Source organism: Bifidobacterium sp. UTCIF-38, assembly GCF_006454495.1.
GTDB lineage: Bacteria > Actinomycetota > Actinomycetes > Actinomycetales > Bifidobacteriaceae > Bifidobacterium > Bifidobacterium callitrichos.
Window position 1 is genome coordinate 1 of record NZ_JFAL01000008.1, and the last position, 57,671, is coordinate 57,671.

Here is a 57,671-nt window from a genome sequence, read left to right on the forward strand (position 1 = left end):
CGCCGGTCCTCTGGCGTGGACCGCGTACACCGTCTCCACCGGGCACATGGGTTCGATCGTCACCGCCGGTCCGAACGTCGCCAACTCGACCGGTATGGGTGGTCCGGGCGGCGGTCAGGGTGGTCCGGGCGGTCAGGCGGGCCCGGGCGGCGGATTCGGCGGCCAGGGCGCTCCCGGCGGCATGGGCATGCCGGGACAGTCGACCGACGGCCAGTCAGCCGGATCGGACGGTCAGCAACCGGACGGCCAGCAACCGGACGGCCAGCCGTCGACCAACGGCTATGACGGCCAGCGCGGCTCCGGCGGCGGCATGGGTGGTGGCCTGCTCGGCGGCGGTACCGCCAGCGAGGAGGTCGTCGCGATGCTCAAGGAGAACGCCGATCAGTATCGTTGGGCGGCGGCCACCACCGGCTCCCAGAACGCCGCCAGCTACCAGCTGGCCAGCGAACAGGCAGTCATGGCCATCGGCGGCTTCAACGGCTCCGACCCGGCCCCCTCCCTCGAGCAGTTCAAGAGCTACGTCGAACAGGGACTCATCCACTACTACATCTCCGGTGGCGGCATGGGCGGCCGCCAGCTCGGCGGCTCCGACGCGGCGAGTGAGATCGCCTCCTGGGTCTCCGAACACTACGAGGCGCAGACCGTGGATGGAGTCACCATCTACGACCTGACGTCATCGGCGAGCTGACGGTCATTCGCCCTACGACTCGTCATACACCTCATACGTCGGGCCCTGAATCCATGCGGATCGGGGCCCGACGCCCATGTCCACATACGTCCACAGCGAACGTATTCATGGAATCGTAAGCTTCGTACCCCTAAGATGGGGCTGAACGAATACCAAAGGAGCCAACATGACATTCGGTCAGCAGCCCCAGCCAAACCCGAACTACGAGCCGCAGGGCGGCAACAACCTCAACACCGGATACGGTGCCGGCCAGCAGTATCAGCAGCAGTACCAGTACGCGAACGCGAACCAGCAGCCCCAGTACCAGCAGCCCTACGCCCAGCCCCAGTACGCCTACGCCGGGCAGGGCGGCGCGGGTGCCGCCATCGACGCGCAGGTCGCCTACTCCTACGAGGAGGCGCGTCGCGTCTCCGTCACCAAGGCCTACGGCGAGATGACCATCGGTCTGATCGTGACCGCCGTCGTCGCCGTCCTCGGACAGGCAAGCGGACTGTACTACGCGTTCCTCATGTCCACCGGCATGTTTGGCCTCATCGGTCTGTGCGTCGTGCAGGTGGCGCTCGCCGTCATACTCGGCGCGCGCATCATGAAGATGAGCGTCGGCGCCGCGCGTGCGATGTTCTATGTGTATGCGGCGCTTATGGGTTTCACCCTGAGCTCGATCTTCATGGTCTACGATCTGGGATCGATCGGCATTGCGCTGGGCATCACCGCCGCGTTCTTCTTCGCGTTGACGATGTTCAGCCTCACCACCAAGTTCGACATGCTCAAGTTCGGACCGATTCTCATGGTCGGCCTGATCGTGCTCATCATCTCCCAGTTCGTGCTCATGCTCATCCCCGGCGTCTCCGGCATGACGCAGATCATGTGCGCCTTCGGCCTGATCCTGTTCGCCGGCATGACCATGTACGATGCGCAGTCCACGCGCGCCCTGTTCGCCCAGTACGAGGCGCAGGGTCCGGAGATGATCAGGAAGATCTCCATTCTGTGCGCGCTGAACCTGTACCTCGACTTCGTGAACATGTTCCTGTACATCCTTCAGCTCTTCGGCAACAGGGACTGACGATCTTGGGAATCACACTGATGCGACCCTGATGGCAGGAACGGTCGAACAGACTCCGGCCGACTGAGCGCAGGTGAACATCCGATACGCCCGACCACCATGTGGTCGGGCTTTTTCCTGCCCGCAATACGTCGGCGCTACGTTGGTCCCCATGAGAAGACAGGATATCGTGGGCATGGCGTGCCTCGTGGTATGCGCGCTGATCTGGGGATTCGCATTCGTCGCGCAGGTGCAGGGCATGGATGCGGTCACCCCGTTGTTCTTCAACGCCACCAGATTCACGCTCGGCGCGCTCTCCCTGCTGCCGGTGCTGCTGATGCTGCATCGGCGCAGGAGGACGGACGGCAGGACGGCGGCACATGACGGCATCGACGGCGTCGAAGGCATCGACACCGTCAGCAGGACGATTCTCGCCAACCCCGTTGTCGTCGGCATGATCTGCGGTGTTGTGCTCTTCACCGCAAGCACCCTCCAGCAATACGGCATCCTCTACGGCAAATCGGCCGGACGTGCCGGGTTCATCACCGCCCTGTACATCGTGATCGTGCCGTTGCTCGCCTTCGTGTTCCTACGTCGACGCATCGGCATCCTTGTCGTCATCGCCGTGATGCTTGCGGTCATCGGCTTCTACCTGCTATGCGTGACCGACGGCTTCGGATCCCTCGGTCTGGCCGATCTGCTGCTACTGTTCACCGCGGTGCTGTTCGCCACACACATCCTCGTCATCGATGAGCTCGGATCACATGTCGACGCGATCATGCTCTCCTTCGTGCAGTTCTCCACCACCGCGGTGCTGAGCTGGATCGGTTCGGCGATCGAAGGCTCCATCGACTGGGATGGAGCCGTGGCGGCATGGCCTCCGATCGTCTATGCCGGAATCGGCTCGGTGGGCATCGCCTATACGCTGCAGGCGATAGGCCAGCAGTGGGTGCCGCCCACCCGCGCCAGTCTGCTGATGAGCCTCGAGTCGTTCTTCTCGGTGGTGGGCGGCGCGATCTTCCTCGGCGAGGTGATGACGCCGCGCGGCTACCTCGGATGTGCGCTCATCTTCGCGGGAACCCTGCTCGCGCAGGCTCCCGCCAGAGTGCCGAAACGGCTCAGTTCGTCGTCTTCGGCGTCTCCTCGACCTGAGGCGCGCCGTTGATGTCGCGGTGGATGTTCTGCATCTGCACCTCGATGTTCTGCAGGCTGCGCGCGCAGTCGAGCAGCGTCTGCGAATGCTCGCTGAGCTTGGCGTCCGGCAGGTCGGTCTTGTAGCGCAGCGCGTGTTCGAGGCTCGCCCAGTAGTCCATAGCGATGGTGCGGAACTGCACCTCCACAGGCGTGTAGTGCGCGCCCGAGGACAGGAACACCGGCACCGCGTAGATCACATGCAGCGAACGGTAGCCGTTCTGCTTCGGGTTCTTGATGTAGTCCTTCACGCGCAGCACCTGGATGTCCGACTGTGCGGACAGGTAGTTCGACACCGAATACACGTCGTCCCGGTAGTTGCAGATCACGCGGATGCCGGCCACGTCGAACAGGTTGTCCTTGATGGAGTTCACCGCCAGCGGCAGTCCCTTGCGTTCCAGCTTGCCCATGATGGAGTTCACCGACTTCAGTCGGCGTTCCATGTGGTGGATCGGGTTGTGGCTGAACCGCACCTGGAACTCGCCGTCGAGGATCTCCAGTTTCGTCGAGATCTCGTACATCGCACCTTCGTACACCTGCATGAGGTCGATGAATTCGGTGATCTGGTCGGCGTCGAACGTGCCGTCCGCCAGACTCAGGCCCTTGAGACGTGCCTTCAGATCAGTGGTGCTCATTTTGGACTGTCGGTCAAGTATCACGGGTCATATTCTATCGTCCTCGCCGCGGCGAACCTGAATGTTGCCGGGGAATCTTCGCACGACCCGACCGTCTCGTCGATGGGGTCCGTCGATGGGGTCCGTCGATGGACCCATGCCGATACACCATGCCGATCGAGGCATGACGCGACCGTCTCATAGAATGAGCCGCTATGAATGAAGACATGATGACCGAGGCGGAGCGCGCCTCGATTGAGGCCGGCACGGCCGAGGCCCAGGCCCTCGCCGGATCGCGCGGCAAGGGCGTGTTCCACATCGACACGCTGGGCTGCCAGATGAACGTGCATGATTCCGAACGCATCGCGGGCGTACTCGAGGCGGACGGCTACGTGCCCGCCAGCGAGGAGCAGGTGCTCGACAACGATCTCGACCTGATCGTGCTCAACACCTGCGCAGTGCGTGAGAACGCCACCGAGAAGATGTACGGCACCGTGGGCCGCTACAACCGCGTCAAGCTGCATCGTCCGAATTTGCAGATCGCCGTCGGCGGATGCATGGCCCAGATCGACCGCAGGAAGATCGCAGACAAGGCGCCATGGGTCTCCGCCGTCTTCGGCACGAAGAACATCGACGTGCTGCCGAGGCTGCTCGACCAGAACCGCATCACCGGCAAGCCCCAGGTCGAGGTCGCCGACAAGCTCGACCTGATGCCCAGCCAGCTGCCTGCCGCCCGTGCCTCGCGCGTGAGCTCCTGGGTCGCGATCTCCGTGGGCTGCAACAACACCTGCACGTTCTGCATCGTGCCCACCACCCGAGGCAAGGAGAAGGACCGTCGTCCCGGCGACATCCTCGACGAGATTCGCACCTGCGTGGCCAATGGCGCGAAGGAGGTCACGCTGCTCGGACAGAACGTGAACTCCTTCGGCTACGGCATGGGCGATCGCTACGCGTTCAGCAAGCTGCTGCGCGCCTGCGGCACGATCGAAGGCCTCGAGCGTGTGCGCTTCACCTCACCGCATCCGGCCGCGTTCACCGATGACGTCATCGCCGCGATGGCCGAGACGCCGAACGTCATGCACCAGCTGCACTTCCCGCTGCAGTCCGGCTCCGACCGAATCCTGCGCGCGATGCGCCGATCCTACCGCTCCGCCAAGTTCATGGACATCCTCGGGCGCATCCGCGCCGCCATGCCGGACGCGCAGATCTCCACCGACGTGATCGTCGGATTCCCCGGGGAGACGGAGGAGGACTTCCAGGCCACGCTGGACGTGGTCCGCGAGGCCCGTTTCTCCTCGGCGTTCATGTTCATCTATTCGCCCCGTCCCGGGACCCCCGCCGCCTCCATGCCGCAGATCCCGCATGATGTGGTCCAGGAGCGCTTCGATCGTCTCGTCGCCCTGCAGGAGCGGATCACCGAGGAGAACCTCGCCACGTTCGAAGGCCGTGACGTCGAGGTGATGATCACCGGCATGCAGGGCAAGAAGGACTCTGACACGCATCGCGTCACCGGACGCGAGCGGACGGGTGTGCTCGTGCACATCCGCGTGCCGGAGGGCGAGCCGACTCCGCAGATTGGTGATTTCGTCACCGCCACCGTCACCCACGCCGGACGACACAACCTCATCGCCGATCCCGATCCGAGGAGGGGACAGACCTACCATGTCCGCCACTGAGTCCGCCACTGATCGCAAACCGCGCGTCGTCTCCATCGTCGGACCCACCGCCTCCGGCAAGACCGGGCTCGGCATCGCCATCGCCAAGCGGCTCGCCGAACAGGGGGAGCGCGCCGAGATCGTCAACGCGGACGCCTATCAGATGTATCGCGGCATGGATATCGGCACGGCCAAGCCGACCGCCGAGGAGCAGGCCGAGGTGCCGCATCATCTCATCGACATCATCGACCCTGACGAGACGATGACCGTAGCGAAGTTCCAGCAGCTCGCCCGTACCGCCATCGCCGAACTGAAGGCACGTGGCGTCCGGCCGATCCTGGTCGGCGGATCGGGCCTGTACGCCCGGGCGGCCATCGACGACATCAGCTTCCCCGGCACCGATCCGCAGGTGCGTGCGCGCCTCGAGGAACGCGAACGGCTCGAGGGCGCCGGAGCGCTGTTCGACGAGCTTCGGGACAAGGACCCCGAGGCGGCGGCGCGCATGGATCCGCGCAACCCGCGTCGTACGATCCGCGCGCTTGAGGTCATCGAGATCACCGGACGTCCGTATTCGGCGAGCCTGCCCCGATACCGCTACGTCATCCCATCTGTCCAGATCGGTCTCGATCTGGACAGGAGGGAGCTCGACCGCCGTATCGGCATCCGTACCGAGCGGATGCGCGAGCAGGGCTTCCTGGAGGAGGTTCGTCGACTTCGTCCGCATCTGGGATTCACCGCCGGAAGGGCGCTTGGATACCAGCAGATGATCGATCTGCTGGACGGCATGTGGGATGAGGATGACGACGCGTGGAACGACATCGCGCAGAAGACCCGCCGTCTGGCACGCAAGCAGATGGGCTGGTTCGGCCGCGACCCGCGCATCCACTGGCTTCAGGCGCTGAACCCGCGTTTGGTGGACAACGCCATGGCGGTCATCGCGCACGCCGATGCCGGCGACTATGACGCCATCGACGCGAAGGCCGACGAGTACACGCAGCACCATCTGGGCGACATCGTCTGACCGGGCTGATCGCGTCCGATTGCGATCGCGTCCGTCCGATTGCGACCGGACGGACGCGATCGGACGCTCAGTGCGCGGGCCCCTGCTCGAATCCGGCGATGAGGAACACCCTCGTCGGATTCGCGGGGCGGATCATCTCGGCGAACAGGCGCTCGAACACCGAAGTGTCCGCCAGATACGCCGCATGCTTGGCCTGCCTGTAGCGTTCACGCGTTACCGGGCCCCAGTCGAGGTCCCATCCGGCGTCGTGCGCAAGACGGGATCCGAACACGCGCAGCGTCATCGCGTTGCCGCCCCTGAACGGGTGCAGGTAGCCGAGCTCGTCATAGATGTGGGCGAACTTCGGTATGAACACGTCCCGGTCCAACGCCTGCAGATTATGCTGCTCGGCCAACTCGGTGGCGATGTTCAGCGCACCGGTCTCGATGAGCGAGGCGGGGAAGAACGCCTCCGGATTGCTTGCCCGCGCCTCGTCATGCGTGGCCTTGCGTGTCGTGTCCGAGGTGCGCAGCAGTCCCGCGTCGTCGAACACGCCTTCGAACAGCGCCCTGTGGATGGCGACGAGTTCGGACAGATCGCCACTCGGCCTCCAGCCGCGTTCGGCGATCAGCACGTTACGGGCGAACACGCCCGATGCGGGGAGCTGATCACCGTCCGCCACATCGATCAGCCTGGCCACGTCGATATGGCCGGCCTCGTAGTCCGCCGCGGCGCGCCTCGTCGCCTCGCCCGGCGTCATCGCTTCCAGCGCGCAGTTCTTGAGTGCAAATGCGACTGCGCTCGCACGTTCCGCAGGAGTCATACCAATATGGTAGACCATCGCGCACGGGAAGAGTTCGCGACGATTGGGTGAAAACCGGGATTCGGATACATCCGGTTCGGTAGATTGGTAGCGTTATGGCAAAGACACGATCCAATGCAGGCAGAGGGAAGACCGGCGCGAACAGCGGTTCCGCCGAGGGGTTCGACGAACCGATGTGGAAGAGGACGCTGCTCGCCGTGCCGCGTGCGCTGGGGGCCGCGGTCCGTTCGGCGTCCGGGGTGGGGGAGTACGACCCAGCATACCGCCGTGACGGCCTGTGCTTCATCCTCATCGTTCTGGCGGTGCTGTTCTGTGCCTCGGAATGGTTCCGTGTATCGGGGCCGTTCGGTGTGTTCCTTCATTCGATCGCGGCAGGCGTGCTCGGCATGACGAGCGTCGTGCTGCCCGTGCTGCTGGTGTATGCCGCGATTCGTCTGATGCGCAATTCCGGCAAGGGGTCGAACAATCCGAGGGTGATGACCGGATGGGGCCTGCTGCTGTGGTCCGTATGCTCGATCATCGATATCGCGTTCTCCGCTGGCGCGAACGGATTCGACTGGCATGAACTGCAGAACGCCGGCGGTCTGATCGGCTACATGCTCGGCACCCCGCTGGAGATCGGACTGTCGAAGGCGTTCGCGATCGCGGTGTTCGTCGTGATCGCCCTGTTCTCCATCATGCTGGTCGCCGGCGTGCACGTCACCGATCTGCCTGATCTGGTCAGGGGAGTGGTCGGCGAGGCGAAGAGCGGCGATGCCGGAGATGATGCCGATGACGATTCGATCCGCTTCGCCGACGGCGTGCCGACGCATGACGGCGACGACGAGGAGAACCACGCGAATCCCGGATCGCGAAAGCCGTCGTTGCTCGAGCGCCTGTTCGGCTTCCGTCGCAAGGATGACGAGGACCGCTCCCTCGACCGCTATGAGGCCGATGACCCGTTCGTGAACGCGGCCCGTCATCATGGACAGACCGCGGAGACGCCGGTGGTCGATGCCTCGTCCACGGTGCCGCTGACGCCGATCTCGGCTCCGTTCAACGCCGTCGACCAGGATGACGCCACCTTTGCGGTTCCCGTCTCCTCCACGCCCAACGGCATCGGCGTCGATCCGTGGGCTCCCGTCACCTCACGTGCCGGCGGAGCGGATGCGGCCGCGTCGGTGCCGTCGAGCTCCGCGTTCCCCGCCGTCGAACCGGCGACGGTCGCCATGGGCGCCGGATCGGGGGCATACGGCGCCGACACGGACGAGAGCCGTCTGCCGTCGGCGACACTTGGCACGTCGTCCGATGCGTCGTACGGCGATTCCCCTGCGGTCTCGGACGACACCTCGGATGGTCTCCCCGTCGTCGAACAGCCCTACCAGCTGCCCGACGTCAACCTGCTGGTCAAGGGCAAGCCCCATGCGGCGCGCACCCCGGCCAACGACCGCGTGATCCGCGCGTTGACCTCCACGTTCCAGCAGTTCAAGGTCGACGCGAAGGTCGTCGGCTTCCTGCGCGGCCCGTCCGTCACCCAGTACGAGGTCGAGCTCGCGCCCGGCGTCAAGGTGGAGAAGGTCACCAATCTGCAGCGCAACATCGCCTATGCGGTGGCCAGCTCCGACGTGCGCATCCTCTCCCCGATTCCCGGCAAGTCGGCCATCGGCATCGAGATCCCGAATGAGGATCGAGAGATCGTGCATCTGGGCGACGTGCTGCGCTCCCCGGGCGCGATGAACGACCCGAACCCCATGCTCACGGGCGTGGGCAAGGACGTCGAGGGCAAGTTCGTCACCGCCGATCTGACCAAGATGCCGCACCTGCTGGTCGCAGGCGCCACCGGTTCCGGCAAGTCCAGCTTCATCAACTCGATGCTCACCTCGATCATCATGCGCTCCACTCCCGATCAGGTGCGTCTGATCATGGTCGACCCCAAGCGCGTCGAACTGTCCGCATACGCGGGCATCCCGCATCTGCTGACGCCGATCATCACGGATCCGAAGAAGGCCGCGCAGGCCCTCGAATGGGTCGTCAAGGAGATGGACTCGCGCTACTCCGATCTGGAGTACTTCGGCTTCCGGCACGTCAAGGACTTCAACGAGGCGGTGCGCGCCGGCAAGGTGCACGCGCCGGCCGGTTCGGGCCGTAAGGTCGCGCCCTACCCGTACATCCTCGTCGTGGTCGACGAGATGGCCGACCTCATGATGGTCGCCAAGAACGACGTCGAAAGCTCGATCCAGCGCATCACGCAGCTGGCGCGCGCCGCCGGCGTGCATCTGGTGCTCGCCACGCAGAGGCCGTCGGTCGACGTCGTCACCGGTCTGATCAAGGCGAACATCCCCTCGCGTCTCGCATTCGCGACGTCGTCCGCCACGGATTCCAGGGTCATTCTCGATACCACCGGCGCGGAGACGCTGATCGGCCAGGGCGATGCGCTGTTCCTGCCCATGGGCGAGGCCAAGCCGCGCCGTGTACAGGGATCGTGGGTCTCCGAATCCGAGATCCGCAAGGCGGTCGAGTTCGTGCGCACCCAGCGCAAGCCCAAGTACCGCGAGGACATCGAGCAGATGGCCCAGGAGAGCGAGAAGAAGGGACTCGAGCCGGACGAGGAGATCGGTGATGATATGGACGTGCTGCTGCAGGCGGCCGAGCTCGTCGTCACCACGCAGTTTGGCTCCACATCGATGCTTCAGCGCAAGCTCAGGGTCGGCTTCGCCAAAGCGGGTCGTCTCATGGACCTGTTGGAATCGCGTGGTGTGGTCGGTCCCTCCGAGGGGTCGAAGGCGCGTCAGGTGCTTGTCCAGCCGCAGGATCTGCCGGCCGTGCTCGCGTTCATCAGAGGCGAGACCGGTTCGCTGCAGTCCTCCGGTCAGGCAGCAGGTCCGACCTTAGGCCCGCAGCCTCAGGAGTAGTGGCGACGACGTCCAGCCGTTTGTCGGGCCATATCCACTTCATGGTCAGACGAAAGCCAGCAACGGTGTAGACAAGTGAGGGTACTGTGAGGATCATGACTGACGAACAGACTATCGAAAACAAGAAGTCGTCGCTTTTTGATGGCTGGAACGCCCCGCCGAACCTCGTCACTTACTCGCGCATCGTGCTCGTGGTGATCTTCCTCGGGCTGTACATCGCCGCCGGCGCGTGGGGAGAGGACAACCCCACGATGCGCTGGGTTGCCGGCGTGATCTTCATCATCGCCGCGTCCACCGATAAGCTCGATGGATGGATGGCCCGCAAATACAAGCAGGTCACCGAGCTGGGCAAGCTCATGGATCCGATCGCCGACAAGCTGCTCACCTGCGGTGCGCTGATCGTCGCCTCCGTGTTCGACGAGTTCCCGTGGTGGGCCACGGCGCTGTTCCTCATCCGCGAGATCGGCATCACCGTGATGCGTTTCTTCGTGATGGAACGCCCCGGCGGCAAGGTCATCGCCGCTGCATGGCCGGGCAAGCTCAAGACGCTCTTCCAGTGCATCGGCCTGTCCATGCTGCTGTTGCCGTTCTGGATCTTCGACGATGGCCAGGCCACTCCGGCATGGCTGGAGGGCTACTACTTCCTCACCTACGCGATGCTGTACGTGGCTCTGGTGTTGTGCTTGTACTCCGGTGGCGTGTACCTGTACAACACGTTCATCGGCTCGAAGAGGAAGTGACCATGCGTCCCGAGACGCTCGCCGCCGCGCTGCTGCGGTGGTGCGAACGGGAGAACCTGAGGATCGCATGCGCCGAGTCGCTCACCGGAGGTCTTCTGGCCGACGCCTTCGTGCGTGTGCCGGGGGCCTCCAAGGTCTTTCTGGGCTCCGCCGTCACCTACGACATCAGGGCCAAGGATCGGATCCTCCATGTGGATCGAGAGCTGCTTGAGCGGGAGGGTGCCGTGCATCCCGAAGTCGCCCGTCAGATGGCCGCGGCGACCGCGCGTCTGTATGCGCAGCCCGAATACGACGATCGCATCATGGGACTGTCGACGACCGGCGTGGCCGGTCCCGGCCCCGACGGCGACAAGCCGGCCGGGCTCGTATACGTCGGCGTCTCCTTCCCGGCGGCATTGGATCTGCCCGATCTGCTGCATCCGATGGAGTCGCTGCGCGGCGGATGCGGGGTGAGCGAGAGCCGCGACGGCCGTCTCACCGTCGCCGTCGAACTTCGACTTGACGGCAGCCGCGAACAGGTGCGGACACGTACCGTCGACAGCGTTCTGCGAATCGTGAGCGTACTCACAGGCATTTCACAGGAATAAAACCGACCCCCTTCGCTGTTGGTCGTAGTAGAAGGCAATCGTACCTGCATGACATACACGAAAGGGATGGGGATTATGGAGACGATGACCCGCACCGAGGAACAGACGCAGATCAAGGCCGCGACGATGGTGCGTCCCGGCACCGCCCGCATGCGCGAGCTGACCCCGGCCCAGCGTCGTGCCGTCATGTTCGCCCAGCAGCAGGTGCTCATGGCGCGCGCCGCCAAGAAGGCAAAAGACGATGCCGCGGAGGCCCGACGCCGCATGTGGGACGAGGCGGAGAGCGCCGAGCGTGCGCCTCGCGCGGCCACGACGGCCGCTGCCGCCAGGGAGCAGATCCGAGAGACCGGCGAGCTCACCCTGCGTGAGGCCATCGGCCGGGTGCTGCGAGATCTTCGTTCGCGCGATCACAAGACCCTTCGCGAGGTCAGCGAGAAGGCCGGTGTCTCGCTCGGCTATCTGTCGGAGGTGGAGCGTGGTCAGAAGGAGGCCAGCTCCGAGCTGCTCAGCTCCATCGCCGAGGCGTTGGGCGTGTCCACCGCGCAGCTGCTGCGCATGGTCGCCGACAGGCTCGACATGGTCGAGGCGTAACGAGGTTCATGCCGGGTCCATGCGGATCCGGTCGTGATCCGTGCCATAGGGTGTCATAGGGGCGGTTGGAATCCGAACAATGGATTCCGACCGCCCTCTTTCGTTCGTTGGCTGCTGGGATGAACCGCATCGGCTAGACTGTGATGTTCGTGAGGGAACGTGAATTCTGGCAGCTGCTCGAAGAGGTGTTCGGTCGAAGCTACGGCAGGGCATTGTCGCAGGACCAGCAGCTGACCGAGCTGGACAACATGACGGTCGTCGAGGCCCTGGCCGCGGGGGAGGAGCCGCGCGTCGTATGGAACGTGCTGTGCGATCAGATGGGGGTCCCCGACGCCGAGCGGTGGGGTCGGGACCACAATGCGCCGCCGATGCCCGCACGCTGACCTTCCCATTGGTTTCCCGTCCGGTATCCGATTGGCGTGTCGGTTCTTATATTCGAACAAATGTTCGTCTTATGCGCTATAGTTATCCACGCCGACCATCGTGCGAGGGGTTTCAACCACAGGAGGCGGTGCGCCTTGCACCGCAGTGAACGCGTTCCGTAGCGTGAGGGGCGACCATCCGCATAACCATCAAGGAGAAATAGCATGGCACAGAAAGCAACCACCTCCGTGGACAAGCCCAAGGAGCAGCCGGCATCGGATGCAAAGCACGAGATCGATCCGCGTCGCAAGGCCGCCCTCGACAACGCTCTGGCGCAGGTCGAGAAGAACTTCGGCAAGGGTTCGGCGATGAGGCTGGGCGACAGGCCGGAGCAGAACGTGGAGGTCATCCCCACCGGTTCGCTCGCGCTCGACATGGCGCTCGGCATCGGCGGTCTGCCCAAGGGGCGCATCGTCGAGATCTACGGACCCGAATCGTCCGGCAAGACCACGTTGGCGCTGCACGTGGTCGCCAACGCGCAGAAGGCCGGCGGCGTCGCCGCGTTCATCGACGCCGAACACGCCCTCGACCCCGTCTACGCACGCAAGCTCGGCGTCGACACCGATTCCCTGATCGTCTCCCAGCCCGACAACGGCGAGCAGGCGCTGGAGATCGCCGACATGCTCATCCGCTCCGGAGCGCTCGACGTCATCGTCGTCGACTCCGTCGCGGCTCTCGTGCCGAAGGCCGAGATCGAAGGTGACATGGGAGACAGCCACGTCGGTCTGCAGGCCCGACTCATGAGCCAGGCGCTGCGCAAGATGACCGGCGCACTCGCTCAGGCGGGCACCACCGCCATCTTCATCAACCAGCTGCGAGAGAAGATCGGCGTGTTCTTCGGCAGTCCGGAGACCACCACCGGCGGCAAGGCGCTCAAGTTCTACTCCTCGGTGCGCCTCGACATCCGCCGCATCCAGACCATCAAGAACGGCGAGGAGGCCGTCGGCAACCGCACGCGCGTCAAGGTCGTCAAGAACAAGATGGCCCCGCCCTTCAAGTCCGCGGAGTTCGACATGCTCTACGGCGAGGGCATCTCCCGTGAGGGCTCCGTGATCGACATGGCCATCCAGGTCGGCGTCGTCAAGAAGTCCGGCTCCTGGTTCACCTACGGAGAGGATCAGCTGGGTCAGGGTAGAGAGAAGGTGCGTCAGTTCCTCAAGGACAACCCGGCCGTCACCGAGGAGATCGAGAACAAGGTCAAGGAGAAGTTCGGACTCATCAAACCGACCGACCAGTTCGCCGAGGACGACGCCACCAAGCAGGCATCCGAGGCGGACGCCAATACCGAGGACGTGTCCGTGACATCGGCCAACGCCGGTGCCGGAGCCAAGTCCGCGGCTGCGTCCAAGTCGGGCAAATCCGCGGCCGCGGCCTCCGCCTCCTCATCCGCCTCCGCGACGGCGAAGTCCGGGACCAAGGCCTGACGATGATCAGTGCCGAGGAGTTCCTCCGGCGTCATCCGGTCGCGCCGGAGGGGAGCGCGGGGCACCCCGTTCGTTCCGCCCGTGAGGACGGCATCCGTGTGGATGACGCGCTCGCGGGCGGAGTTCACGGGCCGTCGTTCTGCGCCGACACCGGGAACGCCATCGACGAGAACGCGCCGGATGACGACGGCGATGCCCGTGCCGCTCGCCCCTCGAGGTTCTCCCGCTGGGGAAGGGGCAACGGTGAGGTGGAGGATCCGTCCGATGCGGACGCCTGTCGTGAGGCGGCCCTGCGCCTGCTGGACGCTGCGGCGCGCTCGTCCGGCATGTTGCGTGGCCGTCTGCTTGATAAGGGGTACGCCGCCGGTGTCGTCGACGAGGTCATCGACCGACTGACCGAACTCCATCTGCTTGACGACCGCGACTACGCCGAATCGGTGGTCCGCTACTGCGCCGGCCGCATGATGGGCAGACGGGGAACCATCATGGAGCTCACACGCAAGGGTGTCGACCGTGCACTGGCCACCAGCGTGGCCGATGAGGCCGAAAGCGAGGGCGTGTTCGAGGAGGCCGCATGGGAGCTGGGGCGTCAGGTGGCGCGCAGAACCCGGGGCCTTGAAAGACAGGTGCGCCAGCGTCGCCTATGGTCGGCCGGCGGACGCAAGGGGCATGACCCGGAGACGCTGCGTCGCGTGGCGCACGAGCTGCTGGACTAGTCCACGCGGTCAATATCCGCAGTCTATGTATAATGGTCCGCTTGTGAGACCTCTTGATGGCCGCGGTCGCGGACTTCATTGCGAGTGACTGAGGAACTTCCGGGCTCCGCAGAGCACGATGGCGGATAACGTCCGCCCAGGGTGACCTGAGAGATAGCGCAGCAGAGAACAGACCGCCCGTCCACGACGGGTAAGGGTGAAACGGCGGTGTAAGAGACCACCGGGCCGCTGGTAACAGCGAGCCGCATGGCAAGCCTCATCGGGAGCAAGGCCAAGCAGATGGCGGTAAGGGCTGCTCGCCCGTGCCATCGGGTAGGCTGCTAGAGCCTGGCGGTGACGTCAGGTCGAGATGGATGGCCATCCGTCCCTGCGTTCGCGCGGGGACGACAGAACCCGGGGTATAAGGGGTCTCACCTTTTCATTTCTCCTCCCTCTCCTGATTCCCGCCTTCCTTGGGAATGGCGACTTCTGCTTGTCCATGCGGATGTCCGAGCCGAAACGAACATGGCATCAAGGCAAACGCACAGCATATGTGCTGGATTATTTCGTCGTGAAGTCGGGAAAGAAACATATCGCTCCCCGCGAGTTCTCCCGTCGTTTACGCGAGGTTCGTCTACAATGAGTCATACCCGGTCGGTGAAGACGCCGAACGGAACGCAAATAGCGGGAGACCGCTTGAGTTAAGGGAGGTCCACATGGAAATCGTCGTTACCGGACGTCACACGCAGATCAAGCAGAGGTTCCGTGATGTCGTAGAGAACAAGATGAATCGTGTGACCGCTATCGCCCCCGATGCGCAGCGTGCGCAGGTCGTGGTCACTCACGAGGGCAACCCGCGTCAGGCGGATACCGCCAAGCGCGTGGAAATCACCATCATCGCCGGCAGCACCGTGGTGCGTGCCGAGGCCTCGAGCGCCGATGAGTATAGCGCGCTCGACATGGCGCTCGACAAGCTGACCCTGCGTCTGCGCCGCACCCGCGATCGTCGTAAGGATCATCGTCGCGGCTACACCAACCCCGCTCCGGTGGATCTGGGCGTGGTCGAGCCGGAGAGCGCGGAGGAGAATGAGCCGGAGGAGCCGAACAACAGCCCCGCCGCCGCAGTCGCCTCCGATCTTGGCCCGGGTGAGTCGGTGGAGGTCCAGGTCGGTGACACGCCGATCGTCATCCGCCGCAAGCTGCACATCGCCGAGCCGATGAGCATCGACGAGGCCCTGTACGAGATGGAGCTGATCGGACACGACTTCTTCCTGTTCGTCAACAAGGAGACCGGTCGTCCGTCCGTCGTCTACCACCGTCACGGTTGGAGCTACGGCGTGTTCGAGATCGACACCCCGGAGAACGTCGCCAAGCAGTGAGGGGACGGCCGGTCCACGAGGTGATGTGGACCGATGATTCGGATCGATGAGGTCCCCGCAACCGGTTTAATCGGTTGCGGGGACCTCATCGTATTTTCACGTGCGCGACCGAATATGGGAATATGCCCACGTTATCGGCAATGTCGCGTATGATGGTCGGCAGTGTGTCCGCCGCACGCCTTTTCGAAATCCACGTGGACAACGGGGATGGCGGGGCGGGCTGCGGAACGAAGGAACGACACAGGAGCGAATAGTGGTAGATATCGTTGATAAGGCCCTGCGCATGGGCGAAGGCCGCCAGATCAAGAAGCTCGAGGGCGTGGCCAAGGCCGTGAACGCGCTCGAGGATGAGATCTCGGCGCTCTCCGACGAGGAGCTCAAGGCCCAGACGCCCAAGTTCAAGCAGCAGCTCGACAACGGCAAGAAGCTCGACGACATCATGCCTGAGGCGTTCGCCACCGTGCGCGAGGTCTCCAAGCGCACCCTCGGCCAGCGTCATTTCGACGTGCAGCTCATGGGCGGTGCCGCCTTGCATTGGGGCAACATCGCCGAGATGAAGACCGGTGAGGGCAAGACCCTGGTCGCCACCCTGCCGGCGTACCTGAACGCGCTTGAGGGCAAGGGCGTCCACGTCGTCACCGTCAACGACTACCTCGCCAGCTACCAGAGCGAGCTGATGGGCCGCATCTACCGCTTCCTCGGCATGAACGTCGGCTGCATCCTCACCGAGCAGAAGCCGCCGGAGCGCCGCAAGCAGTACAACGCCGACATCACCTACGGCACCAACAACGAGTTCGGCTTCGACTACCTGCGCGACAACATGGCGTGGGAGAAGAACGAGCTGGTGCAGCGCGGCCACCACTTCGCCATCGTCGACGAGGTCGACTCCATCCTCATCGACGAGGCCCGTACCCCGTTGATCATCTCCGGCCCTGCCGAGGGCGACGTGACCCGCTGGTACCGCACCTTCGCCAAGCTGGTCCTGAAGCTCACCCGCGACGAGGACTACGAGGTCGACGAGAAGAAGAAGGTCGTCGGCATCAAGGATCCGGGCATCACCAAGGTCGAGGACTTCCTCGGCATCGACAACCTGTACGAGCCGGCCAACACCGCCCTGATCGGCTACCTCAACAACGCCATCAAGGCCAAGGAGCTGTTCCTGCGCGACCGCGACTACGTCGTCACCCACGGCGAGGTCCTCATCGTCGACGAGCACACCGGCCGTGTGCTGCCGGGCCGTCGCTACAACGAGGGCCTGCACCAGGCCATCGAGGCCAAGGAGGGCGTGGAGGTCAAGGCCGAGAACCAGACCTTCGCCACCATCACCCTGCAGAACTACTTCCGCATGTACGACAAGCTCTCCGGCATGACCGGTACCGCCGAGACCGAGGCGGCCGAGTTCATGAGCACCTACAAGCTGGGCGTGCTGCCGATCCCGACCAACCGCCCGATGATCCGCAAGGATCAGGACGACTTCATCTTCCGCACCAAGAAGGAGAAGCTCGCCGCCGTCATCAAGGACGTCGCCGCCCGTCACGCCAAGGGCCAGCCGGTTCTGCTTGGCACCGCGTCCGTCGAGAGCTCCGAGGTCGTCTCCACACTGCTCGACGTCGCCAACATCCCCCATCAGGTCCTCAACGCCAAGCAGCACGACAAGGAGGCCGCGATCGTCGCGGTCGCCGGCCGCAAGGGCGCCGTCACCGTGGCCACCAACATGGCCGGTCGTGGTACCGATATCATGCTCGGCGGCAACGTCGAGTTCCTCGCCGACGCCAAGCTCAAGTCCGAGGGCTACTCGCCGGAGGACACCCCGGAGGAGTACGAGAAGCGCTGGCCGGGCACCCTGAACGAGGTCAAGGCCCAGGTCAAGGACGAGCACGAGGAGGTCAAGGAGCTCGGCGGCCTGTACGTGCTGGGCACCGAGCGCCACGAGTCCCGTCGTATCGACAACCAGCTGCGCGGTCGTTCCGGCCGTCAGGGCGATCCGGGCGAGTCCCGCTTCTACCTGTCCCTCGAGGATGACCTGATGCGTCTGTTCAACACGCAGCTCGTCGCCCGTGTGATGGCCAAGGGCCTGCCCGAGGGCGAGCCGATCCACTCCAAGAGCGTCTCCAAGGGCGTGCGCACCGCGCAGAAGGCGCGCGAGTCGCAGAACTTCGAGATCCGTAAGAACGTCCTCAAGTACGACGATGTGATGAACAAGCAGCGCACCGTCATCTACGCCGAGCGTCAGGCGGTGCTCAAGGGCGAAGACATCCACGAGGACATCGAGCGCTTCATCTCCGACACCGTGGAGAGCTACGTCAAGGGCGCCAACAACGGTTCCGACAAGCCGAAGGACTGGGATTGGGAGGGCCTGTTCAAGGCGCTCAACACCGTCCTGCCGACCGACGTGACCGTCGAGGAGGCCGAGAAGGCCGCCGAAGGCAAGAAGGGCGAGAAGGCCGTCGAGGCCGTGCGCGACGTGATCGTCGCCGACGCCAAGGCCAAGTACGCCGAGTTCGAGGACAAGCTCGGCGCCGACGGCCTGCGCCAGCTCGAGCGCCGCGTCGTGCTCGCCGTGCTCGACCGCAAGTGGCGCGAGCACCTCTACGAGATGGACTACCTCAAGGACGGCATCGGCCTGCGCGGCATGGGCCAGCGCGACCCGCTGGTCGAATACCAGCGCGAGGGCTACCAGATGTACAACTCCATGATCGACGCGATCAAGGAGGAGACCGTCCAGCTGCTGTTCCACGTCGACATCCAGCAGATCGCCAGGACCGAGGACGCCGAAGAGCAGGCCGAGCAGGCCGCATCCGCCAATGAGGCCCAGGCCACCGGTCCGGACGAGAACGGCGAGACCGCAGCCGAGACCGCCGAAGGCGAGACCGAGGCCGAGGAGGAGAGCGCCGAGGAGAAGCAGGCGATCGCCGAGGCCGCGAAGGCCTCCGAGGCTGGCGAGGCCACCTCCGCCATCTCCGGCCCGGCCCCGATCAGCCACGCCGAGGGCAAGGTCCCGGCCAACAAGCGCCCGAAGAACGAGGAGCTCAAGACCCCGTGGGCTGACGGCCGCACGTTCCCCGGCACCGGCAAGAACGCGCTGTGCCCGTGCGGTTCCGGTCGTAAGTACAAGATGTGCCACGGCCAGAACGAGCAGTGAGCTGACCGCTTCTGCACGTATGTGGCAAGCCCCGCTGATTCACGTGATGATGAACCGGCGGGGCTTTCCCGTATCCGTTCAGTGTGTTCCTGCTGTTTCCGTTGTTTCCCCGAGCAGCTGCAGATTCTCCCGGTAGACCTCGCGCCCCGAATGCGAGATCAGGTTCGAGGTCATGCCGACCATGAGTTCGATGGACTCCCGTCTACCCCGGCGGAACCAGTCCTTGAGCATGTTCACGACCCCTCCGGCGATGTAGCCGAACTGGTAGTCGCTGATCGTCTTCGCCATTGTCGGGTCAACCATCGTCGGGCCAACCGTCATCTGATCAGTCGTCGTCTCATCAGTGCCGGACGCGTCGTCCGCGACGGCCGCGCCGTCGGTCCCAATGGCGCGGCCGGAGGTCCCTCCTATTCCCAGAGTGATCTGCGGCGCGACCGTCTCGGTGCAGACCTTGGAGATCGCATCGATGATGTCCGCGTACAGATTGCCACCGGACGGCGTCGACAGCAGCGAGAGGAGCTGCTCCCGCCCGTCCAGTGACATGTAGACCTCGCGAATGAACGGACGGTAGTCGCCGTTGCACATCTCCTGAGTGTGCCGGTACGTCATGTCCGTGTACATCTCGATCAGGTCGAGTCTGAGCTGGTCGAACATGTCGTATACATCGTGGTAGTGCGCGTAGAACGTGACGCGGTTGACGTCGGCCAGTTCCGTCAGTTCGGTGACCGTGATCCGGTTCAGGGGCTTGTCGGCCAGCAGACGTAGCAGCGCCTCCTGCAGAAGAAGACGTGTACGTCGTGTTCGACGATCCATTTTAACGTCATTTTTAGTGCTCATTGTCGTTTTTCCTACAGGTGTCGGTCATATTCGTAGCGTATCCATCGGAAGATGCCCAAGGTGATGGTTGCAGGGCAATCCGACTTCTTCAATAATGATACCCCGTAAAGCAACAGTTGTAGTAAAACACACGACTGTAAGAAAACTGTCAGGGGGTATCCGGTGCAACGGATCATCAACGGCTTTCTCAGGCATCGCATCATCGTGGTAATCGCCTTCGCGATGCTGACGATCCTCGGGGCCATCGCCTATCCGCAGGTCAAGGTCAACTATTCGTTCGCCGATTACCTGCCGAAGGACGCACCGTCCGTCATTGCGCTCGACGACATGAAGGCGTCCTTCGACGCGGGTGTGCCGAACGCGCGTCTGTATGCCGAGGGTATCAGCGCGGTGCAGGCGGAACGGCTCGCCGATGACCTGGCCGATGTCGATGGCGTCGACGAGGTCATGTGGCTCGGCTCGGTCGTCGACACCAAGGCGCCGGTGGAGATCCAGGATGCAGACACCGCCTCTTCGTGGAAAACGGACAAGGGGTATCTCTACCAGTTGACCATCGACTCGTCCAAGTTGGTCGACGCGGTGCCCGAGGCCAGAGCCATGGCCGAACGGGCGCATGCGACGCGCGTGACGATGGCCGGCGACGGCGTCACCACGGCCGAGGCGCAGGGATCCACCGCCACCGAGATCGTGCTGATCATGGCCATCGCCGTGGCGATCGTCGTCGGCATCCTGCTCATCACCTCGCACTCATGGTTCGAACCGGTGATCTTCCTCATCGTCATCGGCGTCGCGATCGTGATGAACATGGGATCGAACATCGTGCTCGGCGAGATCAGCTTCGTCAGCCAGATCTGCGGAGCCATTCTCCAGCTCGCCGTCTCGATGGACTATGCGATCGTGCTGCTGCACACGTTCCGCAGAGTGGAGAAGGAGATGCCCGACGCCACGCCGGTCGAGGCGATGACCGAGACGATGATCCGCAGTTTCACGGTGATCCTGAGCTCGGCGGCCGTCACCTTCTTCGGATTCCTCTCGCTGACGGTCATGCGCTTCGGCATCGGCGTGAACATGGGCATCGTGCTCTCCAAGGGCATCGTGTTCAGCTTCCTGTCGATCATGCTGCTCATGCCCTGCCTGATACTCATGTGCCTCAAACCGTTGAACGCACTGGAGCACAGGTATCTCATGCCCTCGTTCTCCCGGTTCGCGCGAGTCTCGATGCGCATCGCCCTGCCGGCGGCGCTGGCGATCCTCATCGCCGCCGTTCCCGCCTATGTGGCGCAGGATCGCAATGACTTCATCTACGGCTCGGCCGACTTCATGCAGCCGGGCAGCCGTCTCAAATCCGACGCCGACCACATCAACGACGCCTTCGGCCGATCCGAGACCTGGGTCATCATGGTCCCCGAAGGACGATGGTCGGATGAACAGGCCGTCATCGACGACGTCGAACAGCTTCCTCATGTCACCGACGTCACCTCGTACATCACCATGGCCGGCAGGGCGATGCCGACCGCCATCGTCCCCGGCAATCAGCTGGACCAGCTCATCTCGCACGGATGGTCGCGTCTCGTCGTATCGATGGACGTGCAGACCGAATCGAAGGACGCCTATGCGCTCGTGCCCGAGGTGCGTGACACCGTCGCCCGTCATTACGGCGAGGACTACCGACTGGTCGGCACGACGGTGAGCACCTACGATCTGAGGGACGTGGTGCGCGCCGACACCGGCAAGGTGCGTCTGTTCTCCATCGGCAGCATCGCGCTCGTGCTGCTCATCGTGTTCCGGTCGATCGCGATTCCGGTCGTGGTGCTGCTCGCCATCGAGATCTCGATCTGGCTCAACCTCGCCGTGCCATACGTGACCGGCGACACCATCAACTACATCGGATACCTTGTCATCGAGGCCGTGCAGCTGGGAGCGGCCGTCGACTACGGCATCATCTACACACGCGAATATCTGGACCAGCGACGACGTCACGGGGCGCGTGAGGCGACGCGCCTGTCCATCCAGCACTCCGCGATCACGATCCTCACCTCGGCCACGATCCTCATCAGCGCCGGATTCGCCGTATGGCGCATCGCCTCCAACGGCGTGATCAGCGAGATCGGCCTGCTCATATCCCGCGGCGCCCTCATCTCGATGCTGCTCATGTTCCTGCTGCTGCCATGGCTGTTCCGCATATCCGACTGGATGATACGACGCACCTCGATCGGACTGGGCCTCCACGATGACAGACAACGCGATGACAGACAATCCGACGCGCAACCCGATAAATCTAATGGCCAATCCGCCACCCACACCACCCACCCTACGAAGGAGATCACACGATGACCACGACCGACAACACCACGAACCCCATCGCCGACCGTCGACGCACGACGGTCAGAAGAATCCTCGCACCCACCATCGCCGCGTTCCTCGCGGCCGTGCTCCTCACGGTTCCGGCGATGTCCCCGGCGAATGCCGCGGACACGCCCCAGGCATCCGCGCACACCACGGCAGTGGCGACTCCGGCAAACAATGGGGGCAATAGCGGAGAGGGGAACGGCAAGGACGAGACCGTCTACATCAAAACCAAGGCGAACGGCGTCGTTTCCGGCGTCTACGTGGTCAACACCTTCGATGCCGGGCAGCCACGCACCGTCCAGGACCCGGGCTCGTACACCAAGGTCACGAACCTCACCACCGACGCGAAACTCGCAGAGAAGAACGGCAAGGTGAACGTCACCACCCTCAAGAACAAACCGTTCTACTATCAGGGTGATCTCAAGGCCGACACCGCACTGCCCTGGAACGTCAGCGTCGACTACACGCTGGATGGCAGAGCCGTCGACGCCAAGGAGCTGGACGGGGCTGACGGCGAACTCGCCATGACCCTGCGCATCGCGCCCAACGAGTCCGCCGACAAGGCGACCCGAGAATTCGCCGACGCCTACGTGATCCAGGCGCAGGGCACGTTCCCCCAGGAGGCGTTCGACATCACCGATGCCGGTGACGCCACCCTCGCCCAATCCGGCGGCAACACCGTCGTCTCCGGCATGGTCCTGCCCGGAGAAACCGGAACGTTCACCATCCGCGGCCGGGCCAAGGACTTCACCAGCTCCGGATGGCAGATCACCGCGATGAGCCTCGACATGGCGCTGGATGTGCGCGATCAGGACACCTCCCAGCTCACCGAACAGACCGGCAAACTCGGCGACGCCACCGCGCAGCTGGCGGACGGCACGGCGTCCCTCGCCCAAGGCAACCGGCAGCTGAGCCAGGGAATCGGTTCGCTCGCCACCGGAACCACCGAACTCAACCGCGGCGCGCAATCCCTCGCCAGCGGAACGGAAACGCTCTCCCAGGGAGCCGAGGCGCTGGCGCAGGGCAACCGGCAACTGGCCGACGGACTGGCGCAACTGTACGACGCCAGCGGACGCATGAGCGCGGGTGTCAAGGGACTACCCGAACAGATCACGGCCCTCTCGCAGGGCGTCACCACGCTCAAACAGGGGTCGGACGCCCTGAAACAGGGGGATGGACAGTACCGTCAGGCGCTCGCCGGCGGTCAGCAGACGATCCTCGCACAGGTTGGCGGCGACATCGATGCGGCCGAAACGGCGTCGCGACAGGCGTATGCCCAGGCGTTGGCCGCCGTGAAGCAGAGCCCCGGCGACGCTCAGGCCATCGCGGCACTCGACAAGGCCGTGACCGCCATGGCGCAGGTGGAGAACGCCAAGGGGCAGTATCAGGCGCTCGGACAGGCGCTTGACGGTTACGCGGGCATCTCCTCCGGTATCGGCCAACTGAGCGGGGGAGTGGATCAGCTCGACGCGAAGGTGAACGGTTCGGCCAACGGATCGTCAGCCGACTCCGCGGCCACGCAGGCGTCCCTTGCGCAACTGGCCGAGGGCTTGGCATCGATGCACACCGCCATCGGACAGCTCAACACGGGGGCGCAATCCGCCGCCTCCGGTGCCGAGGAGCTGGCGAAGGGCCTGTCGGCCGCGCGTGACGGCGCCAACAGCCTCGCCACCGGGGCCGCTGCGGCGGACTCGGGCGCGCGCACTCTCGCCTCGGGGGCCGCCTCCGCCGCCGACGGCGCAGACCGGCTTGACGACGGCGCCCGTGAGCTCGCCGACTCCGTTAAGGGCATGGACGACAAGGTGCTCGACGAACTGCAGAAGACCATCGACGAGAAACTCGGCAAGGGCTTCAAGACGCATTCGTTCGTAGCCCCCGCCAACACCGCCGTGGACCGCGTCCAGTTCACCTACGTCCTGCCCGGCATCGGCAAGTAGCGCCTCGCGGCATCTCATTTCACTCGGAAGCCGTGGGATTGGGCGTAGCCGATGATGCCGCGTTGCCATTCGGCGAGCTGCGACCAGTACGCGAATGCAACCGACCGTCGTCCGTCCGATTCCGTCGCAGGAGGAATCGGACGGACGACGGTCGGCATTGTGCTCAGGGTGCGGACTCCGTCAACCAGTGCATCGCGTCGTCATAGGTCATGAGCAGTCGTTTGCGATAGTCGTCGATGAGAGTTGCACCTACCGTGCTCGCATAACTGCCATCTATTGCCTGCTGTTCGGCGACAGCTCGTTCGAATGCGTCGGGCATGCGTCGGGTGAGTGTCGCGAATCTATGGAGAACATCTTCGGCCGGCAGGCCCATGCGTGAGGCGAACCGTTCCAGATGCTTGCGGCGGAGCTGAAGGAGATTCCGCCTGCCGCCGATGTTCATCGCCAGCGTCGTACTCGCGCCTATGGATCCATGGCCGAGGTATGGGTAGATCGAGGCGAGGTCATATAAGGGCGCCATTCTCACGGAATCGCCTTTGAGTAGCAGCGAGTAGTTTTTCGCGTGACTGTCCGTGGCTCCGAGCAGATAGCTGACGAGGATTCCGTCGACGAACGCCCGTATGTTCGCTTCTCCCTCCCCGTTTAGTCCGTGGCGGCGGATCATCGCCGCGTATCGTTCCGAGGTCGGACCGTTGTGTTCCTCGTATTTCAGCGATGATGGTATGCCCATCGCTTGGGTGAGGTCCTCCTGATGCAGTGCGATGACGTCGCCATTGTCGTTGGTGATTCGATCGTATCGTTCGATGATGATGGCGGGTACTCCTTCGAACAGACGGAACGTGGTGTTCGCCACACGCAGTCCCATATGGGCCGCGATACGCATGGTGAGGTGTTCGTCGAATGCCTGATCGGGTAGCGTGGGGATTCCCGGCTTGAGGATATGGGTGGTACGGGCTGTGCCTTCGGCCGTATACCACCGGTCGTTATGGAGACGGAGGGCGATCTTGCCCTGTTGTCCTGCGACGGACCAGTGTTCCTTCGCTCCGGCCGGTTGAATTCCCGTTGGGGCCGCTGCGCGCAGTCGTGCGGCTATCGCGGAGTCATCGATGGGAAGAAGGGACTGGTTCTCGACCGGTAGGTCGAGGGAGGAGGATAGTCGCAAAGCTCCTGTGGCGTCGAATCCTATCGCCTGCAGGAGATCGAAGGCGTCGGTTGTGCTCGCGTGATGCATGCGTTGCGATTCCAAACGGGCATGTTGGGATTCGGGGACCAATGCGTCAAGAAAATTCGCCGCTACGGTTCCTGTGTGGGTTTCCTGCGCGAGCGGCATTGAAAGCGAGATGGGTGTGGGGTTATCCGACCATCGATAACCGTCGAAGTAGTGGAAGGCGATTGTCCCGTTCGTGCTTCGTGTGAATTCCCCGACGGGGGTTTCTCCGAGGAACGCATAGAGTTTCTGCTCTGTCATATGGTCACCATTCGTAGGGGGACATCGGAGATTGTGGTGTCTTCTGCACGTTAAGTGAAAGACCGAGGAGCGCGAGCGCATTGAGTATGGTGGCGAATCCGGGGTTCGGCACGCGGCCCTGCTCGAATTCGATCAGCCAGCGGCGCGATACGCCCAGCTGTTCGGCCATCTGCGACTGGCTGATGCCTTTGCTGCGGCGCTCGCTGCGGATGAGGCGGGCGAATCCCTCCGTGTTCCCGATAAGCATGTGAAAAATATATCACCTCATCACTCAATGTGCAAAATAATTCACCTGCTGCGGTCATGTGCGAAATAGTGCACATTTCGTTCATTTCACGGTGAAGCCCTGCGAGGTGGCGTAGATCCTCAAGCGACGCTCCCACTCGTCCAGACGGTCGTCGCTGCGGCCGCCTGGACGCAGGGCCGGCGCGATCAGACGGGTGAACTCCGCATCCAGCTGGCTGAAGAACGGCAGGTTGTCCCAGTCGCGGTTCACACGCGCCGCGGACTTGGCGTACACGTCATAGATCGACTGGTCGAAATACGGGTCCACGGTGCCGCGGCGGGTCAGATCCTCCACATAGCCGGCCGCCGCGGACACGCCGCCCGGCGCCCGCAGCTCGATCGACGTGGGGTCGAGCTGGAACCAGCGGATGAACGTCAGCGCCGCATGTTGGCGCACCGGCGGCAGACCCGCGCTGATCGCCGCCGTCGAACCGCCGATCTCCGCCGTCATCGTCTGACTTGGATCGACGAAGCCGGGCGGCAACGCCACCTTCCACAGTCCCTTGTCCGCGGGATACGAGGCGGCGAGGATCTTGCCCAGCCAGTTCGCATACGTCACCGTCAGATACTTGCCCGAGGCGGGCAGCATATACCGGTTGTCCCACAATGGTTCGGCGCACAGCGCCCCGTCGTCGAGGCATTGTTGGAGGAATCCGGCCACGAAACGCACCCGGTCGTCGGTCATCTGGAAGCGGATCGTCGAATCACCCTCGACGACCCACGGTTTCGCGCCCGCCATGCAGAAGAACGACAGATAGTGCTGCACGTCGGTCGTGTCGAGGACGCCCAGATAGCGTCCCGGATTGCGGGTGTGGAGCCGTACGCCCTCCTCGTAGAACTCGTCCCATGTGGCGGGCACCTGCAGTCCATACCGTTCCATCAGGTCGTGCCGGTAGAACATCACCGTCTGCGACTGGTCGCCCGGAATGCCATACAGCTTGCCCGCGTAATGCGCCGACTGCCATGCCGCCCTGTCCATCAGAGGACTGATCTCGCGTTCGATGTGCTCGCCGGAGATGTCCTGCAGGGCGCCGGATGCGGCCAACTGTGGCAAGGCCGTACGTTCGATGTTGACGATGTCCGGCATGGGCCGGTGGTTGATGATGCGTTCCCAGTACAGGGCGAGCGTGTTCTCCTGCGTACGCCCCTCGATCGGGTCGATGACGATGTGCGGATGCGTGCGCATGAACTCATTCAGGCGCGGCATGGTCTCGTTGAACGCGTTGGACAGCATCGTCAGCACGATCGTGTCGCTCGAGCGTGTGAGTTCCGCGTATGGTCCGAGTTTCATCGTTGACCGCTTGTGCGGGTTGATCGAATCGCGTGCGATGAACCGCGCGTCCAGCGAGACCGGTTCCGGTCTGAACGCACTGGCCTCGCGCGTCGCTTTCGTCAGCGCGTCGGCCGCGGCCCTGGCCATGTCCTCGCCCCGCATGTCGATGGTGGAGAGCGTCGGCGTGATGAGCGATCCCATCTCGATGTTATCGAAGCCGATGATCGACACGTCCTCCGGGATGCGCAATCCTGCGCGCCGGGCGGCCGCGATGAAGCCGGCCGCCAGCGAGTCGTTGAACGCGAACACCGCGTCCGTGGGGCGGACCAGATACTGGTCGACCGCTTTAGTGCCTCCGGAAAGGTTCGGATCACATTCGCGCACCACACGGTAGGTCATGTCGTAGCGGAACGCGGCCGCGCGGATGGCGCGTCGGCGGTACTCGTTCGACCACGAGCCCGCCGGACCGGCGAGATAGGTGATGGAGGAGTGACCCGACTCCTTGAGTCTGCGCGCCGCGTCGTCGATGGCTCCGGCCACGTCTACGGTGACGCTCGCCAGACCCGGGATGGTCCGGTTGAGCAGAATGACCGGTTTGACCAGCATGATGCGGCGGATGTCGGGCTCGCTCAGACGCGAGGAGACCAGCGCCACGCCGTCCACGTTGCGCATCACATACGACATGGCCTTGCGCTCGACCGCCGGCTTCTCGTCCGTGTCCAGCGTGATCAGCCCGTAGCCCTTCGTCTCCAGACGACGTTGCAGTGTATTGGCGATGGTGGCGTACAGGGAATTGCGCAGCGTGGGCACGATGACGGCCATCATGCCGGTGGAGGGCAGCCTGTCGCCGTCCGCGTCCCCGTCCGGTGCGAGATACCCGAGTTGTTCGGCAATGCGGCGGATGCGAAACTCGGTCTTCGCGGAGATGCGTCCCGGCTGGGACAGGGCACGCGAGACCGTCGACGGGCTCACGCCGGCCTCCTTGGCGATGTCGTAGATCGTGGTCTTCTGCCGCATGGGCAACATTATGGCAACCTTTGGCAACAAGCGCAATCGGGGTTCCGTCTCGCGCGAATATGGTTCCTGTCAACGGAAACGGCGCGTGGAAGCGCGAGGATCCGTGAAACAAGCAGGAGACAAGTTCACTTGGAGGAACCATGTCCATTTCCATTACGTCCACGACGACGGTGACCGGCGCGACGCCGTCGAAGGCCGTCTCGTTCGCCGTCGAGGACATCGAACGCGACTTGGGCAAGACGATCGCCCCGTCCGAGACGGTCGGCGCGAACATCGTGCTCGTCGAGGAGCCGCACAACCCGGAGACGTACGAGGTGCGCGTCTCGGACGGCAACCTCGAGATCCACGCCGGAGACGACTTCGGCTTCATCTACGGTCTGTACGCCGTCAGCCGCGAGGTCCTCGGCGTCAAGGACTTCTGGTTCTGGAACGATCAGGAGTTCGCGCCCGTGCCGTTCATCGAGGTCGCGGACGACTTCACGCTCGTCTCGAAGCCGACGGCCGTCAAGTACAAGGGCTTCTTCGTCAACGACGAGGTGCTGCTCGAGGACTGGCAGGTCGACAACGACAAGGAGAAGCCGTGGAGGCTTGCCTTCGAGACCGTATACCGGCTCGGCGGCAACATGGTGATCCCCGGCTCCGGCCAGCGCGGCGAACCGCACCTGAAGCTCGCGCAGGACATGGGCTTCTACATCAACCAGCACCACGCCTGTCCGCTCGGCGCCCGCATGTTCGCCGCCGCCTACCCGGGCGTGAGCCCCAAGTGGCCGGAGGAGGCCCCCCGTTTCGAGGCGCTGTGGCGTGAGGCCATCGAGGCGCAGAAGGGCAAGCGCACCGTCTGGACGCTTGGCTTCCGCGGTCAGGGCGACCAGCCGTTCTGGAACTTCGACCCGCGCTACGCCACCGACGAGGCGCGTGGCAAGCTGCTCTCCGAGATCATCCAGAAGCAGTACGACATGGTTCAGGAGGCCGATCCGGGCGCGCAGTGCTGCATCTACCTGTATGGCGAGGCCATGGAGCTCTACCGCGCCGGCGTGCTGACCTACCCCAAGCAGGTCGCCAAGATCTGGGCCGACAACGGCTTCGGCCGCATGGTCTCCCGTCGTCAGGAGAACAACAACCCGCGTGTGCCCGCCATGCCGACGAACGACGGCGACAACGGCATCTACTACCACGCGAGCTTCTACGACCTGCAGGCCGCCAACCACACCACCGACATCTGCAACGACCCGCGTCTCGTGGCCGGCGAGCTCGAGCAGGTGATCGAGCACGGCGGCGCCGACGTGTGGATCGTCAACGCCTCCAACATCAAGCCCCACGTCTACTTCCTGAACTTCATCGCCGCGATCTGGCGCGACGGCAAGATCGACTTCGAGAAGGTAGCCAAGGACTACATCGCCGACTATTACGGCAAGGACAACGTCGACGCCGTGTTCGACCTGTACGAGGAGTACTGGAAGGCCGCCGTGCAGTACGGCCCGAACTGGGACGACCACGCCGGCGAGCAGTACTTCAACCACGTGCCGCGCATGCTCATCACCCAGTGGCTCAGGGACCGCAACGCCCCGGCGCAGGATCTTCGCTGGATGCACGAGGCCGACACGCTCAAGGAACAGATCGAGTTCTACCGCGGACTCATCGCCCCGGCAGCCGAGCGTTACGCCGATCTGGCCGATCATGTCGAACTCGCCGCCATCTCCGCCGAACTGCGCGGCGAGGCCAACGCCGCCGAGCTGATCCGCGACTCCATCGGCGTCGAGGTCGGCATCTACGAGCACTCCGTGGCCGCGTCCGTGCACGTGTGCGACGCCCTGCTCGCCGGCTACGACGAGGACTGGCAGCACGCCTTCTACGACGCGGGTCTCGCCGCGGAGGAGTTCACCGCCGGCGACCGCGCGATGCGCGACCGCGAGCACGGCGTGTGGGCCAACTTCTGGCGCAACGACTGCCTGACCGACGTCAAGCAGTCCGCGTGGGTCGCCCGCCAGCTCATGGGCTACCTCAGGTGCGTGGGTGACGGTCCGCACTACTTCCAGTGGCTGCGTGACTTCTGCTACCCGGAGTGGGAGAAGAACGTGTTCGTCATCATGAACATGGAGAATCACCCCACCGATCAGGAGATCTTCGAGGCCATGAAGGCCAAGTGGGCCAACTGATCCGTTTTAGGGCCCGGTCCGACGGGTAAGGCCGGTCGAGGGCGCTCGGCCGGCCGTCTGAGTCGTTCCTCGATATCTTCGGTCAAGTGTGGCTGTTCTTCGTGATCTACGACTGGAACAAGATCGCCGCCTTCGGCTCCATGCTGCTGAGCTTCGCGCTCGTCGGCGAACCGCTCAAGCCGGCCTTCGGATGGCTGTTCACCAAGCTCGGCCCGCGCAAGATGTACTCACTGAACTTCGCCGGCGGCATCATCGGTCTGCTGGGTCTGCTCGGCCTGTGGCAGGCTCAGGGCAGTCTCGCCGAAGGTGCCTGGACCGCGCTCGCCTTCGTGGTGACCATCTGGTGGCTCATCTTCCGCGCCATGGTCTGGTTCATCCCGTGGAACGTGTTCCCGTTCATCCCGGACGTCGACGAGATCGTCACCGGCAAGAACCGCACCGGTGTCTTCTCCGGTTTCAAGGCGTTTACCCGCAAGCTGACCTCCGGCCTCGCGACCACCTTCATTGGCATCTACCTGGCCTCCACCGGCTTCATCAAGCCGGCCAAGGACGCCGCCGGCGTGATGCAGTACCCGGACCAGCCGGCCGCCGCGCAGAACGGCATCGCCTTCGTGTGCATCGGCTGGGTCATCATCGGCCTGCTCATCGCGTGGGGCATCGCGCTGACCTTCAAGCTCGACAAGAAGACCGACGGCATCCTGCTCGCCGAGATCGAGCGTCTCAAGAACGGCGGCAAGAAGGCCGACGTCGATCCGAACACCAAGAAGGTCGTCGAGCAGCTCACCGGCGTCAAGTACGAGAAGTGCTGGCCGCAGGCCGCCGAGTGAACTCGGTAGCAGGTTTCGGGATGAGCGCATCGTGAGGTCCCGATCACGATGAAGATGTTATCCCGATGAGCTTGGGTGGGAGATGGTGCAGGGTACGGTTGCAGACGTGCTCCGCACCATCTCCCGCCTTATCGTGTTTTTACCGCGTTCCTGCCACGTCTTCGGTTCTGCAATATGGAAGCCGGGGGAGCAGGAAACCTGAGACGGCTAGAATAAGGCCCGTCACTTGGGTTATGAAGGCGCGTGAAGCGCCAAGGAGGAACAATGGCAGAGATCACATGGAAGTCGATTCTCACCAAGCTGGTCGGGGGAGACCATCTGAGCGCCGAGGAGTCCGAGTGGTTCGTCGATGATCTGATGAAGGGCAACGCGAACCTGGCGGCCGTGGGCGCGGCCCTCGCCATGCAGCAGCAGCTGGGCCTGACGCCCGAGGAGGTGTCCGGCGCGGCCAAGGCCATGGTCTCGCACGCGGTGCCGCTCAACGTCTCCGGCGAGACCACCGACATCGTCGGCACCGGCGGCGACGGCTTCTCCACCGTGAACCTGTCCACGATGGGTGCGGTCGCCGCCGCGGCCGCGGGCGTCAAGATCGTCAAGCACGGCAACCGCGCCGCCTCCTCGAAGTGCGGCGCCGCCGACGTGCTCGAGGCGCTCGGCCTGCCGCTGGACTTGAAGCCCGAGGCGGTTGGCGAAGTCGGTGACGAGGTTGGCATCACCTTCGCGTTCGCCCGCACCTTCCACCCGGCCATGCGCTTCGTCGGCCCGATCCGCGCCGCGCTCGGCATCCCATGCGTGTTCAACGTCCTCGGACCGCTGACCAACCCGGCCAAGCCCGCCCACGTGGCCATCGGCTGCGCCAAGCGCGAGGTCAGCCCGATCATGGCCGCCGTGTACGCGGCCAACGGCCAGTCCGGCATGGTCTACACCTCGCACGAGGGACTCGACGAGCTCGCGCCCACCGGCCCGGTCTCCGTGTGGGAGATCCGCGACGGCAAGGTCACCGAGACCGAATTCGACCCGACCGTCGAGCTCGGACTCGAGAAGATCGACGTCACGCAGCTCAAGGGCGGCGAGCCCGAGGTCAACGCCGCCGCGTTCCGCGACTTCCTCGCGGGCAAAGATATCCCGGCCCGCACCACCGCGCTGCTCAACACGGCGTCCGCCATCGTGGCCGACGGCCATCTGATCTCCGACGCCGCCGACGGCACGCTGGCCGAGCGGTTCCGCGAGGCGTACAAGCTCGCCGAGGAGACCGTCGACTCCGGCAAGGCCCAGGCCCTGCTCGACAAGTGGATTGAGACCGCCAAGTCCAAGGCATGATCCGAAGCGGGAGGCGCGTCCCGCCCGGACGCACTTCCCGTAGTCCCGGTCGTAGTACCGATATGTGATTCCATGAAGGCCGCCCCATCAAAAGGGGTGGCCTTCATTCGTTACTACACAATGCGGCAACAATGGCAACAAGTGGCAACGAAGCATCTTGCGCCAATACTCTGAAAGCATAGTCAATCGGCCGATGACGGCATGGGTTGGCAGGGATTACGGCATATCGGGAGGAACAACGTGAGTTCGTTTACTGAGTTCGGGACGCTGGTGAGGAACCGGCATCGACCCAAGGACAAGCCGAAGGACACCAAGGTGGCATTGGGATTCCTTGCCCCGTGGCTGATCGGCGTGATCTTCCTGAGCCTGATCCCGATGCTGTACTCGCTGGTGATCTCGTTCAAGAAGTACAACATGATCAAGCCGCCGCAATTCGTCGGCCTCATGAACTACCGGCACATGCTCGTCGACCCGAGGTTTTTGAGCTCGCTCAAGGTGACGCTGACCTACGTGGTCATCTCGGTACCGTGTGATGAGCGTGATCAACTCGTTCCAGACGTTCACGCAGGCGTACGTCGTCTCCGGCGGCACCGTCGGTCCGTCCGACTCGACGCTGTCTACACCCTGTACCTCTACCAGCAAAGATTCGCCTCCCTGCGCATGGGCTACGCCTCCGCGTTGGCCTGGATCATGGTGCTGATCGTGGCCGCGCTGACCGGCATCAACTTCGCCCTCTCGAAGTTCTGGGTGCATTACGATGACTGATCCGGTGAAGGAATCGACGACAATGACGAACGAGGCATCCCCGCCAACAACGACATCCGCAGGTCGTTGGCCGATGGGGCGACCGGAACCGACCGCAAGGCGCTCGACTTCGTCGACAAGATCCAACCCACGTTGGGTGATTCCCCGGCGATCACACCGAACGGCGCCTCCGAACTCGACAAGATGATCGTGCGCTACCAGCAGGATGTCGTCTTCGGCAAGCGCAAGGCGCCGGAAGCGGCCAAGGCGATGATCGCCGAACTGCAGGAGTCCATCGACTTCGCGTCGTGAGCGCCTGCGCGGGGCTCAGACGCGGGCCCCGTCGTCGAACTCGTCCTCGCGGGTCTCCTTGTGGCCCTTGTGCTGGACGATAAGTCCGGCGCCGCCGATCAGCACGCACAGGCCGAACACCGTGCCGAGGATGCCGGTGAGCGCGGGGACGAACACCGAGCCGATGACGCCGGCCACGCCCGCGACGAGCAGGACCCAGAAGACGAGCTTCGACCCCTTGACCGGTCCGATGCTGGGGTTCGGCGGCACGAAGTCATCGCCCTCCGCGTCCATCACGTCGTCGGCGTCCAGCCAGCTGGAACCGGTGAAATCACGCGGCCCGTGGGTCGAACCGGTACGGGAGAAGGAGTCCGGGGCAAGGTCGCGCACATGCAGCAGCTGCTCCTTCTCCTGACGTTCGGCGTGCTTCTGGAAGCGTTTCGCATTGCGTGAGGAGGCCACGGCGGCGAGATCGTCCTTATGCTCGGCCTCGAACGCCGCCCACGCCTCGTCGAGATTGCCGAGGTCGGCCGGCTTCGTTGCCGGATCCTTCGCCTTTCCGCAGGCGGCATCGCCATCCGGCGCGGGGTTTGTGCGCTCGTCGTCCGCGTTGGTATTGTTGAGATCAGTCATACCCATCACTCTAATCTGCCGCGGGTGTTTGCGCGGGGAGGGAAACGCAGTGCTCTACTGGTTCTTCGTCAAGGTCTTCGGTCCCATCGCACGTCATCATCTCGGCCCCACCGCCAAGGGTCTGGAGAACATTCCGCGCAAGGGCGGTGCGATCATCGCCGCCAACCATCTCGCCGTCATCGACGATGCGCTGATCCCGATCACCTGCCCGCGCATGGTGCATTTCATGGGCAAGGCCGAGTACTTCGAGGGCAAAGGCATCAAGGGCAAGTTCAAGAAGTGGTGGTTCACGTCCGTGGGCGTGTTCCCGGTGGACCGCTCCGGTGGCAACAAGTCGCTCGGCGCGCTCGAGCACGCACGTGAGATCATCGAGGACGGCCACCTGTTCGGCATCCACATCGAAGGCACCCGCAGCCCCGACGGCCGCCTGTACAAGGGACATACCGGCGTGGCCCGCCTCGCGCTCGAAACCGGCTGCCCGATCGTGCCGACCGCGCTCATCGGCTCGGACAAGCTCCAGCCCATCGGCACCACGATCCCGAAGAAGGGACGCACCCAGGTGATCTATGGCAAGCCGATCAGGGTCGAGAAGAAGGCCGCCGACGAGATCACGCATGACGACCTGCGCGCGTTGACCGACCATCTGACCGCCGAGATCCAGAAGCTCAGCGGTCAGGAGTACGTGCCCGAATACGCGCAGAAGGTCAAGGCCGAGCTCAAGGCCAAGCAGGAGGCCGAAGCGGCCAAGTCGGCCACCGAAACCGCGTAAGCAGGCATCGGCCGGCGAAGTCTGGACGCAGTTTGGACACAGCATGACGAAGGGCGGACCCTTGAAAGGTCCGCCCTTCGTCATGTGTCATACGACTCACGATTCAGCTCGCACGCCGGGCTCGCACGCCGGCTCATACGACCGTAAGCGTGACGACCGTCTTCTTGCCGTTCGTATCGCGCACGCGGACCTGCTGACCCGGGTTCGGGTCCTGCAGACGCACCGTGTGCGTCAGATCGCCGAGCGGGGCGGTCTTCTGCACGTCCAATCCCAATGCCTGCAGCGTCTTGGCAGCATCGTCGTACGCCTGACCTCGCACGTCCGGTATCGTCACCATCTGCGGGCCCTTGGAGACGACCACGTCGACCGAATCGCCCCAATGCAGCTGCGTGCCCTTCGCCACGGATGCGGAGATGATCTTGCCGGCCTCCACGGTGTCGCTGTACTGTTCGGAGTAATTCGCCTTGAGCTTCAGATCGCCCAACGCCTGCGCAGCCTCGTCCTTGGAGCGGCCGACGATGTCGGGCATCTGCACCGGCATCGGGCCCTTCGACAAGGTCACCGTCACCTCGTCGTTGTGCTTGATCGTGGTTCCCGGATCGGGGGAGATGGACAGGGTCACGCCCTCGGGCAGCGTCTCCGAATAGGCGTCCTTCGACTCGTCATGCCTGACGTTCGTCAGTCCGGCGTTCTTCAACGCGTCCAACGGCGCCTTGCCGTTCGCCGAGTTCGGATCGAGGATGTCCGACGGGATCGTCGCCATCTTGACGCCCTTGGAGATCACCACGTCGAGCGTCTGCGTGTGGCGCTTGCTCACATGAGCATCCACCGTGGCGTCCGAACCGGCGAGTTTCGCGGAGATGATCGCCCCTTGGGCAACGGTGTCGCTGTAGTCCTCGGCGGTCGTATACGGGATCCCCGCCACCTTGAGCAGGCTTTCATAGGACTGCCATTTCGCGCCGGCGATCCTGCAGGCCTGACCCTCCGTGCAGCTCACATCGGCGGGCTTGGGCAGTGCCCAATAGCTTCCCGGGCCGAGGTAGTACCACCACGCTCCGGTTCCGCCGCCTGCGAGGGCGAGCACCAGCAGCACCGCGATGGTGATGAGGATCGCCTTCCTCGGTCCCTTGCGGCGCTTGTCCTGTTTGACGGGTGCCTCGGTGGAGGGGGTCGGGACTGCCGACTCGGATTCATCTCCCATGGCGGGCATCGTACGCGTGGCGCCGGTATCGGCCATCGGCGGCAGCATGCGCGTGGCGGCGGCCCCCATGGTCATGGTCGGCTGCGCGTTGTCCCCGTTGGCATCGGAGGCGTCGGAGGCGGCATCTGCGGGAACGGCAGGGCGCGGTGGCATGGGGGAGGAGATCGAGGTGTGCGGGGGGTTCGCGGTGGCGGGGGCCGGGGGTATCAGCGGCAGCCGATGCGAACGGAGCGTGCTGGCGTCGATGTCCGAACCAGTGGAATCCGTCATACCGGTGGCGTCTTCGGATGCGGCGGCGCCTTCGGCCACGCCGGTGCCGGTGTCCTCCATGCCGGCGAGCATCGGCCCCTCGGGGGCCGGGTGCACGTCGGCGGCCGCGGCCGCGGGCCGGCGATACGCCCAGGCGTCCGCCGACAGCGTGCCGCCGATCCGACGCAGCTCGTCGAGCGCCGCGGCAGCGTTCGACGGCCGCTCCTCGATCGAACGGGCCGTCAGGTGCGCGATGAAGCGGGCCACGGACGGGTCAATGCCCGGGCACGGCACGGACACCGACGGTACGTCCTCGTGGACGTGCTTGAAGACGAGGGTGACGGGATTGTCCGAGATGAACGGCACCTCGCCGGCGAGCATCTCCCATGCCATGATGCCCACCGCGTACAGATCGCCCTGCGGGGTGGCCTCGTTGCGTTCGATGGTCTCCGGCGGCAGATAGGCGGCCGTGCCGAGCAGCATGCCGGTGGAGGAGAGCGTTGCCTGGGACGTGGCCTTCGCCAGACCGAAATCGGTGATCTGCACGCGGCCGCGATCGTTGAGCATGATGTTCTCGGGCTTGATGTCGCGATGCACCACGTTCACGCGATGCGCGGAGGCGAGCCCGTCAAGCGTCTCGGCCACGATCCTGAGCGTCTCGCGTACGGTGAACGTGCCCTGCAGGTTCATCTCGTGCCTGAGGTTCACGCCATGCACGTACTCCATCACCAGATAGGCGAGGCCGTTGAACTCTCCCGTGTCGTACACCTGTACGATGTGCGGGTTCGCTATCTGCGCCGCCGAACGGGCCTCGCGCCTGAATCGTTCGATGAACTGGTCGCGGTGCGGTCCCTGCGCCAATTGCGTGTGCATGACCTTGATGGCCACCGTGCGGGCCAGACGCTCGTCGCGCGCCTCGTACACCGTGGCCATGCCGCCCTGCGCGATCCTGCGCACGATGCGGTAGCGTCCTTCGATCAACTGGCCTTCGGGCGCGTTTGCGGCTTCACTCATAGTGGTTATCGTAGATTCCTCGATGTGCTGGAAATGTCATGAACTACTTTACCGGCCGGCGACGTCCGGCACGAACATCGCGCACATGGCGGTCAGATCCGCCCTGCGATCCGCGTCCAGTCCGCTCGCGTCGATGGCATGGCTCGTCTGGTCCCACAACGCCGCGATGCGCGACTTCGAACGGTCGATGGCGCCTGTGGCGCCGAACAGCTCCATGGTTCTGCGCACGTCGTCCTGCGAGCGCGATTCCGCCTCGAACATCGAGATGAGCTCGGCGCGCCCGTCGGCGTCGGCCGCACCGATGGCGTCGGCCAGCAGCACCGTGCGCTTGCCCTCGCGGATGTCCCCGCCCACCGGCTTGCCGCTGGATCGGCTCGAACCGATGACGTCGATGAGATCATCCTCCAGCTGGAACGCCAATCCCAGAGGTCGTCCGATCGCCGTCGCCGTGCGCTCGGCGTGTTGCGGGTCGCATCCCGATGCGAGCATCGCCAGACGCAGAGGGGCGATCGTCGTATAGCTTGCCGTCTTCCATCGGAACACGCCCAGTGACGCCTCGACCAGCGCATCGGGATCGTCGAGCGGGGCCTGCTCGACCGCAAGATCAAGCACCTGCCCGATCTCCACCTCGCGCTGCATGGTGAGGAACGCGTCGACCAGCTTCGCGGAGTTCGGCAGACTGTGCGCCGCCTCATTGGCGATGGCCACGCATGCGGTGGCCAGCAGATCGCCGAGCATCAGTCCCAGACCGCGGCCGATGGCCCTGTCCCCGGTCCAATCCTCCAACGCCTTGTGCGCGCTGGGTCGACCGCGGCGAAGATCGGATTCGTCGATGATGTCGTCATGTACCAGCGCGGCCGTCTGGAACACCTCGATGGCGCACGCCATGTCCACCATCGCGTCACGGGTCCGTGGTTCGCCGCCGAACGCGTCGTACGCGGTCAGCGCCAGCAGCGCCCGCAGCCGCTTGCCGCCCTCGCTCGAGGACACGCCCTGGCGGACGACCTCATCCATCACCTTCCGGCATGCGTCGGGGATCTCCTCGCCGTCGGGAATTCCGGCCTGTCCCGCCACCAGGGCGGCGATACGGGGCTCGATCAGGGAACGGTCAACGTCGGTTCTGCACATGCCTCTAAGTTATCCACAATGCGCCATGATTACAAGAACCCGCTATTTCCAAGGTCTTACGCGGCCCCGTCCACAGGGGCGGGCGGTTATGGCGGTCGGGCGTCGAACCATTGATACTTGGGGGCGCGGCCGTCGCGGACATGTCGTCGGCCGCATCCGACAACACGATCATCAAGGAGGATGACACAATGACCAACAGACATGGGAAATGCTGCGACGGCTTCGGCTTCGATGACATCGATGCCGACGGCATCGAGCCGGTCGACGACGCCTTCATCGAGGACATGACGGAGCATCTGCGCAGCTCCCGGCGCGAGCAGGGGCCGGAGATGGCCAACCGGCAGTGGATGAACGGTCCTCTCGACTTCTGGCTCGACCATCTCGACGACCACCGTGTCGACCATGACGAGGACGTTCTGGCGGCGCTGGCGGTGGGTATGGATGAATCGCTCTCGATCCGCGATGCGCTGCTTTTGTCCCTGATGCTCAGGCGGGGGGAGTGCGACCGGGACGTGCTGATGGACGTCATCGCCCGCCCGAGCACCCCCGAGGTGGCGACCACCGTCCGTGACATGATGTTCGACCTGTTCGACGACGATCGCGGTCCGGACGTCGAACGCTGCAGGACGGGGATCGCGATGTTCTCCTCGATGGGACTGATGATGCCCAGGCGTCTGACCGTACAGCCGCTGGCCTCGATCGCCTACATCCTGTGGTGGCTCGGGGATCGCAGGGCGCCGCTCTATGCGCTCCGCAGTCTCGCTGTGGACGACTCCTGCTCGCTGGCGGTGCTGGTGCTGACCGCCGTGAGCAAGGGCGCACGTCCACGGGGATGCGCAACGCAAGACAGCCGCAAGGAAGTCCACCGCGAAGAAGGCTGCGACCGGCAAGACGGCGGCGAAGGGCACGGCCAAGCGCGCCGGCCGCAAGAAGACGGAGAAGGCGGAGGAGCCCGTCAAGCCCGTGGACGGCGAGGAGCCCGTCGATCAGCTGGAGGATGACGAGGACGACGATCTCGAGGTCGACGACATCGACGACATCGACGAGGTCGATGAAGAGGGCGTCGACGATCCGGACGTGGACGGGGATGACGAGGACTCCGACGACGAATCCGAGGATGACGAGGATGAGGACGACGACGAGGAGGACAAACCCGAAGTCGTCGAGGAGCCCAAGCAGAAGGGCGCCTTCGTCGTGCGTGATGACGACGATGACGATGAGCCCCGCCGCCGCGGCAAGGCGGGCAACCCGAAGCGTCGTGTGATCACCGCCGGTGCCACCGCGGATCCGGTCAAGGACTACCTCAAGCAGATCGGCCGTGTGAACCTGTTGAACGCCGAGCAGGAGGTCGACCTGTCCGAGCGCATCGAGGCCGGCCTGTACGCCCAGCATCTGCTGGACACCGAGGGCGACAAGATGGACTTCAAGCGCAAGCGCGAGCTCAAGTGGGCCGCGAACGACGGCAAGAAGGCCAAGGACCACCTGCTGGAGGCCAACCTGCGACTGGTCGTCTCGCTCGCCAAGCGCTACACCGGCCGCGGCATGCTCTTCCTCGACCTCATTCAGGAGGGCAACCTCGGTCTGATCCGCGCGGTCGAGAAGTTCGACTGGAAGAAGGGCTTCAAGTTCTCCACGTACGCCACGTGGTGGATCCGCCAGGCCATCACCCGAGCCATGGCCGATCAGGCGCGCACCATCCGCGTGCCCGTGCACATGGTCGAGGTCATCAACAAGCTCTCGCGCGTGCAGCGCCAGATGCTGCAGGATCTGGGACGCGAGCCCACGCCGGACGAGCTGGCCCGCGAGCTCGACATGCCCGTCGAGAAGGTGCAGGAGGTGCAGAAGTACGGTCGTGAGCCGATCTCGCTGCACACCCCGCTCGGCGAGGACGGCGACTCCGAGTTCGGCGACCTCATCGAGGACACCGACGCCATCGCCCCGTCCGACGCCGTCGCGTTCTCCCTGCTGCAGGAGCAGTTCAAGAGCGTGCTGGAGACGCTCTCTCCGCGCGAATCCGGCGTCATCAAGATGCGCTACGGACTGGAGGACGGCCAGCCCAAGACCCTCGACGACATCGGCCGCGTGTACGGCGTGACCCGCGAACGCATTCGCCAGATCGAATCGAAGACCATGTCGAAGCTGCGTCACCCGTCCCGCTCGCAGACCCTGCGCGACTTCCTCGACCAGTGAGTCGCCGGGCCAGACCTGTAAGCGCAGTCAACTGCGGCATGTGACGACCTACTCATCCAGCCAACGGAAGGATTATGGCGAAAGAAGAATACGGCGCGAAGGATCTTGCCGTCCTCGAAGGGCTTGACGCGGTGCGCAAGCGCCCCGGCATGTACATCGGCACCACCGACAGCCAGGGCCTCATGCACTGCCTGTGGGAGATCATCGACAATTCGGTCGACGAGGCGCTGGCGGGGTTCTGCGACGACATCGTCGTGACCCTGCACACCGACGGATCGATCGAGGTCGCCGACAACGGTCGAGGCATCCCCGTCGACAAGGAGCCGAAGACCGGTCTGTCGGGTGTTGAGGTCGTCATGACCAAGCTGCATGCCGGAGCGAAGTTCGGCAGCTCCTCCTACAACGCGGTCGGCGGTCTGCACGGCGTCGGCTCATCCGTCGTCAACGCGTTGAGCTCCCGTCTCGACGTGTACGTGGACCGTGAGGGACTGACGCATCACATGTCGTTCCATCAGGGACATCCCGGCGTCTACGCGGATGCCGACCCCGAGCATCCCTCGCCGGATTCGCCGTTCAAGCGCACGCGCAAGAACCGTCCCACCGAGCTGGAGATCACGGGCAAGGTGCCCGCCAAGCGCACCGGAACGCGCATCCGCTACTGGGCCGATCCCGAGATCTTCAACAGCACCGCCGAGTTCTCCTACGAGCGGCTCATCGATCGCGTGCGCCAGACCAGCTTCCTCGTGCCCGGACTCAAGATCACCGTCATCGACGAGAACGTGCCGGCCACCGGCGACGCATCCGTCGACGAGATGCTTGAAGTCGACGGGGATGAGGTTTCGGACGGCACCCCGATCGCGGACGAGCAGGCCGAGACATCGGAACCGGATAGGGCCGCCGTGCCGCAGGGTGTGGCCGTCGCCAAGGCCGACGCGGCGAACCGCACGCATGCACGCGTCGAGGAGTTCCGCCACACCGGCGGCGTGAAGGACTTCGTCGACTTCCTGTCTCACGGTGAACCCGTGAGCGACATCTGGCGCATCCAGGGTGAGGACACCTACGAGGAGGAGACGCAGAGCGTCGGCGAGAACGGCGAGCTGCACGCGCAGAAGGTCACCCGCACCTGCGGCGTCGACATCGCACTGCGCTGGGTCAACGGATACGACACCACCATCCGCAGCTTCGTGAACATCATCGAGACCCCGGGCGGCGGCATGCACGTCGACGGCCTCATGAACTCGGTCACCAGACAGGTGCGCAAGGCCGTTGAGGCGAACGCCCGCAGGCTCAAGGTGAACCTTAGGGATTCCAACATGCGCGTCGAACGCGACGACATCATGGCGGGTCTCGTCGCCGTCGTCACGGTGCGCATCGCCGAACCGCAGTTCCAGGGGCAGACCAAGGACGTGCTCGGCACCGCTCAGGTCAAGCCGATCGTCACGCGCATGGCCGACAGCCAGTTCGGCGAGATGATCTCCGGATCCAAGCGCGGCTACAAGGAGCAGTCCGGCCGCGTGCTCGAGAAGATCGTCGGGGAGATGCACGCCCGCGTCCAGTCGCGCAAGGCCAAGGAGGTCACGCGTCGCAAGAACGCGCTCGAATCCGCATCCATGCCATCCAAGCTGTCCGACTGCCAGCCGGGCAATGATGATGTGGCCGAACTGTTCATCGTCGAGGGTGATTCCGCACTCGGCACCGCCAAGGCCGCCCGCAACTCGGGCTTCCAGGCGCTACTGCCGATCCGAGGCAAGATCCTCAACGTGCAGAAGGCGTCGATCACGCAGATGCTGTCGAACAAGGAGTGCGCGGCCATCATCCAGGTGGTGGGTGCGGGCAGCGGACAGAGCTTCGACATCGAACAGTCCCGCTACCACAAGGTCATCATGATGACCGATGCCGATGTGGATGGCGCGCATATCCGCATTCTGCTGCTCACCCTCTTCTACCGCTATATGCGCCCGCTCATCGAGCACGGATACGTGTACGCGGCCGTGCCGCCGCTCCACCGCATCGCGCTGGCCGGCTCGCACAAGGGCGAGTACATCTACACGTACTCCGACGACGAGCTCGAGGGCAAGCTCGCCGATCTGGACAGCAGACGCATCTCCTACAACCCCGACATCCAGCGCTACAAGGGTCTGGGCGAGATGGACGCCGATCAGTTGGCGGACACCACGATGGACCCGCGCACGCGCATGCTGCGCCGCATCCGCATGGAGGACGCCGCGCAGGCCGCCGAGATCTTCGACCTGCTCATGGGTGACGATGTGCCGCCGCGCAAGGCGTTCATCGTCGAGAACGCCGACGACTTCGATCGCTCCAAGATCGACACCTGATCGATTCCCGATCGATTCCCCCGATCGCCCTGCCGGAGGGCGATCGGGGTTCGTCCGCCCTCGCGGAGAGGACTATGCTGTAGCACGTGAACATCGTGATGAACAATACGGCAGCGTCCGCCGCGAAGGGTGTTGAACGACCGCAGATGCCGCAGACCATCCGTGAACGGCTGCTCGCCCTTGGAGGCGGCGAACCCGTCGCCGTGGTCGGGTCGATGAACGCGGACTACACGGTCGCCACACGGCGTCTGCCTCAGCCCGGCGAGACGGTCGCGGGAGGCGTCCTCAAGATCCTGCCCGGCGGCAAGGGCGCGAATCAGGCGGCCAGTGCGGCGCGTCTGGGGGCGAACGTGCGCATGTACGGCGCGGTCGGCGATGATTCGAATGCCGAATTCCTGCTCAGCAGGCTCGATGACGCCGGTGTGGACACCTCCGAGATCCTGCACGCCGAAGGGGCGAGCGGCACCACGGTCATCACCGTGGACGCCGAAGGCGAGAACACCATCGTCTATTCGGCGGGTGCGAACGGCAAGGTCAGCGCCGGATACGTGCAGGCGCACGGCGACGGTCTGGCCGAGGCACGCGTGCTCGGTCTGTGTCTCGAAAGCCCGCTGACCACCGTGATCGCCGCCGCAAGGATGGCTCACGACAGCGGAGTGACCGTCCTGCTCAACGAATCCCCGTTCCTCCCCGAACTGCCGCACGAGCTCGTCGAAGCCACCGACATCCTGCTCGTCAACGAACACGAGGCGGCGCTGCTGCTCGAGCTCGATCCTCCCGCCGACGGCGACTGGGGAGAGCTGGACTGGTCCGACGTGGTCGAGCGCTTCTCCGACTACGGGTTCGATCAGGCGATCGTCACGCTCGGTGCGGAGGGTTCCATCGTCATCGACGACGGACACTGGCATCGCGTGTCCGCCGCAAGGATCGACGCGGTGGACACCACCGGCTGCGGCGACTCGTTCATGGGCACGATCCTCGCCGGACTCGCAGCCGGATACACGCTGCTGCAGTGCGCGCAGATCGCCTCGTACGTGGCCGCATTCGCCGCCACCAAGCTCGGCGCGCAATCCTCCTACGGCACGGCCGTCGAGATCGCCGACTACTTCGCAGCCTGAATCCAGCGCGATTCGTCGGGCGTCGGCATCGCCCGGCGTGTTATCCCCGGCCCTCCGTAGTATGTACGACCGTACGCATCGTGTTGTGCATATCACATTCTCAACCTTGAAGGAGGGCCGATGGCAAGCCTGCTGCTCGCCGTGATCTATCTGTCGTTCATCAGCCTCGGGCTGCCCGATGCGTTGCTCGGCGCCGCATGGCCGACCATGAGCCAGGATCTCGGGGCGCCCGTCTCATGGGCCGGCGGCATCTCCATGACGATCTCCGCGGCGACCATCTGCTCGGCGCTGATGAGCGACCGCGTGACCCTGCGCTTCGGGGCGGGCCGCGTCACCGCCGTGTCGGTCGGTCTCACCGCCGCTGCGCTGATGGGATTCTCGATCGCGCCGAACTACTGGACGCTCATCGCGCTCGCCATCCCGTACGGACTCGGTGCGGGCGGCGTGGACGCGGCGCTCAACAACTACGTCGCCATCCACTACGAAAGCCGACACATGAGCTGGCTGCACTGCATGTGGGGCGTGGGCGCGCTCACCGGCCCGTACGTGATGGGCTACGCATTGTCCCACGGACAGGGATGGCCGTGGGGCTACCGGTACATTGGATTCATCCAGATCGCACTGACCGCCATCGTCATCATCAGCCTGCCCCTGTGGAAGGCGCGCAGAAGGCCGCAGACGACCGTTTCGACCGCCGCATCGGATACGAACGATGAACCCCGCAAGCCGCTCGGCGTCAGGGGAGTGGTCGCCATCAAGGGCGCGAGCGAGATCCTGCTCATGTTCCTGTGCTACTGCGCCATCGAATCCACCTGCATGCTCTGGGGATCGACCTACATGGTCATGGGGCACGGCATCGGCAAGGCCGAAGCGGCCAGCTGGATCAGCCTGTTCTTCATCGGCATCACCGTCGGCCGAGCCTTAAGCGGATTCCTCACCATGCGCCTCGCCGACCATCAGATGATCCGCCTCGGACAGGCGCTCATCCTCGCCGGAATCGTCATCATGCTCCTGCCGTTGCCGCACCACATCGGCGTATTCGCGGGACTGACGATCATCGGACTCGGCTGCGCCCCCGTCTACCCCTGCATCATCCACTCCACGCCCGTCTACTTCGGCGAGGAGAACTCGCAGGCCATCGTCGGCGTGCAGATGGCATGCGCCTACGTCGGCACGATGCTCATGCCGCCGCTGTTCGGACTCATCGCCCAATACGTGACGGTCGACCTGTTCCCGTGCTTCCTGCTCGTCTTCCTCGCGCTGATGGTCGCCATGCACGAATCCCTGCGCCGCAAACGAGGCTGATCCGAGGGTGCGGATCCCGCGAGGGGGAGTGTCGGCACGTCGCGGCCGCGAGCCATAATCGAACATATGTGCGAATGTTTGGCGTCGTTCTCGAAACCCACACGGGAGTGGTTCCGACATGCCTTCGATGCGCCCACCGAGGCGCAACGCGAGGCATGGCCCGCCATCCGGTCCGGCGCCAACACGCTCGTCATCGCGCCCACCGGATCCGGCAAGACCCTGTGCGCGTTCCTCTCCGCCATAGACCGCCTCATGACAGATCGGGACGACATCTGCGCGGGCGCCTCCGGCAGGCGCCCACGCGGCGTCAGAATCCTCTACATATCCCCGCTCAAGGCGCTCGCCGTCGACGTCGCGAAGAACCTCGAAGCGCCTCTCGACGGCATCGCACGCCAATGCGAGGCGATGGGACTGGCCGCGCCATCCATCCGCGTGGCCACCCGCAGCGGGGATACCACGCCCAAGGAACGCCGCGCCATCGCCACGCATCCGCCGGACATCCTTGTCACCACACCGGAGTCGCTGTACCTCATCCTCACCTCGAAGGCGCGGCGCATCCTCAGGACCGTCGACACCGTCATCGTCGACGAGGTCCATGCGCTCGCCGGGACCAAGCGCGGCGCGCATCTCGCCCTGAGCCTCGAACGTCTCGACGACCTCATCGCCGGAACGGAACAGGACCCGCGCGCGTCCGACCGCGTGGCCGCCGTACGGCCCGTGCAGCGCATCGGCCTGTCCGCCACGGTGAATCCTCCCGCCGAGGCCGCACGGTTCCTCGGCGGATCGCGTCCGGTCACCATCATTAACCCGGGCTCGCGGCCGCAGATGGACCTGAAGGTCGTCGAACCTCTGGCGGACATGCGTGATCTGCAATCCGCGAACGTCCCGCACCGTGCCGGAGGCGTTGATCACGAATCCTCCACTGTCGGATATATCTCCGGCGTCACGCCGTCCATGCGGCGTCTTGCCGAACGCAAGGGACTCGTCGGCGATTCGTCTGCGATCATCGGCGCCTCCTCGGACCGCACATCCGGTTCGATCTGGCCGGTGGTCGAGGCAAGCGTTCTCGACGAGATCCTCGCACACTCGACCACGCTCGTGTTCGTCAACTCCCGTGGCCTTGCCGAAAAGCTCACCGCCCGTCTCAACGATCTGTACGCCGAACGTAGGGGAGACGGGGGAGGCGGAAAGTCCGGAAGCGGGGACAAGGCGTCGCCGGAGGGACGGGAGGGATTCGCGCCCCATTACGACGCCGTGGTCGGTTCGACCACGATGCTCGTCGGATCGCATGGGCCGGATGACGTGATCGCGATGGCGCATCACGGATCCGTGTCGAAGGACCGGCGCAAGCAGATCGAGGAGCGTCTCAAACGCGGCGAGCTGCGCTGCGTGGTCGCGACCAGCAGCCTCGAGCTCGGCATCGACATGGGGTCCGTGGATCTGGTCATCCAGATCTCGCCCCCGTTGTCCGTCGCATCCGGGCTGCAGCGCGTTGGCCGCGCCGACCATCGCGTGGGCGGCGTCTCGCATGCCCTGTTCTACCCGTTGACGCGTGAGCAGATCGTCGGTGTGGCGGCCAGCATCGAAAGCATGCGCGCAGGGGATATCGAACCTCTGTCCGTGCCACGCAATCCGCTCGACATCCTCGCCCAGCAGACCGTGGCCGCTGCGTCGATGGACGATCTCAATCCGGACGCATGGTATGCGACGGTACGCCGTGCCGCACCGTTCGTCTCCCTCGAACGGGACATGTTCGACGCGGTCATGGGCATGATGACCGGCGCATACGACACCGAGGAGTTCTCGGCGTTCCGGCCTCCGCTCATGTGGAACCACGAGGCCGACCTCATCTCCGCCCGACCCGGAGCCCAACGCCTTGCCGTCACCTCCGGCGGCACCATACCCGACCGTGGCCTGTACACGGTGGTCCTGCCCGAGGCCGACGCCGGCAGGGGGCAGCGCCGGGTCGGCGAACTCGACGAGGAGATGGTCTACGAGTCACGCGTCGGCGACATCATCACCCTCGGCACCTCCACATGGCAGATCCAGGAGATCACCCGGGATCGCGTCATCGTCACGCCGGCACCGGGCCGCACCGCACGCCTGCCGTTCTGGCACGGCGAGGAATCCGGACGCGACGCCGGATTCGGCCGTGCCAAAGGCCGGTTCCTACGCGAGACCGCATCCGGGCTTCGCTCCGCCGCCGCGGACGATGGATCGCCCACGTTCGACCGGCATACCCTGAACCGGCTGCACGCCGATGGCCTTGACGACAACGCCGTATCCAACCTCGCCCGGCTGCTCGCCGAGCAGCGGACCGCCACCGGAGTCGTGCCGAACGATGCGGCCATCGTCGTCGAACGCTGCCCCGACGAGGAGGGCGACTGGCGCGTCATCATCCACTCGCCATACGGCCGACGTGTCCACGAACCCTGGTCGATGGCCGTCACCGCACGTCTCAAGGCACGATACGGCTTCGACGGGCAGGCATACGCGGCGGACGACGGCATCGTCATCCGCCTGCCCGACGGCGTAGGCGAGATACCCCTTCGCGAACTGCTGCTGTTCGATCCGGACGAACTGCAGCGACTCGTCGAAACGGGAGTGGGGGAGAGCGTACTGTACGCGGCCCGGTTCCGCGAATGCGCCGCCCGATCCCTGTTCCTGCCGCGCACCGAACCCGGACGACGCGTGCCGTTATGGCAGCAGCGGCTACGCGCCGCCCAACTGCTCAACGTCGCACGCGTCAGACGCAACTTCCCGCTGCTGCTGGAAACCGCCCGCGAATGCCTGCAGGATGTCTACGACCTGCCCGCACTGCGCGAGCTCATGACCGCGCTCGCCTCCGATCGCATCGGACTGCGGATCGTGACGACGGATGCCCCATCGCCGTTCGCCGAGAACCTGCTGTTCGGCTTCGTCGGATCGGTCATGTACCAGTACGACGTGCCGCAGGCGGAACGCGGCGTGCGACTGCTGTCCATGGACCCCGAAGTGCTGGAACGTCTGCTCGGTGTCACCGATATGGCCACCGTGCTCGACCCGGATGCCATCGCCGAAGTGGAGGATCAGCTCGCGGGACGCACCTTCTGGAACGATCTCGCGGCCGACGATGTGCGCGGTCGCGTGACGCGCTACGCGAAGACGCACGGCCCGTTCACCGTACAACGGCTGATCGCCGATCTTGGCCTCGACGCCGCCGAAGCCGTACATGCGCTCGACGAGCTCGCGGGGCGCGGCGAGATCCTGTCCGGACATTTCCTCGACAGTCTGTCGAACGATGCATCGCAATGGCTGCACAGGGATGTGTTCCGCCGCATCCGCGCTCGCTCGCTGGCTAGGGCGCGTGCGGCCGTCGAACCCGTAGAACCGGCCGTATACCAGTCGTTCCTGCTGGAGCGTCAGGGTGTGGGGCCGGTCGGTGGCGAACAATACGAGGGCATCGACGGCCTGATGCGCGTCATCGAACAGCTCGAGGGAGTGGCGTTGCCCGCATCCGTGTGGGAGTCGAACGTGTTTCCCGCGCGTGTCGGCGGATACTCGCCCGCGATGCTCGACGAACTGCTCGCCGGCGGGGAGATCGTCTGGATCGGTTCCAAGACCGGCGGCACCAAGGCGTCGGAGCCCGGGCTCATCGCCTTCCACCCCGCGGATTCACCGCTCCTGACCGAAGCACTCAGCGAAGATGAAGGCGATGATGCAAAGGATCGCGCCGAGATGACGCTTCCTGAAGCGGTCCTCGACGTCCTCGCATCCGGCGGCGCCTACCACGCCTCTCAGCTCGCGACGATGGTACGGGAACGATGGCAGTCCGCCGATTCGCGACTCGTCGAAGTCGTGGACCCCGAAACCGGTGAGATTCGTGACGTACCCTCGTCGGATGCCTCGTCACGGCCATGGTCCGACACCCAGTTCGAGGAGGCCCTGTGGTCACTGGTCTGGCAGGGCAAGGTCACGAATAGTTCGCTCGTGCCCGTGCGTGCATTGGCGGCGGGCGGGCGCAAGGTCCGCACGCCTGCCCGCGCGTCACGCCGCCGCATCCGCGTGCAGCCCCACATACCGATGACCATGAGCGGACTGTGGTCACAGGTCGGTGCCGCCGGCGCGATAGGGGACGACGGGACGAACGGCGACGATTCGACCATCGCTCCGGAGCGTCGCATGCTGGAACGGGTCGAGATCCTTCTCGACAGATACGGCGTCATCTGCCAGCCTGTGCTTGACAGGGAGGATATCCCCGGAGGATTCTCCGGACTGTACCCGGTGCTCAAGCGCATGGAGGAGCACGGGCGTCTCGCGCGAGGCATGTTCGTCAGGGGATTCGGCGCGGCCCAGTTCGCCGAACGGGACACCGTTGATGCGCTGCGGCGCATGGGAAAAACGGGGCAGACGGAAACCTCCTTGACCGCTTCGGATGACGGCCACGACGGACACATGCGTTCGGCCGTCGCGGTCAGCGTACTGGATCCGGCGAACCTGTACGGTTCCGCGATCGCATGGCCACCCGCGCCGAACGGCACCGGCAAGCCGACCAGACGCGAGGGTGGCATCGTGGTACTTGCAGGCGGCGCACTCATCGCCTACGCCACACCCAGATCCAAGCACCTGACCGTGTTCGCCGACGCATCGGAGCACGACGACTCCGTTGCCGCCGAAACCTCCACCGAGAGGACCGACGATCAAGGCGGGCAGACCCCCGGGCAGAGCCCGACGTTGCGCACGTCCCTTGCGGAACTGGCATACGCTCTGCGCCGCAACGGCCCCGGAACGGTCACCTTCGCCGATGTGAACGGCGAGCCGCTGAACGCTCACAACCCCTATACGCGGGTCCTGCATCAGGCCGGCTTCACACCGGTTCCTCAGGGGATGCGCCTGTACTGACATGAGGTCGTGCAGGGTCTGCGGCACAGCGCCTACAGCACGCGATACCAGTCGTCGCGCTTGGTCAGGGCAAGACCGGCGTTGCGCAGCTTGCGATCCAGTGATTCGACGCCTCGGCGGACCAGCCCCTCCTGCGTGAAGTACGATCCGCCCGCGGAATGCTGCAATTCGTCGAGACCGACGAACCGTCCTCGCGCCCTCACCAGCGTCTCGAGGATGTCGAATTCCAAACGGGACAACGGCATCGCCTTGTGCGTACTGGCGAAATACGCCTTTCGACTCGTCAGATCCAACGTCAGATCGCCGCGGATCATCATCGTCTCCGGGCCGGCTCCTGCGGAATCACGCGCAAGCAGCTCCACATAGGAGAGCAGCTCCGTATCGGAGAACGGCAGGCGCAGCGTGGCATCCGGCCTCGCCAAATCAATGGGCCGAGAGGCCGGCCGATCGGACGGTTCGACGTCTTCTCCCTTGCCGGCAGCTCCGGGAGCCGCATTGACACGTATGGAAGCCGCGCGTGCGGCATCGGCTGCGGTGCCACGCAGGGTGGTGGTGGCGAGCAGCAGGGTTCTGATCGACGGCTGGGCCGATTTTGCGGCCGCCACCAGATCCGGCGAACCGAAAATCGCGATGTCGAACGGGCCCTCATCCGGGTCCGCGGCATGCTCGCGAAGCACCGAGACGACCGTTTCGGACGCCGAAGCGGGGGAGACCAGACTTTTCGGATCGATCGCCGTCACCGTATACCGGGCATTGCTGAGCGTCCCCTGAATCGCATGGGACAACGCCGTATTGCCTACCGCCACCAGAAGTCTCATGATTCGCCTCCTGCCGACCAGTGTAGTAGCCGTGATGTCGTCGCGGGGTCATAATCCCGTCTCTTCGGTCTCTCGCCATCGGCAGAGGACCATCAGCTGCGTATTGACTGCTTCAAGGCCGCCGAAATCCTGTACCGGCATGCGGCGGGCCGTGGTAACCCGATCGGCTGGCTCTGCCTTGGCTATGTGTACGCCTATGACCGGTGCGAGGGGGAGTACTATCGCTCGTATTTCGATACCTTCGGCGAAGTGCCGCCCAAGCCGGATACGGATGTATTGGCGTATGAGTGCTTCCGTCACGCAGCCGAAGCCGGTATCGCCGAAGGTTGCTACAAACTCGGTGACATGCTTTCCGAAGGCAAGGGATGCGAGATCGACTACGCCAAGGCTCTTGACATGTTCCTGAGAGCGTACCGATACGGTCGTGATGGTACGCCGCGCATCTGGGGGAGCGTAGCGCTACGTCTTGCACGGGCGTACGCAAACGCACGCGGATGTATGTTGGACTATGAGCAGGCGCTCCACTGGTATTCGATTGCGCGCACCGGTCTGGAACTGGAAGTGCGCGATGGTGGCTCAGTATACGACGCGAGGCTGTGGGAGGCCGAGGCCGGTGTCATGGACATGCGCCAGGCTCTTCGGTTGACAGGACGGTCGACGCAGGGAACGAAACGAGTCACCGGAAGCTGATGCCTCCCTTGTGCCCGGTGGCCTTGAACGGCATGGCGCGTCGGCTGTTCCGGGCGAAGACCTTGGTATTGGCGGCGGATCCGGTGCTTTCAAGCCGTTTCGGTTTCGGCCACCTGTGTTCGTCATTCGGATATTCGTCATTCGGATACGAGGTGTCAGTTTTCTCTGTTTTCGTGGGTTTCATGGGGTTTAGTGTAGTGTCGTTTCACGGCTTTTGTCGTTAAGGGTGGCCGTTTGGCCACTGATGACATGTTGGACGAATGGGCGGATGACGCCGAAGCCGGCGACTTCGGAGGTACTCCGGGGCCTGTGTGCTCAGGGCCGGTCGCTCCTGTTGCTTAGGCGGACGCGGTTTCTCGTACGTTTTCCTTCGTATCGATCCGGTTCAGTACAGCTCCTCGAAGATCTTGCGCACACGGGCTGCATCGAGCGGCACGTAGTTGTTGCGCATGAGACGCCCCTGCGTGGTCATCACCCGTTCGGTGAACTCCGGCAGGTCCTCGCGGGTCACGCCGTACTCGTGCAGCGCCTTCTTCGGCAGCAGCTGGTTGATGAGTTTCTCCAACTCGTCGTACACGTCGGCCACGTTGCAGCCAAGCAGTCCGGCGAGCACGCCATTGAGCTTCGCGATCTCCCCGTCCGGCTTGATCTCCATGTAGTTGCGCAGCACGCCGGTGAACATCGCATAGTTCGATTCGCCATGCGGCACATGGTACTTACCTCCCAGCTGGTAGCTCAATGCATGCACGGCCGCGCAGCCGCCGGTGTCGAAGCTGATGCCCGCGTAGTCGGAGGCGATGAGAAAGTCGTTCATCAGCTCGTTGCGCTTCACACGCCGGGCCTGCGCATCGCCGTCTGGACCGCCGGCGGCGACGATCGCCTGATAGCCGCTTACGATCATGCGCATCGCCTCATAGCCGAACAGACGCGTGTACGGTGTCGCGTTCGGCGACAGCGTGGATTCGACGGAATGCACGAGCGCGTCCAGTGAGCTCGTCATGAACACGTGGTCAGGCAGGCCGTACAGCAGCTCCGGGATGAGCACCGCATGGTCGGCGAACATCTGCGCGCTGGCGATGCCCGCCTTGCAGCCGAGACGCGTGCGATTGATGGCCGCGATCTCGGTCACCTCGCTGCCCGTACCGCAGGTGGTGGGCACGAGCACGAGCCCGACGGTGCGCGTGAAGTCGGGCAGATGGTCGATGACCTCGTCGATCGACGCGCCACCGGCCACGGCCACGATCTTCGACATGTCCATCACCGCGCCGCCGCCGATCGCGACGATGCGGTCGTAGTCGAACGTCTTCGCATCGGTGATGATCGCATCGATCATCACATCGGTCGGCTCCTGATTGCCGTACTTGTCGACGAGCAGCACGTTCGCGCCATTCAGATACGGTTTCACGAACGCGTCATGGATCATGCCGATGGTGACGACCAGATCACGCGGTCCGAGTTCGAACTCCTCGGCGAACTCCTTGACCGTGGCGAACTGGTAGATGTCCTTCGGTCCTACGGTGAGCATCTTCATGGCTGAACCCGCCTTTCGCATATTTCGCGTATGTGTCATGCCCGCGGTGTACGCGTCGAATGCGTACGCCGTTGCGTATGATGCTAGACCCGTTCGGTAACCGTTAGTCGCATGCGAGACATGCGGCTTCAGACATGCGGTTCCACCTATCCGTCAGCTCTGCCCATGCTCGCTGTCGCAGAACTCGTTGAGCAGTCTCCCGTCGCCGTTTAACTATCTCGCAGGGATGCTTCGCCGGACAGATCCTCTGACAAGAGGAGCTATACGGCGAACAACACCTATTGACGGCAGCCTTCAGCCGATGATCGCGATCGGAGCGGTCAGGTCCACGCCGGAGCCGTCGCGACGCATGTCGGGCTTGGGCAGTTCGACGGGGGAGCCGGACTCGGAAGAGGCATGCAGCGGGTAGAGGCCCACCCATGCGAGGATCAGCGTGTTCTGACCCTTGAGGAAGCGCTGCGAGCGCACGCCGCCCGTCGCACGGCCCTTGGTCGGGTACATCTCCAGCGGGGTCACCTTCGCCGAGCCGTTCTCGGTGCCGGGCAGCGCGTCCGCGTCACCGGCCACGGTGAGCACCACCGCACCCGAGGCGGCGGTCAGACCGTTCTCGCCCTCCTCATACGTCCACGCGACCTTGCCGGCGGGAACCACGTTGAACGCGGCCACATGCGCGCCCTCGGCCAGACGGATGCCGGCCATGCCTCCGGCCGTACGACCCTGCGGACGCACGTTGCCGGCCTCGAAGGTGAGCAGCGAGGAATCGGAGGAGACGAACACCAGACGATCCTCGTCCGCGGCCGGGGCCGCGAGCAGCACCTCGTCGCCGTCCTTGAGATCGATGACCGGCCACGAATCCATCGTCGTCGGCGCCTCGCGGTTCCAGCGCTTGATCACGCCGCCGCGCGTGCCGAGCGCCAGAGGAGGCAGTTCACCGCCCTCCTCGTGAGGCGTCATCGCGATCGCCGAAACCACGTGCTCGCCGTCGATCGGATCGGTCGACTCGGTCATGCCGATCAACTCGTCGGCCTTCACGCCTCCCGTCACGCTCAGCGTCTGCGATGGCGGCAACGCCGGCAGATCGGCCACGTGGGCGAGCACCAGACGTCCGGCGGAGGTGATCAGCGCATAGGTGGCGCGGGTCGACGTGGTGAAGATCGTCGTGATCTGGTCGTCGCTCACCCGCTTGTCGGACACCGAACGCGACTCGTACACGTCCATCGCGGACGGCGTGGCCCGCGCGATCAGACCGGTGGCGCTCATCATCACCACGCATGGCTCGTCCTCGATCTGCAGCGCTGCCGCGGCGGCCTCGGTCTCGCCGGCCTTCATGGCCGCGTTCGCGGCGGCGACATCGGCCTGCACGGACGTCAGACTCGTCGCCGCCTGCGCCGCCTCCAACGCGGCACGGGCCAGACCGGAGTCATCGCCCTTGGCGACCACTGGCACCAGAGAACCGTCGGGCCCCTCGTCGAGCAGTACGGTACGGCGCGGCGTCCCATACTGCGTGACCGTCTGGTCCATCTCGTCGACGACCACGCGATCCAGCTCCTCGGCGGAGGCGAGGATGCGCTCCAGCTCCTCGATCCGCTGCTTGAGATCGTCGCGCTCCGCCTCCAGTTCGATGCGGCTCATACGCGTCAGACGGCGCAGACGCAGATCCAGAATGTACTGGGCCTGCACCTCGTCCAGATCGAACACGGCCATGAGCCGGTTCTTCGCCGCATCGGCGTCGTCGGAGGAGCGGATCACCTGGATGACCTCGTCGATGTCCACCATCGCGAGCAGCAGTCCCTCGACCAGGTGCAGACGCTCCAGCGCCTTCCTGCGGCGGAACTCGCTGCGTCGGCGCACCACCACGCGGCGATGCTCCACCCACACCTGAAGCAGTTCCTTCAGCCCCATCGTGTGCGGGCGTCCATCGACCAGCGCCACGTTGTTGATGGTGAAGTTGTCCTGCAGCGGCGTGTGACGGAACAGCTGCGCGAGCACCGCATCCGGATCGTAGCCGGTCTTGATCTCGATGACGATACGCGTGCCGTTGTGACGGTCGGTCAGATCGATGGCGCCGGTGATGCCCTCCAGCTTGCGTGACTTCACGCCTTCGGAGATGCGTTCCAGCACGCGCTCGGGGCCAACCATGAACGGCAGCTCCGTGACCACGATGGCCTTCTTGCGCGCCGTCACGTTCTCGATATGCGTCTTCGAACGCGTGGTGAGCGTGCCGCGGCCCGTCTCGTACGCCTCGCGGATGCCGTCGCGTCCGATCACGATGCCGCCGCCCGGCCAATCCGGGCCCGGCACGTAGCGCATCAGCTCCTCCAGCGTGGCGTCCGGATGAGCCATCAGATGCTTGGCGGCGGCCACCACCTCGCCCAGATTATGCGTGGCCATGTTCGTGGCCATGCCCACGGCGATGCCCGATCCGCCGTTGACCAGCAGGTTCGGAATGGCCGACGGCAGTACGGTCGGTTCCTTGAGCTTGTTGTCGTAGTTCGGCGTGAAATCGACCGTATCCTCGTCGATATCCGCATTCATCGCAAGAGCCGCGGGCCCGAGTCTCGCCTCGGTGTAACGGGAGGCGGCCGGGCCGTCGTCGAGCGAACCGAAGTTGCCGTGGCCGTCGACCAGCGGAAGCCGCATCGCGAACGGCTGCGCAAGACGGACCATCGCCTCGTAGATCGCCGAATCGCCATGTGGGTGCAGCTTGCCCATTACCTCGCCGACCACGCGCGCCGACTTCATGTACGGGCGGTCCGGCGTGAGGTTCATCTGTCCCATCTGATAGATGATGCGGCGCTGCACCGGCTTGAGACCGTCCCTGGCATCCGGAAGCGCACGCGCATAGATCACCGAATACGCGTACTCGAGGAACGACTTGCTCATCTCCTCGTTCAACGGCGTCTCGACGATATGCTCCTTGACCGTGCGAGGATCATATGCCGAAGTGGTGTTCCTACGATGCGATGCCATATGTGCGGACTCCTTGGAAAAACAAACCCGCACCATAATAACAGCAGGAAGATGACGAACGGCGATTACACTGAAACCCTATGAGTGTGGATGTGCCGCAGATGAGCGAACTGCTGCGATTGACCCCGACCGCAGGATACGGCGACTGGACGCCGCAGGAACCAGGGGAGGACACGAACGTCGCCACGGACCGGCGTGGTGGCGCGCTGCATCTGTCCGCCGTGCTGCCGGCTCTGTCTTCGGCGATCGGGCATCCGGTTCCGACGCGCGTGCACGCCGATCCGGCGGCGTTGCAGCATGCGCTCGGACTGCCTGACGCGACCTCCGCGATCGTCGTGCTCGTCGACGGACTCGGCTACTGGAATCTCAACATGAGGCTCGGCCACGCCCCCTACCTGCGTTCGCTGATGAAGGAGCATGCCAACCAGCGTCCGATCTCCACCTGCGCGCCCAGCACCACCGTGGCCGCGATGGCCACGTTCGGTACCGGCACCTGCCCGGGGCTGACAGGCATGGCCGGCTACACGCAGCTCGAGCCGGAAAGCGGAAGGATCATCCAGCTGATCCAGTTCAAGGATCCGCTGCTGCCCAAGGCGGAGAGCGAGAAGGCCGGTCCCGTCATCGACCCGCATGATCTGCAGCGCGAACCCACCGTCTTCGAGCGCCTCGCTGCCGAGCATGTGCGCGTCACCAGCTCGGGACTGGCCAAGTTCAAGGGCTCCCCGCTGACCGAGGCTGCCCTGCGCGGCTCCGATTACGTGGCCAACGTCACGCCGAACGACCGTGTGCGTGCGGCCGCGAAGGCGGCACGCACGCCGGGCCTGACCTACCTGTACATCCGTGACGCCGACAAGGTCGGGCACGCCGACGGCTGGGACTCCGAGCAGTGGGTGGGCACGTTCGAACGCATCGACGCGCAGCTGGCGCTGCTGCGGCGCGAGGCGCCGAAGGGAACGCTCATCGTCGTGGTCGCCGATCACGGCATGGTGGCCACCGACCCCGCCGAACGCATCGACATCGCAGCTGAACCGGCGTTGGCACAGGGCGTCGCATTGGTGGGAGGGGAGCCCCGCGCGCTCATGCTGTATGCCGAACGCGACGAGTCGCCGGAGGACATCGCCGCACGGTGGCGTGAACGGCTGGGGGAGCGGGCGTTGGTGCGTACGAGGCATCAGGCCATCGATGACGGACTGTTCGGGCCGGTGGAGCCCCGTATCGAACGGATGCTCGGCGACGTCATCGTGCAGGCGGCCGGTGCCGTCACGCTGGTCGATTCGCGCATCCAATCCGACAAGGCCACGCGTCTGCCCAGCGTGCATGGTTCGCAGACCATGCTGGAGATGGACATCCCCTGTCTGATCGACGTGGCATAGAGACGTCACTCTCCGAACAGGATCTGATCCCAGCTCGGGATCGCGGAGCGCCTCGCGCGATGCTTGCGTGCCGGCT

41 protein-coding genes, 1 other RNA gene and 2 pseudogenes (1 of these 44 running past the window's edge) are annotated in these 57,671 nt (G+C 64.6%); 30 read left to right on the plus strand and 14 right to left on the minus strand.

Annotation, left to right across the window (positions count from 1 at the left end):
* The 3 genes and pseudogenes from BW11_RS11500 to BW11_RS03965 all read left to right on the plus strand — a co-directional run.
* A pseudogene (locus BW11_RS11500) lies at positions 1 to 688 on the plus strand (glycosyl transferase family 39); the annotation flags it as partial.
* 166 nt (positions 689 to 854) lie between these two features.
* Positions 855 to 1,751, plus strand: coding sequence for a Bax inhibitor-1/YccA family protein (locus BW11_RS03960; protein ID WP_140444747.1), 897 nt, complete (start codon positions 855 to 857; stop codon positions 1,749 to 1,751).
* Between the two features lie 175 nt (positions 1,752 to 1,926).
* Positions 1,927 to 2,895 (plus strand): DMT family transporter, encoded by a 969-nt coding sequence (locus BW11_RS03965; protein ID WP_140444841.1) that lies wholly within the window; start codon positions 1,927 to 1,929, stop codon positions 2,893 to 2,895.
* Here the strand turns inward: BW11_RS03965 and BW11_RS03970 are convergent.
* Positions 2,849 to 3,556: a GTP pyrophosphokinase family protein gene (locus tag BW11_RS03970; protein ID WP_052118941.1), complete on the minus strand. Its 708-nt coding sequence runs from the start codon at positions 3,554 to 3,556 to the stop codon at positions 2,849 to 2,851. The two genes, BW11_RS03965 and BW11_RS03970, sit on opposite strands and share 47 nt — an antisense overlap.
* Before the next feature lie 194 nt (positions 3,557 to 3,750).
* Between BW11_RS03970 and miaB the strand changes: the two genes are divergently transcribed.
* Complete coding sequence (miaB, locus tag BW11_RS03975; protein ID WP_181162484.1) at positions 3,751 to 5,211, plus strand: tRNA (N6-isopentenyl adenosine(37)-C2)-methylthiotransferase MiaB; 1,461 nt, start codon at positions 3,751 to 3,753, stop codon at positions 5,209 to 5,211.
* On the plus strand, positions 5,198 to 6,211 hold the full coding sequence (miaA, locus tag BW11_RS03980; RefSeq protein WP_140444748.1) for a tRNA (adenosine(37)-N6)-dimethylallyltransferase MiaA: 1,014 nt from the start codon (positions 5,198 to 5,200) through the stop codon (positions 6,209 to 6,211). Before miaB ends, miaA begins: the two co-directional genes overlap by 14 nt.
* Positions 6,212 to 6,278: 67 nt before the next feature.
* Here miaA and BW11_RS03985 read toward each other — a convergent pair whose 3' ends face one another.
* Positions 6,279 to 6,950 carry a Fic family protein gene (locus tag BW11_RS03985; RefSeq protein WP_181162499.1) on the minus strand — a complete coding sequence of 224 codons (672 nt, stop codon included), beginning with the start codon at positions 6,948 to 6,950 and terminating at the stop codon, positions 6,279 to 6,281.
* A 158-nt stretch (positions 6,951 to 7,108) separates the two neighbouring features.
* Here BW11_RS03985 and BW11_RS03990 point away from each other — a divergent pair, with 158 nt between their 5' ends.
* From BW11_RS03990 to secA, 10 genes are all read left to right on the plus strand, one after another.
* Complete coding sequence (locus tag BW11_RS03990; RefSeq protein ID WP_140444749.1) at positions 7,109 to 9,904, plus strand: DNA translocase FtsK; 2,796 nt, start codon at positions 7,109 to 7,111, stop codon at positions 9,902 to 9,904.
* A gap of 95 nt (positions 9,905 to 9,999) precedes the next feature.
* Entirely contained in the window at positions 10,000 to 10,644 is a 645-nt protein-coding gene (gene pgsA, locus BW11_RS03995; RefSeq protein ID WP_140444750.1) for a CDP-diacylglycerol--glycerol-3-phosphate 3-phosphatidyltransferase, read from the plus strand.
* A gap of 2 nt (positions 10,645 to 10,646) precedes the next feature.
* Positions 10,647 to 11,231, plus strand: a complete 585-nt coding sequence (locus tag BW11_RS04000; protein ID WP_043163831.1) for a CinA family protein — start codon at positions 10,647 to 10,649, stop codon at positions 11,229 to 11,231.
* A gap of 75 nt (positions 11,232 to 11,306) precedes the next feature.
* Positions 11,307 to 11,822, plus strand: a complete 516-nt coding sequence (locus BW11_RS04005) for a helix-turn-helix domain-containing protein (protein ID WP_043163833.1) — start codon at positions 11,307 to 11,309, stop codon at positions 11,820 to 11,822.
* A gap of 143 nt (positions 11,823 to 11,965) precedes the next feature.
* A complete protein-coding gene (locus BW11_RS04010; RefSeq protein WP_107043547.1) occupies positions 11,966 to 12,205 on the plus strand; it encodes a DUF3046 domain-containing protein in 240 nt (79 codons plus the stop codon).
* A 204-nt stretch (positions 12,206 to 12,409) separates the two neighbouring features.
* On the plus strand, positions 12,410 to 13,669 hold the full coding sequence (gene recA / locus BW11_RS04015; protein WP_140444751.1) for a recombinase RecA: 1,260 nt from the start codon (positions 12,410 to 12,412) through the stop codon (positions 13,667 to 13,669).
* A 2-nt stretch (positions 13,670 to 13,671) separates the two neighbouring features.
* Positions 13,672 to 14,385, plus strand: coding sequence for a regulatory protein RecX (locus BW11_RS04020; RefSeq protein WP_140444752.1), 714 nt, complete (start codon positions 13,672 to 13,674; stop codon positions 14,383 to 14,385).
* A 44-nt stretch (positions 14,386 to 14,429) separates the two neighbouring features.
* Positions 14,430 to 14,802, plus strand: an RNA gene (gene rnpB, locus BW11_RS04025) — RNase P RNA component class A.
* A 278-nt stretch (positions 14,803 to 15,080) separates the two neighbouring features.
* Positions 15,081 to 15,743, plus strand: a complete 663-nt coding sequence (gene hpf / locus BW11_RS04030) for a ribosome hibernation-promoting factor, HPF/YfiA family (protein ID WP_140444753.1) — start codon at positions 15,081 to 15,083, stop codon at positions 15,741 to 15,743.
* A gap of 253 nt (positions 15,744 to 15,996) precedes the next feature.
* Positions 15,997 to 18,885, plus strand: coding sequence for a preprotein translocase subunit SecA (gene secA / locus BW11_RS04035; RefSeq protein WP_140444754.1), 2,889 nt, complete (start codon positions 15,997 to 15,999; stop codon positions 18,883 to 18,885).
* A gap of 78 nt (positions 18,886 to 18,963) precedes the next feature.
* On the opposite strand, the gene BW11_RS04040 is transcribed toward secA, so the two are convergent.
* Complete coding sequence (locus BW11_RS04040) at positions 18,964 to 19,698, minus strand: TetR-like C-terminal domain-containing protein (RefSeq protein ID WP_140444755.1); 735 nt, start codon at positions 19,696 to 19,698, stop codon at positions 18,964 to 18,966.
* A 186-nt stretch (positions 19,699 to 19,884) separates the two neighbouring features.
* On the opposite strand from BW11_RS04040, the gene BW11_RS04045 reads away from it, so the two are divergent.
* Together BW11_RS04045 and BW11_RS04050 are read left to right on the plus strand one after the other, a co-directional pair.
* Positions 19,885 to 22,056, plus strand: a complete 2,172-nt coding sequence (locus BW11_RS04045) for an RND family transporter (RefSeq protein ID WP_140444756.1) — start codon at positions 19,885 to 19,887, stop codon at positions 22,054 to 22,056.
* Positions 22,053 to 24,008 carry a hypothetical protein gene (locus BW11_RS04050; RefSeq protein WP_140444757.1) on the plus strand — a complete coding sequence of 652 codons (1,956 nt, stop codon included), beginning with the start codon at positions 22,053 to 22,055 and terminating at the stop codon, positions 24,006 to 24,008. The genes BW11_RS04045 and BW11_RS04050 overlap by 4 nt, the downstream gene beginning before the upstream one ends.
* A 163-nt stretch (positions 24,009 to 24,171) precedes the next feature.
* On the opposite strand, the gene BW11_RS04055 is transcribed toward BW11_RS04050, so the two are convergent.
* From BW11_RS04055 to BW11_RS04065, 3 genes are all read right to left on the minus strand, one after another.
* The gene (locus BW11_RS04055; RefSeq protein WP_107043539.1) at positions 24,172 to 25,476 is read right to left on the minus strand and encodes a type II toxin-antitoxin system HipA family toxin; all 1,305 of its coding nucleotides are present in this window, start codon (positions 25,474 to 25,476) and stop codon (positions 24,172 to 24,174) included.
* 4 nt (positions 25,477 to 25,480) lie between these two features.
* Complete coding sequence (locus tag BW11_RS04060; RefSeq protein ID WP_140444758.1) at positions 25,481 to 25,723, minus strand: helix-turn-helix domain-containing protein; 243 nt, start codon at positions 25,721 to 25,723, stop codon at positions 25,481 to 25,483.
* Between the two features lie 81 nt (positions 25,724 to 25,804).
* On the minus strand, positions 25,805 to 28,051 hold the full coding sequence (locus BW11_RS04065; RefSeq protein WP_181162486.1) for an extracellular solute-binding protein: 2,247 nt from the start codon (positions 28,049 to 28,051) through the stop codon (positions 25,805 to 25,807).
* 140 nt (positions 28,052 to 28,191) lie between these two features.
* Between BW11_RS04065 and BW11_RS04070 the strand changes: the two genes are divergently transcribed.
* From BW11_RS04070 to BW11_RS04090, 5 genes are all read left to right on the plus strand, one after another.
* Positions 28,192 to 30,207, plus strand: coding sequence for a glycosyl hydrolase 115 family protein (locus BW11_RS04070; protein ID WP_140444760.1), 2,016 nt, complete (start codon positions 28,192 to 28,194; stop codon positions 30,205 to 30,207).
* Between the two features lie 86 nt (positions 30,208 to 30,293).
* On the plus strand, positions 30,294 to 31,034 hold the full coding sequence (locus tag BW11_RS04075) for an MFS transporter (RefSeq protein WP_181162487.1): 741 nt from the start codon (positions 30,294 to 30,296) through the stop codon (positions 31,032 to 31,034).
* 264 nt (positions 31,035 to 31,298) lie between these two features.
* Positions 31,299 to 32,354 carry an anthranilate phosphoribosyltransferase gene (gene trpD, locus BW11_RS04080; protein ID WP_140444762.1) on the plus strand — a complete coding sequence of 352 codons (1,056 nt, stop codon included), beginning with the start codon at positions 31,299 to 31,301 and terminating at the stop codon, positions 32,352 to 32,354.
* 240 nt (positions 32,355 to 32,594) lie between these two features.
* Positions 32,595 to 33,119 carry a carbohydrate ABC transporter permease gene (locus BW11_RS04085; RefSeq protein WP_219846720.1) on the plus strand — a complete coding sequence of 175 codons (525 nt, stop codon included), beginning with the start codon at positions 32,595 to 32,597 and terminating at the stop codon, positions 33,117 to 33,119.
* A 66-nt stretch (positions 33,120 to 33,185) separates the two neighbouring features.
* On the plus strand, positions 33,186 to 33,410 hold the full coding sequence (locus BW11_RS04090) for a hypothetical protein (protein ID WP_140444763.1): 225 nt from the start codon (positions 33,186 to 33,188) through the stop codon (positions 33,408 to 33,410).
* 15 nt (positions 33,411 to 33,425) lie between these two features.
* On the opposite strand, the gene BW11_RS04095 is transcribed toward BW11_RS04090, so the two are convergent.
* On the minus strand, positions 33,426 to 34,022 hold the full coding sequence (locus BW11_RS04095) for a hypothetical protein (protein ID WP_140444764.1): 597 nt from the start codon (positions 34,020 to 34,022) through the stop codon (positions 33,426 to 33,428).
* Positions 34,023 to 34,071: 49 nt separating this feature from the next.
* On the opposite strand from BW11_RS04095, the gene BW11_RS04100 reads away from it, so the two are divergent.
* Positions 34,072 to 34,791 (plus strand): 1-acyl-sn-glycerol-3-phosphate acyltransferase, encoded by a 720-nt coding sequence (locus BW11_RS04100; protein ID WP_140444765.1) that lies wholly within the window; start codon positions 34,072 to 34,074, stop codon positions 34,789 to 34,791.
* Positions 34,792 to 34,924: 133 nt separating this feature from the next.
* Here the strand turns inward: BW11_RS04100 and BW11_RS04105 are convergent, their stop codons facing one another.
* On the minus strand, positions 34,925 to 37,255 hold the full coding sequence (locus tag BW11_RS04105) for a PASTA domain-containing protein (RefSeq protein ID WP_140444766.1): 2,331 nt from the start codon (positions 37,253 to 37,255) through the stop codon (positions 34,925 to 34,927).
* Between the two features lie 48 nt (positions 37,256 to 37,303).
* Positions 37,304 to 38,383 carry a polyprenyl synthetase family protein gene (locus tag BW11_RS04110; protein WP_107043530.1) on the minus strand — a complete coding sequence of 360 codons (1,080 nt, stop codon included), beginning with the start codon at positions 38,381 to 38,383 and terminating at the stop codon, positions 37,304 to 37,306.
* An 834-nt stretch (positions 38,384 to 39,217) separates the two neighbouring features.
* Between BW11_RS04110 and BW11_RS04115 the strand changes: the two are divergent.
* From BW11_RS04115 to BW11_RS04135, 5 genes and pseudogenes are all read left to right on the plus strand, one after another.
* Positions 39,218 to 40,573: pseudogene (locus BW11_RS04115) on the plus strand (RNA polymerase sigma factor); the annotation flags it as partial.
* A 74-nt stretch (positions 40,574 to 40,647) separates the two neighbouring features.
* A complete protein-coding gene (locus BW11_RS04120; RefSeq protein ID WP_140444768.1) occupies positions 40,648 to 42,909 on the plus strand; it encodes a type IIA DNA topoisomerase subunit B in 2,262 nt (753 codons plus the stop codon).
* A gap of 146 nt (positions 42,910 to 43,055) precedes the next feature.
* Entirely contained in the window at positions 43,056 to 44,027 is a 972-nt protein-coding gene (locus tag BW11_RS04125) for a ribokinase (protein WP_140444843.1), read from the plus strand.
* A 120-nt stretch (positions 44,028 to 44,147) separates the two neighbouring features.
* Positions 44,148 to 45,332, plus strand: a complete 1,185-nt coding sequence (locus BW11_RS04130; RefSeq protein WP_140444769.1) for a sugar MFS transporter — start codon at positions 44,148 to 44,150, stop codon at positions 45,330 to 45,332.
* A 66-nt stretch (positions 45,333 to 45,398) separates the two neighbouring features.
* Positions 45,399 to 50,213 carry a DEAD/DEAH box helicase gene (locus BW11_RS04135; protein ID WP_140444770.1) on the plus strand — a complete coding sequence of 1,605 codons (4,815 nt, stop codon included), beginning with the start codon at positions 45,399 to 45,401 and terminating at the stop codon, positions 50,211 to 50,213.
* A gap of 32 nt (positions 50,214 to 50,245) precedes the next feature.
* Here BW11_RS04135 and BW11_RS04140 read toward each other — a convergent pair whose 3' ends face one another.
* Complete coding sequence (locus BW11_RS04140) at positions 50,246 to 51,031, minus strand: response regulator transcription factor (RefSeq protein WP_140444771.1); 786 nt, start codon at positions 51,029 to 51,031, stop codon at positions 50,246 to 50,248.
* Positions 51,032 to 51,217: 186 nt separating this feature from the next.
* Here BW11_RS04140 and BW11_RS11780 point away from each other — a divergent pair, with 186 nt between their 5' ends.
* Complete coding sequence (locus tag BW11_RS11780) at positions 51,218 to 51,721, plus strand: tetratricopeptide repeat protein (RefSeq protein ID WP_258184535.1); 504 nt, start codon at positions 51,218 to 51,220, stop codon at positions 51,719 to 51,721.
* Here BW11_RS11780 and BW11_RS04150 read toward each other — a convergent pair.
* The 3 genes from BW11_RS04150 to BW11_RS04160 form a co-directional block, all read right to left on the minus strand.
* Complete coding sequence (locus BW11_RS04150) at positions 51,708 to 51,905, minus strand: hypothetical protein (RefSeq protein ID WP_043163861.1); 198 nt, start codon at positions 51,903 to 51,905, stop codon at positions 51,708 to 51,710. The two genes, BW11_RS11780 and BW11_RS04150, sit on opposite strands and share 14 nt — an antisense overlap.
* A gap of 201 nt (positions 51,906 to 52,106) precedes the next feature.
* A complete protein-coding gene (locus BW11_RS04155; RefSeq protein ID WP_140444772.1) occupies positions 52,107 to 53,252 on the minus strand; it encodes a 4-hydroxybutyrate dehydrogenase in 1,146 nt (381 codons plus the stop codon).
* Between the two features lie 294 nt (positions 53,253 to 53,546).
* Complete coding sequence (locus tag BW11_RS04160; RefSeq protein ID WP_140444773.1) at positions 53,547 to 56,222, minus strand: DNA topoisomerase (ATP-hydrolyzing) subunit A; 2,676 nt, start codon at positions 56,220 to 56,222, stop codon at positions 53,547 to 53,549.
* 80 nt (positions 56,223 to 56,302) lie between these two features.
* Between BW11_RS04160 and BW11_RS04165 the strand changes: the two genes are divergently transcribed.
* Positions 56,303 to 57,595: an alkaline phosphatase family protein gene (locus BW11_RS04165; protein WP_140444774.1), complete on the plus strand. Its 1,293-nt coding sequence runs from the start codon at positions 56,303 to 56,305 to the stop codon at positions 57,593 to 57,595.
* A 5-nt stretch (positions 57,596 to 57,600) separates the two neighbouring features.
* On the opposite strand, the gene sepH is transcribed toward BW11_RS04165, so the two are convergent.
* Positions 57,601 to 57,671 carry the 3' portion of a septation protein SepH gene (sepH, locus tag BW11_RS04170; RefSeq protein WP_140444775.1) on the minus strand. It continues 1,000 nt past the right edge of the window, so the window shows 71 of its 1,071 coding nt (coding positions 1,001–1,071); its start codon lies beyond the right edge, outside the window; it ends in the stop codon at positions 57,601 to 57,603.

Excerpts from the sequence above, each read along its gene's own strand:
- BW11_RS03960 (WP_140444747.1), top strand. The coding sequence starts at position 855 with ATGACATTCGGTCAGCAGCCCCAGCCAAACCCGAACTACGAGCCGCAG.
- BW11_RS03965 (WP_140444841.1), top strand. The coding sequence starts at position 1,927 with ATGGCGTGCCTCGTGGTATGCGCGCTGATCTGGGGATTCGCATTCGTC.
- BW11_RS03970 (WP_052118941.1), bottom strand. The coding sequence starts at position 3,556 with ATGAGCACCACTGATCTGAAGGCACGTCTCAAGGGCCTGAGTCTGGCG.
- miaB (WP_181162484.1), top strand. The coding sequence starts at position 3,751 with ATGAATGAAGACATGATGACCGAGGCGGAGCGCGCCTCGATTGAGGCC.
- miaA (WP_140444748.1), top strand. The coding sequence starts at position 5,198 with ATGTCCGCCACTGAGTCCGCCACTGATCGCAAACCGCGCGTCGTCTCC.
- BW11_RS03985 (WP_181162499.1), bottom strand. The coding sequence starts at position 6,950 with ATGACGCCGGGCGAGGCGACGAGGCGCGCCGCGGCGGACTACGAGGCC.
- BW11_RS03990 (WP_140444749.1), top strand. The coding sequence starts at position 7,109 with ATGGCAAAGACACGATCCAATGCAGGCAGAGGGAAGACCGGCGCGAAC.
- pgsA (WP_140444750.1), top strand. The coding sequence starts at position 10,000 with ATGACTGACGAACAGACTATCGAAAACAAGAAGTCGTCGCTTTTTGAT.
- BW11_RS04000 (WP_043163831.1), top strand. The coding sequence starts at position 10,647 with ATGCGTCCCGAGACGCTCGCCGCCGCGCTGCTGCGGTGGTGCGAACGG.
- BW11_RS04005 (WP_043163833.1), top strand. The coding sequence starts at position 11,307 with ATGGAGACGATGACCCGCACCGAGGAACAGACGCAGATCAAGGCCGCG.
- BW11_RS04010 (WP_107043547.1), top strand. The coding sequence starts at position 11,966 with ATGTTCGTGAGGGAACGTGAATTCTGGCAGCTGCTCGAAGAGGTGTTC.
- recA (WP_140444751.1), top strand. The coding sequence starts at position 12,410 with ATGGCACAGAAAGCAACCACCTCCGTGGACAAGCCCAAGGAGCAGCCG.
- BW11_RS04020 (WP_140444752.1), top strand. The coding sequence starts at position 13,672 with ATGATCAGTGCCGAGGAGTTCCTCCGGCGTCATCCGGTCGCGCCGGAG.
- hpf (WP_140444753.1), top strand. The coding sequence starts at position 15,081 with ATGGAAATCGTCGTTACCGGACGTCACACGCAGATCAAGCAGAGGTTC.
- BW11_RS04040 (WP_140444755.1), bottom strand. The coding sequence starts at position 19,698 with ATGGATCGTCGAACACGACGTACACGTCTTCTTCTGCAGGAGGCGCTG.
- BW11_RS04050 (WP_140444757.1), top strand. The coding sequence starts at position 22,053 with ATGACCACGACCGACAACACCACGAACCCCATCGCCGACCGTCGACGC.
- BW11_RS04055 (WP_107043539.1), bottom strand. The coding sequence starts at position 25,476 with ATGACAGAGCAGAAACTCTATGCGTTCCTCGGAGAAACCCCCGTCGGG.
- BW11_RS04060 (WP_140444758.1), bottom strand. The coding sequence starts at position 25,723 with ATGCTTATCGGGAACACGGAGGGATTCGCCCGCCTCATCCGCAGCGAG.
- BW11_RS04065 (WP_181162486.1), bottom strand. The coding sequence starts at position 28,051 with ATGCGGCAGAAGACCACGATCTACGACATCGCCAAGGAGGCCGGCGTG.
- BW11_RS04070 (WP_140444760.1), top strand. The coding sequence starts at position 28,192 with ATGTCCATTTCCATTACGTCCACGACGACGGTGACCGGCGCGACGCCG.
- trpD (WP_140444762.1), top strand. The coding sequence starts at position 31,299 with ATGGCAGAGATCACATGGAAGTCGATTCTCACCAAGCTGGTCGGGGGA.
- BW11_RS04095 (WP_140444764.1), bottom strand. The coding sequence starts at position 34,022 with ATGACTGATCTCAACAATACCAACGCGGACGACGAGCGCACAAACCCC.
- BW11_RS04105 (WP_140444766.1), bottom strand. The coding sequence starts at position 37,255 with ATGAGTGAAGCCGCAAACGCGCCCGAAGGCCAGTTGATCGAAGGACGC.
- BW11_RS04110 (WP_107043530.1), bottom strand. The coding sequence starts at position 38,383 with ATGTGCAGAACCGACGTTGACCGTTCCCTGATCGAGCCCCGTATCGCC.
- BW11_RS04120 (WP_140444768.1), top strand. The coding sequence starts at position 40,648 with ATGGCGAAAGAAGAATACGGCGCGAAGGATCTTGCCGTCCTCGAAGGG.
- BW11_RS04125 (WP_140444843.1), top strand. The coding sequence starts at position 43,056 with ATGCCGCAGACCATCCGTGAACGGCTGCTCGCCCTTGGAGGCGGCGAA.
- BW11_RS04130 (WP_140444769.1), top strand. The coding sequence starts at position 44,148 with ATGGCAAGCCTGCTGCTCGCCGTGATCTATCTGTCGTTCATCAGCCTC.
- BW11_RS04135 (WP_140444770.1), top strand. The coding sequence starts at position 45,399 with ATGTGCGAATGTTTGGCGTCGTTCTCGAAACCCACACGGGAGTGGTTC.
- BW11_RS04140 (WP_140444771.1), bottom strand. The coding sequence starts at position 51,031 with ATGAGACTTCTGGTGGCGGTAGGCAATACGGCGTTGTCCCATGCGATT.
- BW11_RS04150 (WP_043163861.1), bottom strand. The coding sequence starts at position 51,905 with ATGAAACCCACGAAAACAGAGAAAACTGACACCTCGTATCCGAATGAC.
- BW11_RS04155 (WP_140444772.1), bottom strand. The coding sequence starts at position 53,252 with ATGAAGATGCTCACCGTAGGACCGAAGGACATCTACCAGTTCGCCACG.
- BW11_RS04160 (WP_140444773.1), bottom strand. The coding sequence starts at position 56,222 with ATGGCATCGCATCGTAGGAACACCACTTCGGCATATGATCCTCGCACG.
- BW11_RS04165 (WP_140444774.1), top strand. The coding sequence starts at position 56,303 with ATGAGTGTGGATGTGCCGCAGATGAGCGAACTGCTGCGATTGACCCCG.